The sequence below is a fragment of the Veillonella agrestimuris genome (genome assembly GCF_943193065.1).
Lineage (GTDB): Bacteria > Bacillota > Negativicutes > Veillonellales > Veillonellaceae > Veillonella > Veillonella agrestimuris.
The window spans coordinates 1-57671 of sequence record NZ_CALPCS010000008.1 but is presented as its reverse complement, the minus strand read 5'-3'; the positions used below and the strand labels follow the sequence as shown (position 1 = coordinate 57671).

Annotated in this window: 52 protein-coding genes (1 of these 52 running past the window's edge); 49 read left to right on the top strand and 3 right to left on the bottom strand. The window is 37.4% G+C overall.

Annotated elements, in window-relative coordinates; all coding sequences use genetic code 11:
- From smc to uvrC, 6 genes are all read left to right on the top strand, one after another.
- Positions 1-2373 carry the 3' portion of a chromosome segregation protein SMC gene (smc, locus tag NFR29_RS05035; protein ID WP_251424159.1) on the top strand. The gene continues 1182 nt to the left of window position 1, outside the view, so the window shows 2373 of its 3555 coding nt (coding positions 1183-3555); the start codon falls outside the window, past its left edge; it ends in the stop codon at positions 2371-2373.
- The gene (gene ftsY, locus NFR29_RS05030) at positions 2373-3308 is read left to right on the top strand and encodes a signal recognition particle-docking protein FtsY (RefSeq protein WP_251424157.1); all 936 of its coding nucleotides are present in this window, start codon (positions 2373-2375) and stop codon (positions 3306-3308) included. The genes smc and ftsY overlap by 1 nt, the downstream gene beginning before the upstream one ends.
- A 76-nt stretch (positions 3309-3384) precedes the next feature.
- Positions 3385-3678, top strand: a complete 294-nt coding sequence (locus NFR29_RS05025) for a hypothetical protein (protein ID WP_251424155.1) — start codon at positions 3385-3387, stop codon at positions 3676-3678.
- A gap of 2 nt (positions 3679-3680) precedes the next feature.
- Complete coding sequence (uvrB, locus tag NFR29_RS05020) at positions 3681-5798, top strand: excinuclease ABC subunit UvrB (protein WP_251424153.1); 2118 nt, start codon at positions 3681-3683, stop codon at positions 5796-5798.
- Between the two features lie 38 nt (positions 5799-5836).
- Positions 5837-8692 carry an excinuclease ABC subunit UvrA gene (gene uvrA, locus NFR29_RS05015; RefSeq protein WP_251424151.1) on the top strand — a complete coding sequence of 952 codons (2856 nt, stop codon included), beginning with the start codon at positions 5837-5839 and terminating at the stop codon, positions 8690-8692.
- A 106-nt stretch (positions 8693-8798) separates the two neighbouring features.
- Positions 8799-10628 carry an excinuclease ABC subunit UvrC gene (gene uvrC, locus NFR29_RS05010; protein ID WP_251424149.1) on the top strand — a complete coding sequence of 610 codons (1830 nt, stop codon included), beginning with the start codon at positions 8799-8801 and terminating at the stop codon, positions 10626-10628.
- A 99-nt stretch (positions 10629-10727) separates the two neighbouring features.
- Here the strand turns inward: uvrC and NFR29_RS05005 are convergent, their stop codons facing one another.
- Entirely contained in the window at positions 10728-12080 is a 1353-nt protein-coding gene (locus NFR29_RS05005; RefSeq protein ID WP_251424147.1) for an MATE family efflux transporter, read from the bottom strand.
- Positions 12081-12288: 208 nt separating this feature from the next.
- On the opposite strand from NFR29_RS05005, the gene NFR29_RS05000 reads away from it, so the two are divergent.
- The 8 genes from NFR29_RS05000 to NFR29_RS04965 all read left to right on the top strand — a co-directional run bounded on the left by NFR29_RS05000 (position 12289) and on the right by NFR29_RS04965 (position 19256).
- Positions 12289-13290 carry a FecCD family ABC transporter permease gene (locus tag NFR29_RS05000; RefSeq protein ID WP_251424145.1) on the top strand — a complete coding sequence of 334 codons (1002 nt, stop codon included), beginning with the start codon at positions 12289-12291 and terminating at the stop codon, positions 13288-13290.
- Positions 13287-14027 carry an ABC transporter ATP-binding protein gene (locus NFR29_RS04995; protein ID WP_251424143.1) on the top strand — a complete coding sequence of 247 codons (741 nt, stop codon included), beginning with the start codon at positions 13287-13289 and terminating at the stop codon, positions 14025-14027. Before NFR29_RS05000 ends, NFR29_RS04995 begins: the two co-directional genes overlap by 4 nt.
- Before the next feature lie 113 nt (positions 14028-14140).
- Positions 14141-15127, top strand: coding sequence for an ABC transporter substrate-binding protein (locus NFR29_RS04990; protein ID WP_251424141.1), 987 nt, complete (start codon positions 14141-14143; stop codon positions 15125-15127).
- A gap of 75 nt (positions 15128-15202) precedes the next feature.
- Positions 15203-15862, top strand: a complete 660-nt coding sequence (locus NFR29_RS04985; protein ID WP_251424139.1) for a TerC family protein — start codon at positions 15203-15205, stop codon at positions 15860-15862.
- A gap of 204 nt (positions 15863-16066) precedes the next feature.
- A complete protein-coding gene (locus NFR29_RS04980) occupies positions 16067-16741 on the top strand; it encodes a TerC family protein (protein ID WP_251424137.1) in 675 nt (224 codons plus the stop codon).
- The gene (gene rlmD / locus NFR29_RS04975) at positions 16734-18212 is read left to right on the top strand and encodes a 23S rRNA (uracil(1939)-C(5))-methyltransferase RlmD (protein ID WP_251424135.1); all 1479 of its coding nucleotides are present in this window, start codon (positions 16734-16736) and stop codon (positions 18210-18212) included. The genes NFR29_RS04980 and rlmD overlap by 8 nt, the downstream gene beginning before the upstream one ends.
- 116 nt (positions 18213-18328) lie before the next feature.
- Positions 18329-18841, top strand: a complete 513-nt coding sequence (locus NFR29_RS04970) for a GNAT family N-acetyltransferase (protein ID WP_251424133.1) — start codon at positions 18329-18331, stop codon at positions 18839-18841.
- A 154-nt stretch (positions 18842-18995) separates the two neighbouring features.
- Positions 18996-19256, top strand: coding sequence for an SWEET family sugar transporter (locus tag NFR29_RS04965; protein WP_251424131.1), 261 nt, complete (start codon positions 18996-18998; stop codon positions 19254-19256).
- Between the two features lie 77 nt (positions 19257-19333).
- On the opposite strand, the gene NFR29_RS04960 is transcribed toward NFR29_RS04965, so the two are convergent.
- The gene (locus NFR29_RS04960) at positions 19334-19894 is read right to left on the bottom strand and encodes a TetR/AcrR family transcriptional regulator C-terminal domain-containing protein (RefSeq protein WP_251424129.1); all 561 of its coding nucleotides are present in this window, start codon (positions 19892-19894) and stop codon (positions 19334-19336) included.
- Positions 19895-20122: 228 nt separating this feature from the next.
- Here NFR29_RS04960 and NFR29_RS04955 point away from each other — a divergent pair, with 228 nt between their 5' ends.
- The 9 genes from NFR29_RS04955 (at position 20123) to NFR29_RS04920 (ending at position 26720) form a co-directional block, all read left to right on the top strand.
- Complete coding sequence (locus NFR29_RS04955) at positions 20123-20563, top strand: cupin domain-containing protein (RefSeq protein WP_251424128.1); 441 nt, start codon at positions 20123-20125, stop codon at positions 20561-20563.
- Between the two features lie 108 nt (positions 20564-20671).
- Entirely contained in the window at positions 20672-20794 is a 123-nt protein-coding gene (locus NFR29_RS08290; RefSeq protein WP_277612506.1) for a hypothetical protein, read from the top strand.
- A 417-nt stretch (positions 20795-21211) separates the two neighbouring features.
- Complete coding sequence (locus NFR29_RS04950; protein WP_251424126.1) at positions 21212-21727, top strand: flavodoxin family protein; 516 nt, start codon at positions 21212-21214, stop codon at positions 21725-21727.
- Between the two features lie 353 nt (positions 21728-22080).
- Positions 22081-22566 carry a prolyl-tRNA synthetase associated domain-containing protein gene (locus NFR29_RS04945; RefSeq protein WP_251424116.1) on the top strand — a complete coding sequence of 162 codons (486 nt, stop codon included), beginning with the start codon at positions 22081-22083 and terminating at the stop codon, positions 22564-22566.
- Between the two features lie 81 nt (positions 22567-22647).
- Entirely contained in the window at positions 22648-23415 is a 768-nt protein-coding gene (locus NFR29_RS04940) for a putative quinol monooxygenase (RefSeq protein WP_251424114.1), read from the top strand.
- Positions 23416-23541: 126 nt separating this feature from the next.
- Positions 23542-24039 (top strand): methylated-DNA--[protein]-cysteine S-methyltransferase, encoded by a 498-nt coding sequence (locus NFR29_RS04935; RefSeq protein ID WP_251424112.1) that lies wholly within the window; start codon positions 23542-23544, stop codon positions 24037-24039.
- A 54-nt stretch (positions 24040-24093) separates the two neighbouring features.
- The gene (locus tag NFR29_RS04930) at positions 24094-24750 is read left to right on the top strand and encodes an ABC transporter ATP-binding protein (RefSeq protein WP_251424110.1); all 657 of its coding nucleotides are present in this window, start codon (positions 24094-24096) and stop codon (positions 24748-24750) included.
- Positions 24750-25535 (top strand): ABC transporter permease, encoded by a 786-nt coding sequence (locus NFR29_RS04925; protein WP_251424108.1) that lies wholly within the window; start codon positions 24750-24752, stop codon positions 25533-25535. Before NFR29_RS04930 ends, NFR29_RS04925 begins: the two co-directional genes overlap by 1 nt.
- A gap of 144 nt (positions 25536-25679) precedes the next feature.
- The gene (locus NFR29_RS04920; RefSeq protein WP_277612507.1) at positions 25680-26720 is read left to right on the top strand and encodes a branched-chain amino acid aminotransferase; all 1041 of its coding nucleotides are present in this window, start codon (positions 25680-25682) and stop codon (positions 26718-26720) included.
- Positions 26721-26829: 109 nt separating this feature from the next.
- Here the strand turns inward: NFR29_RS04920 and NFR29_RS04915 are convergent, their stop codons facing one another.
- On the bottom strand, positions 26830-27222 hold the full coding sequence (locus NFR29_RS04915) for a thioesterase family protein (RefSeq protein ID WP_251424104.1): 393 nt from the start codon (positions 27220-27222) through the stop codon (positions 26830-26832).
- 208 nt (positions 27223-27430) lie between these two features.
- On the opposite strand from NFR29_RS04915, the gene NFR29_RS04910 reads away from it, so the two are divergent.
- The 26 genes from NFR29_RS04910 (at position 27431) to NFR29_RS04785 (ending at position 57543) form a co-directional block, all read left to right on the top strand.
- Entirely contained in the window at positions 27431-28165 is a 735-nt protein-coding gene (locus NFR29_RS04910; RefSeq protein WP_251424102.1) for a TVP38/TMEM64 family protein, read from the top strand.
- Positions 28166-28201: 36 nt separating this feature from the next.
- On the top strand, positions 28202-29395 hold the full coding sequence (locus tag NFR29_RS04905; RefSeq protein WP_251424100.1) for an aminotransferase-like domain-containing protein: 1194 nt from the start codon (positions 28202-28204) through the stop codon (positions 29393-29395).
- Positions 29396-29615: 220 nt separating this feature from the next.
- Positions 29616-30452, top strand: coding sequence for an Mrp/NBP35 family ATP-binding protein (locus tag NFR29_RS04900; protein ID WP_251424098.1), 837 nt, complete (start codon positions 29616-29618; stop codon positions 30450-30452).
- Between the two features lie 208 nt (positions 30453-30660).
- Entirely contained in the window at positions 30661-31995 is a 1335-nt protein-coding gene (locus NFR29_RS04895) for a M18 family aminopeptidase (RefSeq protein WP_251424096.1), read from the top strand.
- Positions 31996-32205: 210 nt separating this feature from the next.
- Entirely contained in the window at positions 32206-35652 is a 3447-nt protein-coding gene (locus NFR29_RS04890) for a pyruvate carboxylase (RefSeq protein ID WP_251424094.1), read from the top strand.
- A 158-nt stretch (positions 35653-35810) separates the two neighbouring features.
- Positions 35811-36314, top strand: coding sequence for a transcriptional regulator NrdR (gene nrdR / locus NFR29_RS04885; RefSeq protein ID WP_251424092.1), 504 nt, complete (start codon positions 35811-35813; stop codon positions 36312-36314).
- A gap of 68 nt (positions 36315-36382) precedes the next feature.
- Positions 36383-36952 carry a D-sedoheptulose 7-phosphate isomerase gene (gene gmhA, locus NFR29_RS04880; protein ID WP_251424090.1) on the top strand — a complete coding sequence of 190 codons (570 nt, stop codon included), beginning with the start codon at positions 36383-36385 and terminating at the stop codon, positions 36950-36952.
- Between the two features lie 126 nt (positions 36953-37078).
- Positions 37079-38557: a D-glycero-beta-D-manno-heptose-7-phosphate kinase gene (gene rfaE1, locus NFR29_RS04875; protein ID WP_251424088.1), complete on the top strand. Its 1479-nt coding sequence runs from the start codon at positions 37079-37081 to the stop codon at positions 38555-38557.
- Positions 38554-39519, top strand: coding sequence for an ADP-glyceromanno-heptose 6-epimerase (gene rfaD / locus NFR29_RS04870; protein WP_251424087.1), 966 nt, complete (start codon positions 38554-38556; stop codon positions 39517-39519). The genes rfaE1 and rfaD overlap by 4 nt, the downstream gene beginning before the upstream one ends.
- Before the next feature lie 42 nt (positions 39520-39561).
- The gene (locus NFR29_RS04865) at positions 39562-40059 is read left to right on the top strand and encodes a D-glycero-alpha-D-manno-heptose-1,7-bisphosphate 7-phosphatase (protein WP_251424086.1); all 498 of its coding nucleotides are present in this window, start codon (positions 39562-39564) and stop codon (positions 40057-40059) included.
- Positions 40060-40117: 58 nt separating this feature from the next.
- On the top strand, positions 40118-41137 hold the full coding sequence (locus NFR29_RS04860) for a glycosyltransferase family 9 protein (protein ID WP_251424084.1): 1020 nt from the start codon (positions 40118-40120) through the stop codon (positions 41135-41137).
- Entirely contained in the window at positions 41137-42174 is a 1038-nt protein-coding gene (locus NFR29_RS04855) for a glycosyltransferase family 9 protein (RefSeq protein ID WP_251424082.1), read from the top strand. Before NFR29_RS04860 ends, NFR29_RS04855 begins: the two co-directional genes overlap by 1 nt.
- A gap of 35 nt (positions 42175-42209) precedes the next feature.
- A complete protein-coding gene (locus tag NFR29_RS04850; RefSeq protein ID WP_251424080.1) occupies positions 42210-43190 on the top strand; it encodes a 3'-5' exonuclease in 981 nt (326 codons plus the stop codon).
- A 4-nt stretch (positions 43191-43194) separates the two neighbouring features.
- Positions 43195-44586, top strand: a complete 1392-nt coding sequence (locus tag NFR29_RS04845; RefSeq protein ID WP_251424078.1) for an aminopeptidase — start codon at positions 43195-43197, stop codon at positions 44584-44586.
- A 51-nt stretch (positions 44587-44637) separates the two neighbouring features.
- A complete protein-coding gene (locus NFR29_RS04840) occupies positions 44638-45009 on the top strand; it encodes a hypothetical protein (protein WP_251424076.1) in 372 nt (123 codons plus the stop codon).
- Between the two features lie 62 nt (positions 45010-45071).
- Positions 45072-46049: an ABC transporter substrate-binding protein gene (locus NFR29_RS04835; RefSeq protein WP_251424074.1), complete on the top strand. Its 978-nt coding sequence runs from the start codon at positions 45072-45074 to the stop codon at positions 46047-46049.
- Between the two features lie 82 nt (positions 46050-46131).
- Positions 46132-47109 carry an ABC transporter substrate-binding protein gene (locus tag NFR29_RS04830; RefSeq protein ID WP_251424072.1) on the top strand — a complete coding sequence of 326 codons (978 nt, stop codon included), beginning with the start codon at positions 46132-46134 and terminating at the stop codon, positions 47107-47109.
- Between the two features lie 9 nt (positions 47110-47118).
- Positions 47119-47991, top strand: a complete 873-nt coding sequence (locus tag NFR29_RS04825; protein ID WP_251424070.1) for an ABC transporter permease — start codon at positions 47119-47121, stop codon at positions 47989-47991.
- 10 nt (positions 47992-48001) lie between these two features.
- Complete coding sequence (locus tag NFR29_RS04820; RefSeq protein ID WP_251424069.1) at positions 48002-48799, top strand: ABC transporter ATP-binding protein; 798 nt, start codon at positions 48002-48004, stop codon at positions 48797-48799.
- Positions 48800-48926: 127 nt separating this feature from the next.
- Positions 48927-49532 carry a protein adenylyltransferase Fic gene (gene fic, locus NFR29_RS04815; RefSeq protein ID WP_251424066.1) on the top strand — a complete coding sequence of 202 codons (606 nt, stop codon included), beginning with the start codon at positions 48927-48929 and terminating at the stop codon, positions 49530-49532.
- Between the two features lie 211 nt (positions 49533-49743).
- Complete coding sequence (rpsO, locus tag NFR29_RS04810) at positions 49744-50010, top strand: 30S ribosomal protein S15 (protein WP_005386879.1); 267 nt, start codon at positions 49744-49746, stop codon at positions 50008-50010.
- 456 nt (positions 50011-50466) lie between these two features.
- Entirely contained in the window at positions 50467-52536 is a 2070-nt protein-coding gene (locus NFR29_RS04805) for a polyribonucleotide nucleotidyltransferase (protein ID WP_251424064.1), read from the top strand.
- Positions 52537-52548: 12 nt separating this feature from the next.
- Positions 52549-52998, top strand: a complete 450-nt coding sequence (gene dut, locus NFR29_RS04800) for a dUTP diphosphatase (RefSeq protein ID WP_251424062.1) — start codon at positions 52549-52551, stop codon at positions 52996-52998.
- 561 nt (positions 52999-53559) lie between these two features.
- Entirely contained in the window at positions 53560-53973 is a 414-nt protein-coding gene (locus tag NFR29_RS04795) for a hypothetical protein (protein WP_251424060.1), read from the top strand.
- A 1567-nt stretch (positions 53974-55540) separates the two neighbouring features.
- Entirely contained in the window at positions 55541-55837 is a 297-nt protein-coding gene (locus NFR29_RS04790) for a hypothetical protein (protein ID WP_251424058.1), read from the top strand.
- A gap of 536 nt (positions 55838-56373) precedes the next feature.
- Positions 56374-57543 (top strand): hypothetical protein, encoded by a 1170-nt coding sequence (locus NFR29_RS04785; RefSeq protein WP_251424056.1) that lies wholly within the window; start codon positions 56374-56376, stop codon positions 57541-57543.
- Positions 57544-57671 lie beyond the last annotated feature (128 nt).

The window sequence follows — 57671 nt, the reverse complement described above, 5'->3', positions numbered from 1 at the left end:
CAATTAGACTTGATTACATCTATTGAAACGGCAAAATTGAATACTCGCAATTTAGAAAGCCGAAAAGTAGATGTAAATCATAAAATAGCAGAGCTTTTACAAGAAATAAAGGATGTAGAAGCTCAGTTAAGTACAGCTCAACAGGAGCATGAAACGATTGCTAAAGAATTTAATGAATTAGGTACCAAACGGACTCAGTTAGGGGTGGATGAACGAGATGCGATGCAGTCCTTACGAGAGGCTCGTAAAGAATTGCATCGCCTTGCTAGTGATACACAAAAGGCACAAGGCCGTTTAGAGCTCTTATCACAATGGGCGGAACAGCATGAAGGTTATTTAGAAGGCACTAAAAATATACTTAATGGCAAAGGCCCTTGGCGTGATGCCATTAAAGGGGCTGTAGGAGATTTGTTTAGTGTAGACGATCGTTTTACAGTAGCCATTGAAACAGCCCTTGGAGGTAGTGTAAACCATGTTGTAACGACTACGGCAAAAGCTGCTTCTGAAGGGGTTGAATATTTAAAATCGATCCGCGGTGGGCGCGTTACATTTTTACCATTAGAATCGGTAAAAGGGCGACCTTATGACACCCCAGCTATTTCAGAGGCTGGCGTTATAGGGCGCGCTGTGGATTGTATTACTTTTGCTAGTGATTATAACCATATCTTCCAATATTTGTTAGGTCGTACCTTAGTAGTAGAAACTATGGAGCAAGCCATTGGATTACAAAAAAAATATAATCAATCATTGCGCATCGTTACCTTAACGGGGGAACAATTCCAACCGGGTGGTTCTTTAACAGGCGGTACGAGTAAGCGCAAAAGTAGCTCTATTTTAAGTCGTCGAGAAGAATCAAATCGTTTGGAGCAAGAATTAGCCACTGTAGAAGAGCGGACTGCTAAATTAGAGCGGACTATTAAAGATGAAGAATTGCGTTTAGAAGGGATTCAAAAAGAGCGAGTTATTCTCGAGGAAGGGTATCAACATACCAACTTATTATTCCTTGCTAGCGAAACGAAGATTCAAAATATCAATAATGAATTACATCGTAAAATGACTGTTAAAGGGGACAATGAAGAACGACTCGTGACGATTGATGTAGAATTACATCAAGAACAGCAAGCCTTAATGTCTAATGAAGAACAGTTACAAGCTCTGCAGGAGGGTGTTCAATCTTCTGGAGATCAATCGTCTATGATGAGCCGATTGAGTACATTGCAAGCTAAACAACAAGAGGCTTATGAATTATTTACTGCCTCTCGGTTGCTCTGTGAACGTTTACAAGGAACCTTGAAAGAACGACAGACTCAACAAGAACAGCGGGAACAAAATCGCCAGACCTTATTGGAGCGATTAGAACCGTTGCAAGCATTGTTAGTAGCGAGTCGAGAGCGATTGGAAACTACATTGCCAGAGGTTATAGAAGTGGGTCAAAAGGGATTGGCTGCCATTCAAGAAGAGGCGGAGAAAATTCGTGCCCTCCGAGATGAAGCCTATCAATCAACAGCTGGTGCTCGTCAAGAAATTGAGTCCATTTTAGAAGAACAAGGACGGTTGAATCAGCGTTATAAATTAGTGCAAACCCGCTTAGTTGAAGGGGAAGGGAAGCTAACGAAATATCGCATGGATTGTGAACGAGCTGTGGAGGACTTGCATACTATTGGTTATTCCTTAGAAGATGCGCAACAAATTGATTTGACTGGTTCTGTGAACGATTGGAAAATGGAGCAAGCTCGTTTAATGGCTGAAATTGCTGAGTTGGGACCAATCAATCCAAATGCAGTGGAAGAATATGAGGAAACAAAAGGTCGTTATGACTTTATGGGGTCTCAATTAGAAGATTTAGAAAAGGCGAAGGAACAATTACAGGCCGTTATCGTAGAAATGGATAAGGCTATGAGTACCCAGTTATATGATGTCCTAGAAGTGGTGGGTAATCGATTCCAAGAAGTCTTTAGTCAATTGTTTGGCGGTGGTACAGCTCAAATTGTTCTCACCGATCCGGATAATATTTTAACAGGTGGTATCGACTTCTATATTCAACCGCCAGGGAAAAAACGTCAACAATTGACACTCTTATCCGGTGGTGAACGAGCCTTAACAGTTATTGCCTTATTGTTCTCATTCTTGGATTATCGTCCGGCTCCATTCTGCGTACTTGACGAAGTAGATGCAGCCTTAGATGAAGCTAATGTAGAACGATTTAGTTCCTATTTAAATCGTGTCAATAAAGAAACGCAATTTATCGTCGTATCTCATCGTAAAAAAACGATGGAAGCGGCTGAAGTATTACAAGGCGTGACGATGGTAGAACGAGGCGTATCTCGATTATTGACAGTATCTTTTGAAGATGTGAAGGAGGATCTAGCATAATGGCTTTTGGATTCTTTGATAGAATAAAAGATGGTTTAGAAAAAACGAGAAAGTCTTTTGTAAAAAATATTGAACACATCGTTATTGGTTATGCTGAAATTGACGATGAATTTTTAGATGATTTGGAAGCAGTCATGTTGACGAGTGATTTGGGACCTAAAACGACGGAATATTTGATGAAAGAAATTCGTCGTGGCGTTACGGAAGGCATTATCAACAATACTGGAGATGTTATGCCTTTTATGGAGTCTCGTATTACTGAAATTTTAGAAGACCAAGAAGAAGAACTTACATTGCATCACCCAGAAGTGGTTCTCGTAGTAGGTGTTAATGGGGTTGGTAAAACGACGACTATCGCCAAATTAGCTAACTACTATACAAAAGAAGGTAAAAAAGTAATTATTGCTGCTGGTGATACGTTCCGTGCTGCTGCTGCCGATCAATTGACGATTTGGGCAGAACGGGTAGGTGTACCGATTGTAAAACACCAAGAAGGTGCCGACCCAGCAGCTGTCGTATATGATGCTATGGAAGCGGCGAAAGCTCGCAATGCAGACATTGTCATTGTAGATACGGCAGGTCGTTTGCATACAAAAGTCAACCTTATGGAAGAGCTTAAAAAAATGGGCCGTGTAGCCAATAATCACGTAGAAGGAGCGCCGCATCAAACGTTGCTTGTTCTCGATGGCACTACAGGTCAAAATGCAGTGAGCCAAGCTAAATTATTTGGTCAAGCCGTTCCTGTAAATGGAATTGTAGTGACAAAATTAGATGGCACTGCTAAAGGTGGCGTCGTTATTTCTATTAAAGAAGAACTAGGTGTACCTGTTCGTTGGATTGGCGTTGGTGAAGGCATGGATGACTTACGCCCATTTAATGCAAAAGATTTTGCCAATGCATTATTTGATAAAGGATTGATTCAAGGTGAGCAATAAATACAACCGTGAATTCTTACTTCAATATGTAGAATCAGAAAATAAAGTAAATGAATATCATGTTAGTTTGGAGAATATGAACAAAGTAGTAGATTTGATTGAATACTTTGGTATTGAATTATATCGTCCTATTACTCGCTTATTGTTGTCTAACTGGGAAGAAATTTCAGCGCGTATAAATGGTTATACAGAAGCTGAATGGTCTGTGGCCGATGAAATTCAAAAAACGACACCTACTTTAGATCGCTTTTCTATAGCGATGTTAATCGAAGTGTTGGAAGGGGAAGATACTTTTAATCAAGGTGAAAATGTAGGACGTCGCTTGAGTGAAGAAGAATTGCGCTCCATACGTAAAGAGCAGGATGATTAATTATGAAACACATACATTATAATCCAGAAGAAGGAACGCCTTTCAAAGTAGAGGCTCCTTTTGGGCCTACTGGGGATCAACCAAAGGCTATTGATTCCCTTGTAAAGGGGATTGAAGATGGTGAATGGGCGCAAGTATTATTAGGTGCTACCGGCACAGGGAAAACCTTTACTATGGCTAAAGTGATCGAAGCAGTACAGAAACCGACGCTGGTCATTGCCCATAATAAAACCTTAGCGGCTCAGTTGGCTAGCGAGTTTAAAAGTTTCTTCCCTAATAATGCAGTAGAATATTTCGTTTCTTATTACGATTATTATCAGCCAGAAGCCTATATTGCCTCTAGCGATACGTATATAGAAAAAGATGCGTCAATTAATGATGAAATCGATAAACTTCGCCATAGTGCGACTATGAGTCTCTTCGAACGTCGTGATGTAATCATCGTTGCCTCTGTCAGTTGTATTTACGGCTTAGGTGACCCAGAAGATTATTCTGACTTAGTATTGTCACTCCGTTTAGGTCAAACGAAATCGAGAGATGAGATTTTATCTAAACTAGTAGATATTCAATATACTCGAAACGATATGAATTTCACCCGTGGTACGTTCCGCGTACAAGGGGATACGATAGAGATTTTTCCTGCTGCGTATAGTGAAAGAGTCGTTCGGGTCGAGCTCTTTGGTGATGAAATCGATCGACTAGTGGAAGTAGATTCTCTCACAGGCGAAGTTATTGCAGAACGGAAACACGTGGCCGTATACCCTGCATCTCACTATGTAACGACAAAAGAGAAAATGCAAGTTGCGGTGGAACGAATCGAAGCGGAATTAGAAGAGCAACTAGCTTTGCTGAAAAGTAAAGACCGTTTATTAGAAGCGCAACGTTTAGAACAACGGACTCGATACGATATTGAAATGATGCAAGAAATGGGCTATTGTTCGGGCATCGAGAATTACTCGCGCCATATGTCGGAACGAAAAGCTGGAGAAGCACCGTTTACATTGATTGACTACTTCCCCGATGATTTCCTCATTATGATCGATGAGTCTCATGTGACGATACCGCAGATTCGAGCTATGTATAATGGTGATAGAGCTCGCAAAGAGTCTCTCATTGAATATGGGTTTCGTTTGCCATCTGCATTAGATAATAGACCACTACAGTTTGATGAATTTGTAGAGCGAATTAATCAAATTGTCTATGTATCGGCTACGCCGGGACCATATGAAATGGAAGTAGAAACGAATATTGCAGAACAAATTATTCGCCCTACTGGTCTGTTAGATCCAACTATCGAAATCCGTCCTATTAAGGGACAAATGGATGATCTTTTAGGAGAGATTAATAAGAGAGCTGCCCAAAATGAACGGGTTCTAGTGACGACATTGACGAAGAAAATGGCAGAAGATTTGACGGAATTCCTCAAAGAAATGGGGGTACGTGTGCGCTATTTACATTCTGATATTGTGACTATTGAGCGGGCTGAGATTATACGGGACTTACGGGCTGGCGTCTTTGATGTTCTTGTAGGGATTAACTTATTGCGAGAAGGCTTAGATATGCCAGAAGTTTCCTTAGTGGCCATTTTAGATGCCGATAAGGAAGGTTTCTTGCGCTCCGATACGGCTATGATTCAAACCATTGGTCGTGCTGCTCGTAATGTAAATGGTCACGTTATTATGTATGCGGACCGAGTTACTGGTTCTATGCAACGAGCTATTGATGAAACAGATCGCCGTCGAGCTGTACAAGAAGCGTATAATAGAGAACATAATATTACGCCGCAATCCGTATCTAAAGAGGTGAAAGAGCTCATTGAATTAACTAAATTTGATGATGAATTAGAAGTAGCAACACGGAAATCGAAACGGACGAAGGCTGATACGATGGATCATGGCCATGAGCCATATGAGTTAGCTGAAACCGTTACATCAAAAGTAGCAGAGCTGACGCCAGAAGAATTATATAATCAAATTGAAGAACTTAATCGCCAAATGAAAATGGCTGCAAAGCAATTAGAATTTGAAAAAGCTGCATCTTTGAGAGATCAATTGGGACAACTACGTCAACAATGGTCCGATATGCATGCTGCGAAAGATAGTAAATTAAAGAAGCGATGATGCCTTAGGGTGTCATCGTTTTATATAGAAAGGATAGTATGAAAGATCAACTTATCGTAAAAGGGGCTCGACAACATAATCTTAAAAATATTGATATTGCCTTGCCACGCGATAAATTTATTGTCTTAACAGGCTTAAGTGGATCTGGTAAATCATCATTAGCATTTGATACGATTTATGCAGAAGGTCAACGTCGTTATGTAGAATCGTTGTCGGCTTATGCAAGACAATTTTTAGGGCAGATGGATAAACCTGATGTAGATTATATTGAAGGTTTGTCACCAGCTATTTCTATTGACCAAAAGACGACAAGTAAAAATCCTCGTTCTACAGTGGGAACTGTAACAGAAATTTATGATTACTTACGGCTTTTATTTGCCCGCGTAGGTCATGCCCATTGTCCAGAATGTGGCAAACCGATAACACAACAAACGATTCAGCAAATGACTGATGATGTGCTGAACTTTAAAGAAGGGACTCGCATTTTAATATTAGCTCCTATGGTGCAAGGAAAAAAAGGAGAGCATAAATCCGTATTTGAACAACTTCGCAAAGAAGGCTTCGTTCGCGTTCGAGTTGATGGAATGGTGCGTACGTTAGATGAAGATATTAATTTAGAAAAAAATAAAAAGCATTCCATTGATATCGTTGTAGACCGTTTAATAGTAAAAGAAGGTATAGAGTCTCGTTTAGCAGACTCTATGGAAACGGCTGGTAAATGGGGCGAAGGTATTGTTATGGTTCAAGAAGTAGATGGTCCCGAGCATATGTATAGTCAACATTTTGCTTGCCCTGATTGTCATATTTCACTGCCTAAAATCGAGCCACGTATGTTTTCTTTCAACAGTCCTTACGGTGCCTGCCCATCTTGTTTAGGCATTGGCTCTACTATGGAAGTAGATGAAGAGCGAGTGATACCAGATGGAAGTATTTCTTTTGCTGACGGTGGAGTACAAGCGTTGAGCTCTAATCCTAATGCATGGTTTATGCGTCAACTAGAAGGGTTATTGGTGGCTAATGGATATTCTTTGGAGAATTCCTATAATGACTTGCCAAAAGCATTGCAGAAAAAAGTCATGTATGGTACCACTGATAAAGTGGCTTTCACCTATGAAAATATGCGAGGTGAAGTGAAAGAATTTTTTACTGAATACGAAGGTATTTTGCCTATGGTGAGACGTCGTCACAGTGAAGCCACTACAGATTCGATGCGCGAAGAATTTGAAAAATTTATGTCCATCAAGCCATGTACGACCTGTAAAGGGGCTCGCTTAAAACCAGAAGTGTTAGCCATTACGGTGGGGGACAAAAATATTCATGAAGTCACAGAGCTCAATATTAAAGATGCTTTTGAATTTTTTGATACATTACCTCTTACAGACCGAGAACAAGTGATTGGGGCGGAAATTTTGAAGGAAATCAATGCTCGTTTAGGTTTCCTTAATAACGTAGGCCTCGATTACCTTACTATGAGTCGCAGTGCCGGTACATTGTCAGGTGGTGAAGCACAGCGTATTCGCTTGGCTACACAAATCGGTTCTGGTTTGGTAGGCGTACTATATATTCTCGATGAACCGTCCATCGGTCTACACCAACGAGATAATGATCGCCTTATTGAGACTTTGAAAGGCCTTCGTGATTTAGGTAATACATTGCTCGTCGTAGAACATGATGAAGATACGATGCGCGCTTCCGATTACTTAGTAGATATCGGTCCTGGCGCCGGTGAGCATGGGGGACAAATTATCGCTGCTGGCCCAGTAGAAGAGGTAATGAAAGTAAAAGAGTCTATTACAGGTCAATATTTAAGTGGTGCGAAATTTATCACTCTTCCAGAAGAACGACGTAAGCCAGGTAAAGCGTATATCGAAGTGCGTGGTGCGAAGGAAAATAACTTGCAAAACGTGAATGTTAAATTCCCAATTGGCTTATTTACTGTGGTAACCGGTGTGAGTGGGTCTGGCAAATCTACTTTGATTAATGAAATCCTCTATAAAGGATTGGCGAATCAGTTATATCGTTCTTATCATAAAGTAGGGGCCCACAAAGACATTAAAGGTATTGAATATGTAGATAAAATTATCAATATCGATCAAAGTCCCATTGGCCGCACGCCGCGTTCTAATCCCGCTACGTATACGGGCGTATTTGATGGCATTCGGGAATTATATAGTCAAACACCGGAAGCGAAAATGAGAGGCTATAAACAAGGTCGCTTTAGTTTCAACGTAAAAGGCGGTCGTTGTGAAGCGTGTCGCGGCGATGGTATTATTAAAATTGAAATGCATTTCTTACCAGATGTATATGTGCCGTGTGAAGTATGTAAAGGGGCGAGATATAATCGAGAAACCTTGGAAGTTAAATATAAAGGCAAATCCATTGCCGATGTATTAGATATGACGGTAGACGATGCAGTAGAATTCTTTAGTGCCATTCCAAAGATTCATAAAAAAATGGTAACCTTACAAGAAGTCGGACTCGGTTATATTCGTCTTGGACAAGCAGCTACTACATTGTCTGGTGGTGAAGCACAACGTGTAAAATTAGCTACAGAGTTGGCTCGTCGTAGTACAGGGAAAACATTATACATTCTAGACGAACCGACGACAGGCCTTCATGCTGAGGACATTCGAAAACTTCTTAATGTATTGCAACAACTCGTTGAAGGTGGCGATACAGTTGTCGTTATTGAACATAACTTAGATGTGATTAAGACCGCAGACCATGTAATCGATCTTGGTCCTGAAGGGGGGAGCCGTGGTGGCACTATCGTAGCTACAGGGACTCCAGAACATATTGCTACGGTTAGTGACAGTTATACTGGTAAATTCCTTGGCCCTGTATTAGAACAAACGCGTACGTTTATGAAAAAGAGTCAAAAGGTTAAGAAATAAGGCTTACACCATAGGTAGAGTCAAGAGTAGCTGCAAAGAACGTAATGGGACATTGCAAAAAGACTTATAGTTAGAGTCGATATAAAAATAAGAGAAAGGAGGATCTATGGCTAGTGAAGAATTATTAGAAAAAGTAAGTCATTTGCCTACTACACCAGGTGTATATTTATGGCGAGATCAATATAATCGTATCATTTATGTAGGCAAAGCAGTGAACTTGCGTAATCGCGTTCGCTCCTATGTGCGGCAAGATGCCAATCGAGCACCTAAAGTAGCAGCTATGATGAAACGTGCCGTCGATGTAGAGACAATCCAAACAAAAACAGAAATGGAAGCGCTCATCTTAGAAAATACATTGATTAAAGAACATCATCCGAAATATAATATTCGTCTTCGCGATGATAAAACATATCCTTATGTAAAAGTATCTGTTCAAGAAGAGTATCCAAGGGTATATATGACGCGTCGACTAGAGCGGGATGGGGCGAAATATTTTGGTCCTTTTACAGATGTAACAGCAGTTCATGTAGTGTTGAAATTGTTGCGTCAATACTATCCGCTTCGCACTTGTAAATCGATGAAAGTAGAACGACCTTGTTTGCAATACCATATGCATTATTGTGAAGCGCCGTGCTTTAACAAAGTTTCAAAAGAAGCATATGGTAAATATGTAGATGATATTATACAGCTTTTTGAAGGAAAGCCTATTCCATTGTTAAAAGAACTAAAAGAGAAAATGGAATTGGCTTCCGAAGAATTGCGGTTTGAAGATGCTGTTCGATACCGGGATCAATTAAAACATATTGAGAAGTTACAAGAAAAACAACGGATGGTAACGCAACGAGGGGACCTCGATGTATTAGGTATTGCCGTAGACGGTCAACTAGCCTGTGTCCAACTTCTCTTTATCCGCAATGGCCGATTGTTAGGGAGAGAAAACTATTTTGTCCAAAATGAAGGCGATACGGAAGAAGTGATTATGACTGAATTTATTAAACAGTATTATTGCGGCACTAGTTTTATTCCTAAAGAACTACTCTTACCGTTGGAAAGTGATGAGCAAGTACTCTTCGGAGAATGGCTATCTACTTTGAAAGGTCAGCAAGTCGATATTGTAGTGCCACAACGAGGCTATAAGAAAGATATGATTAAGATGGCTCACGAAAATGCAGCGGCCTTCTTAGAAGAACGGCGACGTCAATGGCAACATCAATTAGATAAAACTGGTGGAGCTGTTAAGAAATTAGCAGAAGTTTTGGATTTACCAAGACTGCCAGAGCGCATGGAATGTTTCGATATTTCTCATACGCAAGGTTCTGAAACGGTGGCGTCTATGGTTGTCTTTGAAGGTGGTAAGCCAGCGAAGAAGGAATATCGTCGCTTTAAACTTAAAACGACGCAAGGAAAGCCTGATGATTTTAAATCTATGGCAGAAATTATGGAACGTCGTTATGGGAAAGAAACAGAATGGCCTATGCCAGATCTTATTATCATCGATGGAGGTAAAGGACAGCTCAATGCAGCATTGCCATTGATACGAAGTGTAGGTGTTACAGATGTACCTGTTATTTCTTTAGCCAAGCGTATTGAAGAAGTATTCGTAGAAGGTCAATCGGAAAGTATTATTTTGTCTCATCATTCACCAGAATTACAACTATTGCAACAAATTCGTGACGAAGCTCATCGTTTTGCTATCACATATCATCGTAAATTGAGAGGAAAACGAAATTTAGAATCTATTTTGGATCATATTGAAGGCATTGGACCTAAACGACGAAAAGCTTTATGGAATCATTTCAATAGTTTAGAAGCCATGAAAAAAGCCTCTATTGAAGAATTGGCAGAAGTGGATTCCATGAATTACAAAACAGCAGAAACGCTGTATAATTTCTTCCGCATGTCAAAGGTGGAAAAACAAGACCTAATTAATTCCTAACATAAGACTATTTAGTTAACTGATTCGATGAATTGGCAGGTTTGATTGCCATCTATAGGATAGAAACAAAAAACTCCGCATCCATGATGCGGAGTTTTTTTATCTATATTTCGGTCTGTAGTGTTGGATATACCAAGCTCGGGCTGTAAATAATATACCTGCTACGGTAACGCTAGCAAGAAGTCCAATCCAAACACCGAATGGACCATAATCGGAATGTTTAGCTAAAATATAGGCTGTTGGAAAGCAGACTCCCCAGTAAGAAATCAATGAAATATAGAAGATAGCTCTTACATCTTTGTAGCCCCTTAGCATGCCTTGTAATGGAGTGCCTATGGCATCGATAGCAGCGAAGAATACACCATATCCAAGGAAGCTATAAATCAAATGATACACCTCTATGTCGTTGGTAAAGAGGGCAGAAATGCTTTCCATATGAGTAAACGTAAAACTACAGATTACAATGGAAATAACAATGGCTAGGATGCGAGAAATATAAGAGTAGTGAATGGCTTCGTTAAATCGCTTAGCCCCTAATTCATAGCCTACCGCAATTGTGGTAGCCATGGAAATGCTAAGTGGCAAGCAATAGAAGACATTGGTAAAGGAAATGACCGATTGGTGGGCTGCTACGACAGCAGAGCCGAAGTGAACCATTAATAAACCGGCAATACTGAAAATGCTGGCTTCAAAGAATATGGAGAAGCCAATAGGAATACCTACTTGTAATTGTTCACGAATGTAATGCCAGCTAGGAGAGAACCATTTCCTAAATATACGATACCCTTTCAATTTAGGGTGTAATAGAATGACTGTACTAAATAAGATGCAATTTACCCAAGAGGCTGTAGCAATACCAAACCCGGCACCTACACCGCCTAATTCAGGGAAGCCCCAGCGGCCGAAAATTAATACGTAATTTAGCAAAACATTAATGGAAAAGCTAGTCCCTACAATGGCCATAGAATAATGAGTCAATCCGTGAGAATCCACTGTATTTCTTAGTGTATTCACCCATAAGAGAGGGAATAAACCGAGGGCGAAGGCTTTCAAATAATTAATACATATCTCTATAGCGGCAGGATCTAATTCCAGGGTGATTAAGAGGGGCCTTACTCCTAAGATGCCAATGATTAGCATAGTTGCTGCGAGACCGGTACCAATATATAATCCTTGGTAAATAATTTCAGGAATATGGTCTGGTCGCTTAGCTCCTAAGAGCTGAGAAATAATTGGTGTAATTCCGAGCAATGTGCCTTGAGCAAAAATAAAGAATAACATCCATAAATTATAACCTGTTGCAACGCCGGCTAAATCGATAGTACTGTATTGGCCCGTTAGAAATATGGCTATAAAAGTTCCTCCAATGAGGGAAAATTGTGTAATGCACATAGGCGTAAATAGCTTGGTGAAAAGCCATAGTTTTTGCAATATAGAATACGTTTGATACATAGGAACCTCCTAATTAGACGTATTATTGTAACATATACAAGGACGATTCGCTAGGTACTATCTAAGTATAGCAATATAGGGGTACCCTGTATGGTATAGGCAGGTACTACAAAATATAGTATTATATGAAAGAATATAAGATCATCACTATGATGATGGATACGTTTGATTGCACATAATCTTACTTCTATAGTACAGGAGATATACGGTGAATACAATCATCTTTTTAATTATTTTATATATTGTTAGTATTGCCTTATCTCTTGTAGTGGGCGCTGTATCAATACCAATAGAGAAAGTCTCTGAATTTATAGCACATGTATTAACAGGTCAGTGGCAATTTACTGGGTCGGAGCAGATTTTGTGGTCTATCCGTTTGCCAAGGTCTATAGGCGTTGCTTTTGTAGGAAGTGCATTAGCTATGGTAGGCGTATATATGCAAACGTTGACTAGAAATGCATTGGCAGAGCCTTATATTTTAGGTGTTTCATCTGGTGCTGGTGTCGGCGCTGCTGCCGCTATCGTATGGGGCTTACTAGGGGTATTTGGCAGTGCTAATGTCATCGTAAGTGCTTTTATAGGAAGTATGGTGGCGATGTTTTTAGTCTTATGGCTGGTAGGATGGAATCCTCATCCTGTGAGATTAGTCCTTATCGGTATGGGGGTGAGTGCTTTTTTCTCGGCTCTTACATTAGCTATTATTTATAGTGCTACCAATGAAGCACAAGTACGGTCTGCCATGTTTTGGTTAGTAGGTACATTTTCTGGCATACAGTGGGTTTCTGTTCCTTATATTATGATTGTTTCTTTACTAGCTCTAGTGGTGGGGTTATGGAATAGTCCTCATTTAGACATTATGTTATTAGGACGAAGAAGTGCGACACAGTTGGGATTGTCCATTGAACGATTTCAATTTGCTTTAGTCTTTATCGCATCACTTGTGATGGGAGTAGTCGTCTCATATGTAGGGGTTATTGGCTTTGTAGGTCTTATCATTCCTCATATTTGCCGTATCTTAGTTGGTCCATTACATAAGAAGTTATTAACCTACTCTTTTTTATTAGGCGGCATAGGTTTGCAATTGGCAGATATGGTAAGCCGTGTTGTGATTCGCCCAGAAGAGATGCCTATTGGTGTCATTACTTCCCTTGTAGGGGCACCTATTTTTATTTATTTAATTCGTAAAGCATTTACTGAAGGTACATCATGATAGATATACGAAATCTAACATATACCGTAGAGGGTAAAAATCTATTGCACCATATTACTGATACGTGGCAAACAGGAACTACTATTGGTATTATCGGACCTAATGGAAGTGGTAAAACGACGTTGCTTCGCCATGTGTATGGAGATATGAAAAGCAATGGTTCTATTTATATTGATGGTATAGATAATGATACGATTAGCCGAAAACAGCGGGCACAGTTGATGGCTATTGTGGCACAACACGGAGGCGATATAGAAGGTCTATTGACAGTAGGCCAAGTGGTTCGTATGGGGCGCTATCCTTATCGTCACACAGAACGAAGTGATGATGACGATACCGTAGTAGCGTCTGTTATGTCTCGTTTAGGTATTGATGATTTAGGACATCGTGCCATACACCAGTTATCGGGTGGTGAATTGCAACGGACACTCATCGGCAGGGCTTTTGCGCAAGAGACAGAGTATATCTTTTTAGATGAACCAACGAATCACTTAGATATACAGTATAAATTAGGATTAATGGAGCAATTAAAAGTATATAATGGTACCGTTATCCTTACGTTACACGATCTTATTTTGGCTGGTCGTTATTGCGATTATATAGTAGCTATGAAAGATAGCCAAATTGCTTATACGGGAACGGTAGAAGAAGTTTGTACGTCGGAACGATTAAGTGAAGTTTTTAGTGTCCCCATGGAAGTAGGCCAGACAGAACAAGGTTTTATTGTAACCTATTAAGGATATAAATTGTGATGTGTTAATTTATATTACAATTTATTCCATATATTTATTCTATATATTTTTATATATACTGTATCACAAATATTATGTACTAACAGAAGGAGACGAGTATGTTACAACTTTCAAGAAGAATGAAAATATTTGGTGTGGTAGCCTCTACATTGGCTTTATTTAGTCTTGCTGGATGTGGCACAGATACGAAGCAAAGTGGTGCTGATGGTGTAACGTGGACGGCTGAGCTAGATGGTAAAGATTATACTTTCACTATGAAAGAGGCACCAAAGCGGGCTGTATCTATGTCACAGGCTACTGCAGAAATGATGTTAGCATTAGGCCTTGAAGATCGCATGGTAGGAACGGCCTTTAAAGAAGAGCCTATTTATGAACCATTGCAAAACGCTTATGACAAAGTTCCAGTACTAGCTGAAAAATGGCCATCCTATGAAACATTTATGGCCGCTAAACCAGATTTTACTACTGGATGGGCTGATAGCTTTACAAAGCGTGCTATACCAGCAGCTCAATTAGTGAGCCAGGATGTGAATATTTTTATTCCTGCATCTATGACCAAGCGGGATGCTACGCTAGATACTTTATTTGATGATATGTTGATGTTTGGTAAAATATTTCACATTGAAGAACGAGCACAACAATGGGTGAATGATGAAAAAGCTAAGTTACAACCTGTGATGGATGAAGCAAAAGGAAAAGAGGTAAAACGGGTATTTATTTTCGATTCTGAAGATGAGCAACCTTTTACCGTATTTAAAGGATATACTACGAATGTATTAGATTTAGTTGGTATTCACAATGTCATGGCTGATACTGATGTGGATCGTACATGGGCAAAGGCCTCTTGGGAATCTGTGGTAGATGCAAATCCTGATTACATTATCATTTGTGACTATGGTAATAGCTTCCGTAACACGGACGATTTTGATGCGAAAGTAGAACGATTAAAATCGAATCCTGCTTTGGCTAATGTTAGTGCAGTAGTGAATAATCGATTTATTCGCGTTAAATTATCTGAAATTACACCAGGTGTACGTACTGTTGATGCTTTGACGCGCATTCGTGCAGAAATGGATGCTATGTAATGAAATCTATTGCACAATAATAGGATATCTTGATATAATGAGAATATTGAATATTTTCGTTATAGGAGGATTACATTGGACATTTTATCCATTCAAGGTATGTTGGCGATGTTTCAAATTATCGTCATCGACATTTTATTAGCCGGTGATAATGCAATTGTTATCGGTATGGCGGCACGTAATTTGCCTCCTCATTTGCAAAAGAAAGCGATTTTTTGGGGCACTGCCGGGGCCATTGGTTTGCGACTTGTTATGGCATTCTTATTTATCGAGGCCATTAATAATATTCCAGCCCTCCGCTTGGTAGGAGGTATTCTATTATTATGGATTGGCTATAAATTAATTGCCAATGATGATAGTGAACACAATATCGAAGCTAAAGATAATCTTCGTGCGGCTATTACGACTATCGTCATTGCCGATGGTATTATGGGTATCGATAATGTGCTAGGCGTCGTAGGCGCTGCTAATGGTAATATGATGTTAGTGGCCATTGGTATGCTTATTACTGTGCCAATCATCATTTATGGTAGTACATTATTTGTAAAAATCATCGATCGTTACCCTATCATCCTCTATGTAGGGGGCGGTATTCTTGCTTGGGTAGGGACCGCTATGAGTTTGGTAGATCCAATCATTGCGGATTACGTAGCACCTTATGCATTAGCTATTAAAATCGCTGCCGTTGTCCTTGTCGTAGGGGCTGCGTTAGCAGTAAATAAAATGAAAAAATAATACATTCTCTGAAAGCTCTTCCTTCTTATGAGGAAGAGCTTTTGTTCATTGGGAAGAGTGAATGATAGCGATTATGATCCATTCTATAGATCTTTCATAGGATGTGAGAGTCTAGTAATAGGAGACATCGTGAAATGATAGGCAAAATATGGTATAGTTAGATAATAGTTTTAGTAACATATATTCAATAGAGGGGATTTATCAATGGAGTTTTTAGAAGTAGCTACTTGGCTGACTATAGGAAAGATTATTTTAATTGATATATTATTAGCCGGCGACAATGCTGTTGTTATCGGTATGGCAGCAGGCAAATTAGCACCTCATTTACAAAAGAAAGCTATTTTGTGGGGCACTGCTGGGGCCATCGGGATGCGTTTATTATTTGCCACTATTTTAGTAGAAGCGTTATCCATCATTCCTGCTCTTCATTTAATTGGTGGTTTAGTTCTTTTATGGATTGCCATTCAATTAATGAAAGGCGGCGAAGAAGAAGCGCATGTAGATGCGAAAGATTCTTTAATGGGTGCTGTAGGTACAATTATTATTGCAGATGCGATGATGAGTATAGACAATGTTATTGGCGTTGTAGGTGCTGCACAAGGTCATTTAGAACTGATTATTTTCGGCCTCCTTATTACAGTGCCAATCATCATATTCTGTTCTACTTTATTCGCCCGTATTATTAACAAATATCCGATTATCCTATGGGCAGGTGGCGCTCTCCTGGGTTGGGTAGGAGGCGAAATGATCGTAGAAGATCCATTGCTATTGCCATATATAGATGGGTATCAATTAGCTATTAAAATCGGTGCCGTTATATTTGTCCTTGCTATAGCGGGAATTATTAAATGGGCAAGAAAGACATCTAATCATGAATAAACGACAGTCTACACAACGAGTTGATAAAGGATTACAAAATAGTAAGAAACGCACACAGAATCAAAATGGTAATGGGCTTTCAAAAAAAGCGAAAGCCATAGCTAACGCACCTGTGCAGGTCGGTGATATAGTGACCATTTCGATCCACGGTATGGGCAGTAGTGGTGAAGGGGTTGGAAAAATCGAAGATTTTACTGTATTTGTTCCCTTTGCTTTGCCAGAAGAAGAAGTAGAAGTAGAAATTACTATAGTAAAGAAAACATATGCTACAGGTATACTCAAATCTGTTGTGAAAGCTTCGCCACAGAGAACGGAGCCACGGTGCGAATTGTATGGTATCTGTGGAGGTTGTCAGTTACAACATACTACTTATGAAGGACAATTGGCGTTGAAAACACAGAAAATAAAAGATGTAATTCAACGAATTGGTCATTTGAATCCTGATTTAGTTAAACCCACTATAGGTCCAGATAATCCTTGGAGTTATCGCAATAAGATGCAAATGCCTGTTGGAGGCATACCAAATCATATAAAAATGGGATTTTACGCCATGGGTTCTCATCATATTGTGGAGGGGACGAATTGCTACATTCAAGATGAAGGAAATAATCGCATTGCTCAAGTAGCTTCTGAAATTGCCAATGAATTAGGAATTGAACCCTATAATGAACAATTGGGGACGGGCGTATTACGCCATATTATCGGTCGGATTGGTCAATCTGGATGGATGGTGATTATTGTAACGACTACAGACTATTTGCCAGAAGAAGCAATTTGGGCACAGCGCATCAAAGAAGCCATCCCTGAAGTAGAGACTATCGTTCATAATAGCAATCCTAAGAAAACCAATGTGATTTTAGGACCTACTAACCGAGTACTCTATGGGAAAGGAACCATTACTGATCATATTAAAGATTTGGAATTTTCTTTATCTCCTCATTCCTTCTTCCAAGTCAATCCAGAGCAAACGACAGTTCTCTATGACCAAGCTTTGGCTTATGCTGACTTGAAAGGTAATGAAACAGTGATTGATGCCTATTGTGGAACTGGTACAATTTCATTATTTTTAGCTCACAAAGCAGAACATGTTATTGGTATTGAAATCGTCGAGCCAGCCATTATCAATGCTCGTGAAAATGCGAAGAGAAATGGATATGATAATACCGAATTTATCGTTGGTGATGCAGCCGTTGAGATGCCACACCTCTATGAACGAGGTGTTCGACCAGACGTTATCGTATTTGATCCCATTCGAGCAGGCTGCAAAGAAGAAGTACTCACCTCTGCTGCCGCTATGGAACCACAGCGCATGGTTTATGTATCTTGTAACCCGGCGACCATGGCACGAGACATAGCCATCTTGCAAAACCTCGGCTATGAACTACAAGAAGTCCAACCCGTAGACATGTTCCCCATGACCGCCCATGTTGAGGCAGTGGCTTTACTTACAAGGAGCGGAGCGACGCAGTAAGTAATTAGCACTGCCCATGTCAGGGATGTCCAAGAGTAAGAGCGAAGCGAAATACGATTGGAAACAGCCTACGGCGGAGGCAGTGGCTTTACTTACAAGGAGCGAATAAATAAATTATGATAATAAGACAAGAAGAATCAAAAGACTATGAATCAGTGTATCATTTAATACAACACGCTTTCCAAACGGCAGAGCATGCAGACGGGAATGAACAAGATTTAGTTGTTAATTTGCGGAATAGTGACTCTTTCATTCCTGAACTATCGCTTGTAGCTGTAAAGGATGATACGATTGTAGGACATATTCTTTTTACAAAGGCTTTTGTTGGTGACGTTGAAGTATTGGCGTTAGCGCCACTTTCTGTGCTACCAGCATATCAAGGTCAAGGTATTGGTACTTTGCTTATGAAAGAAGGACATAAGATTGCTAAGATATTAGGGTATACATATTCCGTAGTACTGGGAGATCCTTCTTATTATGAGCGTGCTGGATATACTACAGCTAGCATATATGTTATTAAGCCGCCTTTTGAAATTGAGGATGCTTATTTTATGGCATTATGCTTTTCTAATGAAGCAAAATTGATAGATGGTATCATGAAATATGATGATGCTTTTGGATTATCTTAACGTATGGCTCACAAATGTAGTAAATTATAAAAAGAATCATTATTTGTTGACAAGTCAATAATGCTATATTACAATAACGAAAACAAAGAGTGCCACTGTAAGCAGGGACACTCTTTGTTTTTATATGTAAGATATATTATGAAAGGAAGATTTTATGACTGAAAAACAAATGAAAATATTAGGATGGATTGCTACATTTATGTCTGTCATGATGTATGTATCTTATATTCCACAGATTATGGATAATTTAGCTGGTCAAAAGGGAAATTTCATTCAACCCCTAGTAGCAGCTATTAACTGCAGTTTATGGGTTTATTATGGTTTATTCAAAAAAGAACGAGATCTTCCATTAGCAGCAGCTAATGCACCTGGTATCGTTTTTGGTATTGTAACAGCTATGACTGCTTTGATGTAATGTAAAAGTATATATTGGTTACATATCTAATGTGCTTAGAGACGAGTCATACTCAAAAGATTAGGACATATTTACAACTATAAAATTGAAGAAATACCACTATGAAAGAGTTTTCCTGAAAGATTAATTAAATCTTCTAGGGGAATTCTTTTTTTATCTTCAATCCATTTACGATAAAGATTTACAGAACCAATGGATAGAAATGTATTTATAATATTTTGTTCTTCTTTTGTGAAGGATTTATAAGGATTATATCTTTTACGATTATGGAGTAGCATAGATGTAAAAAAGTTATCAGAAAATTCACGATAACTTGGATCACAAACAATTTTTTCCATATATGGTTTTTGCTTTGCCATAAACTCAAAAAACACACGATTAACTTCTGTGAAAGGGGGATTATCAGGTAATGTATTAATGGCATTTGAATAGTCTTTAAAAAGGTCGGATAGAATTTCTTCATAAAGATTTTCAAGGCAATTGTAATGTAGATAAAATGTTTTTCGATTAATCATAGCTCGTTCAGTAAGCGCTTTAACTTTTATGGAAGATGCATTCATTTCTAATATCATTTCTTTAAAGGTATTTTGAATGATAGTTTTTGTTTTTAACACTCTTAAGTCTTTTTTTCTCTCCATAATAAACACTCCTTTACATAGTTTTTTCAAATAAATTACCATTTTTATAAATCTGTGGCATACTCACCATAATATAGTATTTGGGAATTGTATTTGTAATTAGATATTTATTATACTGTTCTTGCAATTAAAAAGCGAATATTGTCATGATTTATAATCGTTGTAAGAATTATGGAGAATCTAGTCATTGAGTCTACGCATTATAAGAAAATAGAAATGAGGAAAAGTATGAAATATCAAAATAAAGACGCTTTTGAAGTGACCAATGTATTTGGAATGGGAAGTTATAACTCGGACTTTGCTCAATATTTTATAGGAGATAGTTTTTTAAATCCTTTAACTGATTTTCAAAAGGGAGAATTTCCTATTTTTAATGTGACCTTTGAACCTGGTTGTCGTAATAATTGGCATATTCATCATGCTGATAAGGGAGGCGGTCAGATATTAATCTGCACTGCCGGAGAAGGCTGGTATCAAGCTGATGATAAAGAACCACAAGCACTAAAAGAAGGTAGTGTCGTTGTTATTCCTGCTGGTATTAAACACTGGCATGGGGCAAAAAAGGATAGCTGGTTTTCACATATTGCTATTGAAATACCTGGTGAAAATATCTCAAATGAATGGTTAGAAGAAGTGTCAGATGATTTCTATAAACAATTATCAGATTGATGTATTGCAAGACAATTATCTTACATTGTTATTCTATGTAAGACAGGTAAGTCCTATGAAGGTTATCAAATATGTAAAAGATTAATTGTTTTAGGAGGCTTATGTATTATGATGACTGGTTCAGGGATAGCTGATGCATCTACATTAGCTAGCTATAATCGAGCTATAATCGAGCAGAAGAAGCGAATAAGAACCATAAAGCTTTACATGGAAATAGAGCGTTTCCTTTAAGTGATACTGATCCAGAACATGCAGATATTGTTAAGAAGTATATTTATGGTGATGTGTATAAACAAACTCAAATTACTCCGCAAGAAAGAGCTATTGTTACGTTAGTTGTATCTATTACAGATTATAATGAAAGCGCCATTCGCAATCATATGAAGAGGCTTTAGCCGCTGGTGTAATACCGCTTGAAGTACGTGAATCAATTTATCACATCTGATTTTGGTGATATCTTTTCACACGATACACTTGATTTAAAACCCGTGAAATGATAACTGTTACTGCCTTTATTTTATGATTCTAAATTAATTAAGGTTGAAATATAAATTTTTGATGATACTTTAAAAGTGATATTAGTAAAATCTATATAATCTATATAATCTATAGTATGGATTTAAATAGTATTTACTATGGAGGTTCAATATGGCAAAAATTATGATATTAAATGGATCAGCAAGGAAAAATGGAAATACATCTGCTCTTATTAATTCTTTTGTAGAAGGGGCAAGAGCTGCAGGAAATGAAGTTGTTGAATTCTACCTTCAAGATATGATAATTCATGGATGTCTTGGTTGTAATGGATGCACTAGAGGTACGAAAGATAATAATCTATGTGTACAAAATGATGATATGAAACAAATTTATTCAGAATTTATGATGGCAGATGTAGTTGTATTCGCCTCTCCAGTATACTTTTGGACTATTACTGGTACATTAAAAATAGTTGCAGATAGGCTTTATGCAGCTTTGAAGTATCTTGGATATGGTGCATTTTCTCGTAAGAGTGTACTTCTTATGACGGCTGGTGGCTCTGATTATAGTCAGGCAAGTAGATGGTATGAAACGTATGAAAGAAATTTAGGTTGGATTAATTTAGGAGAAATTCTTGGTGCAAGAAAGACAGCTGAAGCAAAAGCACTTGGTGCATCAATTCAATAAGATTTAATTTATATAGATAGTTTAGTAAGTAATGTATTGGTAATGATTGACATTATAGTATAAAAGGATAAAGACATGTAATATGAAATCCCAATACATTTATAAGATAATTTAAATGTTTTTGATTTCGGTAGTATTTTTTCCGTGATATGTTAGATTGGAAAATTCGTGAAATGATTACTGTACTGTTATTGGAGCGCAAGGTATAACTAGCTAATAAAGCTGTTATAGAAAGGGATAACTAAACATACTGTACAAATAGTATATAAATAGATATGATAAAAACGGATATATTTCGATATATCCGTTTTGTAGTATAAGATAGAAGTTAGATATATCCGATAGGAGTATAGATGTTAAGTAAAAACGATGTATATTATTTATTAGAAACTAAGGGCATTGATTTTGAAGTGACAGATCATGCACCTTTGTTCAGTATGGATGATAAGCCTAATGTAGAATTACCGTATCCAGAGTGGGATGCAAAAAATTTGTTTATTCGCGATCATAAGCGGGAGCATTATTATCTCATTATTGTGCGCGGATCAAAGCGCGTCGATTTAAAGCAATTTCGAAAAGACCACAATTTGAAGAAAATATCCTTTGCTTCAGAAGAAGAGTTATGGCACATATTGAAGATTAAACCAGGTCATGTATCACCATTTTGTTTACTTCATGATGAGGATTATAGAGTGCATTATTATATTGATGTGGATTATAAGACAAATCGAATTGGCATTCATCCCAATGAAAACGATGCTACAGTATGGTTACAAGGGAAAGACTTGGTTCACATCATTGAAGACTATGGTACGACGGTAGAGTATATAGAGATATAATATGATATACTACTGTACATAGAATAAAGTACCCTCTATGGATTGATGAATAATAGTAAAGAGTATATATAGGTGTAACATATGAAACAAAGAATATTAAAACGAATTGCTCTCTTAGCAGTCATAGGCGTATTAGGTGTAACTTCTGTGTCGGCGGCTGGTTTATTTAATAAAGAACCAGAAATAGACAATGCACCTGTAGTTGGCTTATATCGATTCCAAGTACCAGAAGAATTACAAGGACCATTCAACTCTGTAGGCGTAGAAAATTTTACTTCTTCTATGGCACAAGAACCAAATACATTGTCTATGAATGCAGCCCATGTGAAAGGTGATACGAGTACTGCTTATGTGTTAGAAGTCTACAAAGATACGGAAGCATTAGATACACATCGAAAATCGGAACACTTCAAGAAATACCTCAGTGAAGTAGGTTCTAAATTGACGAATCGTAAAATATACGATGTACAACCAATCATCTTGATGGAGAAAGCGAGTCCTTTAGAAATTATTAACGATGGGGCGGCTGTCGTAACTTTAACAGACTTTACAGTAATGAAAGATATGGTAGATGATGTAAAGAAACAATATGAACTTGATATTAGCCGTGCTATCCGCGATGATGAAGGCTATAAAGCTGGTTATATTTTGCGAGATACGAATAATCGGAATCATTGGTATGTGTTTCAAATCTATAGTGATGAGGCGGCATATAAAAAACATGTAACTAGTCCAGGGTACCGATTTGCTATGGGACAAATTAAAAGTTATGTACAAAATAGTCGTACAGAAATCTTGGAAGGCGATTTGTTAGTCAACCAAGGTGGACAATCGTTTGTGAGACAGTAAGGGATATTAGAAAAGGTTACTACTAAGAGATATATTAGTAGTGACCTTTTCTGTATGTCTATTATAGTAGGCTATATATGGGGACATAGATATTGTATAATACGTAATATGAATGGAGGAATGGCAATGAATTACCAGTATACCTATGAATCGCCATTAGGGACTATGGTTATGTTAGGAACCTTAACGTATTTAACAGATTTGTTTTTTGTTGATGAAACGTACGCACCTTCCTATAGTGACAGTACACATATAGAAAAATTAACCGGTCCTTTTGAAGTGACGGTGATGTGGCTTGATCAATATTTTAACGGTGTACAACCGCTTATATATCCACCGATGGATTTAGAAGGAACTGTTTTCAGAAAACAGGTGTGGTCTATATTGCAAGCTATTCCTTATGGTGAAACCACTACGTATGGTGCTATTGCCGAACAAATTGCTCATCGTGAAGGAAAAAAACGTATGTCATCCCAAGCAGTAGGAGGAGCAGTAGGACATAATCCGATTAGCATTATTATTCCTTGTCACCGTGTAGTCGGTAAGAATGGTGAACTCACTGGTTATGCTGGAGGAATGGATAGAAAAGAGTATTTGCTGAACTTAGAGGGTAAGCACACATAAGTCAATAGGTCTACAAGTGTAGTCGTAGTTGTATAGTATATAGAGAGGTAAACTATGTTATACATATCTTGTAAGGACGTCGTATTTACCGATGGTTCTAATGAAGTATTAAAGGGGATTAATTTAGATATAGAACAAGGAGAATGCGTTTCTATTGTAGGTCATTCGGGAAGTGGTAAAAGTACGTTTCTAAAACTTCTCAGTGGTCTTATTAGTCCTACATCAGGGGATATTTTTGTAGGTGCTCAATCTATTGATGATTATAAGCCAAGTTTATATCGAAGAAAGGTGAGCTATTGCTTTCAACAACCTTACTTATTTGGCCGTACTGTGCGAGATAATGTAGAATTTCCCTTTCAGATTCATGGTAAACGAGTTGACTGGGATCGAGTTCATGAATTGCTCGATTTGTTTCAAATGCCTCATTCCTACATAGATAAATTGAATGTCGATTTATCTGGTGGGGAGAAACAACGTCTTTGCTTGATTCGGTCATTAATTAACGACCCTGATGTTATACTGCTCGATGAAGTAACATCGGCGTTAGATGCAAACAATACATTAATTGTAGAATCTGTATTGCAACATATGCACAAAGAACAGGATAAGACGATTTTAGCTATTACTCACAACGAAGAACAAAGTCGTCGCTATGTAAATCGTCGTATCACCATCGAAGCAGGACGCATTGTTAATGAGGAGGTGTTATAATGGGCAGTCAATTTCATGCTATATCATTTACGTCATTAATATTAGCATCTTCCTTAGTGCTTATTAGTTTATATGTATCCTATCATCAACAGTTAAAGGTAGAAAAGGATATTATCATCAGTTCCCTTCGAGCGACGGTACAGCTCATTATAATGGGCTATGTATTGAACTATTTATTTAGTTATGAAAGCCCTATTTTTACTGTTATCATATTGTTAGTCATGCTTTTTAATGCCTCTTATAATGCAGCGAAGAGAGGAAACGGTATTCCTAATGCATTCCCTATTTCTTGTGTAGCCATCGGTGTAGGAGCTACCGTGACCTTAACTATTTTAGTAGCTTCTGGTATATTGAGTTTCACTCCATATCAAATGATTCCTATTGGGGGCATGGTCATCAGTGGAGCGATGGTGGCTATCGGTCTTTGTTACCGTCAACTATTAGCTAATTTTGAAAATCGCCGAGAAGAAGTAGAAATCAAATTGGCCTTAGGCGCGACGATTCAACAATCTTCTTTATCCATCTTAAGAGACGTCGTAAAAACAGGGATGCAGCCTAACTTAGATTCTGCTAAAACATTAGGTATCGTATCCTTACCAGGCATGATGACCGGTCTTATCTTAGCTGGTATGGATCCTATTGAAGCCGTAAAATACCAAATTATGGTTACTTTTATGTCTATATCCACAACATCCTTAGCTTCTTTTATTTCTACGTATTTAGGATATAGAGGATTTTTTAATAGGAAGATGCAATTAGTACGCCATATTGGTAAAGCATCATAAACGACTCATAATGAAAGCGTTATATGAATCATATGTATTTGTATTTTAGATTGCATGAAAACAGTGCAAATCGCGAGGATAATCTTTCTATAGAATGTGTTGAAATTACCTATCCATAGTGTTAAGATTATCTATATGGAAAGTATGGAGGTCAGTACTATGAGCAAACAAATCGATTGGAGTAATCTCGGTTTCGGTTATATGGAAACCGAGTACCGTTACGTAACAAACTATAAAGATGGCAAATGGGATGAAGGTGGCTTAATCACTGACGCTAATGTGGTACTAAATGAGTGTGCTGGTGTATTCCAATATGCTCAAACTATTTTTGAAGGGTTGAAAGCCTATTACACAAAAGATGGTCGCATTGTATGTTTCCGTCCAGACCTCAATGCAGAGCGATTAAACGCTTCTGCAGAACGTCTTGTTATGCCTACATTACCAGTAGAGCGCTTCGTAGAAGCCATTAAAGAAGTAGTAAAAGCGAATAAAGACTTCGTGCCACCTTATGGTCATGGTGCTAGCTTATATATTCGTCCTTACATGATGGGAACAAATTCTGTTATCGGTGTAAAACCAGCTGATGAATACCAGTTCCGCGTATTTACAACACCAGTAGGACCGTATTTTAAAGGTGGCGTTAAACCGCTTACCATTCGTGTTACTGATTTTGATCGGGCTGCTCCTCATGGTACAGGTCATATTAAAGCAGGCCTTAACTATGCTATGAGCTTATATGCTATTCAAGATGCACACAATAATGGTTATGCTGAAAATATGTACCTTGATGCGGCTACTCGTACTTATGTAGAAGAAACAGGTGGTGCTAACTTTATTTTTATCACAAAAGATGGTAGTACATTAGTAACGCCTAAATCAGATAGCATTTTACCGTCTATTACTCGTCGTTCCTTGATGTATGTAGCAGAACATTATCTTGGTATGAAAGTAGAAAATCGACCAGTTCACATTGATGAATTAAAAGATTTTGCTGAAATTGGTCTTTGTGGTACAGCAGCTGTTATCTCTCCAGTTGGGCAAATTGACACGCCAAATGGCACTATTAATGTACCAGCTGGCATGGATGATATGGGTCCAGTCACAAAAAAATTATACGATACATTACTTGGCATTCAACACGGTGAAATTGAAGCACCTGAAGGTTGGGTAGTGACGATTTGCTAATTGAATAGTAAATAATAGCAAAGAAAGAGGTTACACTAAATGTAGTATTACTCATTTAGTGTAACCTCTTTTTATAGCTTTCTTGCCTGTTAGCGATAAAGGTTAATTATTAATGATTGTTAGCTCGAGATGCAATTTTTTCCATAAAGGAATTAGTATTGATAACAAAGCGATCGTGTGTGCCTTTACCGATAAGTCCAATACTATCGTTTGCTTCTACGATAAAGGATATTTTTCGTCCTTCTACAGCTACGACAGTGGCCGTCGCTGTAATAGTTGTGCCTACTGGAGATGGGGCCTCATGAGAAATGGATAGAGAGATACCTACCGTCCCTTCGCCTTCGTTGAGATGCGGTTGCACGGCTACCTGTGCAGCTTCTTCCATAAGGGCGCACATAGCAGGAGTCGCGAAGACTTCTAAAGCTCCGGATTTCATTGTTTTAGCTATATTACTTTCATTCACTACCACTGTAGCAGTACTAGATTGACCAACTTCGATCATAGTATACCTTCTTTCTTTTTATAGAATCTGTAAGTTTATTGTATATAAGTGGTAACGTATAGTAAAGAGAAGAAAGAGTAAAATATATCTTTTCCATAACATATTCTATAGACTAGTGATATAATAAATATAGTTTTCTTATACATCTATCAAAATGTATTATATATTCTCGATTATTAATGGAATTCATGTATGTTGAAAGGTCTTTATGAAGAATAAAAACAATATGTTCTCCGGCGAGAGGCTAGTACAGTTAATTGCTAGTGTTTTATTTATTATCGCCCTCATTGTCATTCATGTAGTGGATCCTACATTTTATCCTACCATGTGGCGCTTAGCTACGTCGGGGAGTATGGAAGAAATTTCCACCTACATCCAAAGTTTTGGTCCTATGGCTATGGTCGTTAGTATGGTCCTTGATATTTTTGTTAATGCTGTAGGATTTTTACCATCCATCTTTATTTCTACTGCTAATGGTCTAGTCTTTGGTTTGTGGCCGGGCATCATTATTTCGTGGCTCGCTGAGACGATTGGGGTTGTCATTAGCTTTTATATTATGCGCTATTTTCTACGTGATGCAGCGCATAAACTGATTTCAAAGAGCACCATGCTCATGAAAGTAGATGATTTTTCAGGCAATAATGGATTTATAGTCATGTTGTTCGCTAGATCGTTGCCGTATTTCCCATCTGGTGTTATTACTGCCTTAGGGGCTATAAGTAAAATTAAGCCGCGAGACTATATTTTGGCCAATTTAATTGGTAAATTTCCGTCCACAGCTTTGGAAGTAGCTATCGGTACAGATATTGTGAATTACCAAGAAAATATATCCCGATTAGGTATTATCGTAGTGGCTGCTGCTATTGTCTATTTCCTATTGTGGAAAGCTTATCAGCGGTATATGGCTAAGCAACAGGCCAAATCTAATGAAAGTAAAGAGTAAGACAGTATGAAAATCGTGTTATAGAAAGGTGTTATTATGAGTTTTTCTCTTCCTGAACGAGTGACCTTAAAAGGTCCCAATTTTATTCGTGAAGTTTTTGAACGCGGTGTAGGCGTGCCAGGTTTTATTAGCTTTGGTATAGGAAATCCTGCACCAGAAGCGATTCCTGTACAGATCATTGAAGAGGCTTTTGACAAAGTCGTTCACGACAATCCTATGAGCTTATTGCAATATGGTCCTATGCAAGGTGATAGCCGTCTGGCAGAATTGACCTTACAGCGATTAGAAAAGGTACATCATATGAATCTTGATGGGCAAGGTTTAATTATTTCTAACGGTGCAGGCCAATTATTAGGATTAGTACCTATCACTGTGTTGGAACCAGGCGATGAAGTATATATGGATGATTATACTTTCACTAGTGCTATCAACTCTGTTCGCAATATGGGCGGTAAAGCAGTAGGAATTAAAACAGATGCAGATGGTATGATTCCAGAAGCATTGGAAAAAGCGGCGCAGTCTGGCAAAGGCAAATATATTTATTTAATTCCTAATTTCCAAAACCCTACAGGCATTACTATGTCCTTAGAGCGACGGAAAGCCATTTATGATATTGCGTCTAAATACGATTTATTTATTTACGAAGACGATCCATATGGTGAAATTCGTTTTTCTGGTGAAAGCATACCTAGCTTTAAATCCTTTGATCATGAAAACCGAGTACTTTATGCTGGATCTTATTCTAAAACCTTGTCCGCTGGTCTGCGGGTCGGTTTTTTATTAGGTCCTGAAGATGTCATCACGGCTATACAAGCGTTAAAAAATAATACAGCAGGTCAAATGCCGTTAGTGACACAAAAGGTTGTGGCTCACGTATTAGATACCATTGATTATGACGCACATTTAGACAATGTACGGGCCGTATATAAAGAAAAATGTGATGCTATGTTGAGTGTATTTAGAGAAAAAGGGAGCTCTAAAGTGCACTTAACAGAACCGACAGGTGGTATGTTTGCGTGGATGACTGTACCAGAATCAGTCGATGTAGAAGCATTTTTTGAAGCTGCTATGGAGCGTAATGTAGGCATTATTAAATGTGGAGCATTCGCCGCTGATGGAGTAGGTGAAGGTCATTCTTTCCGATTGAGTTATACGGTGCCGACCATTGATGAAATCAAGACAGGTATGGATATCCTTTGTGCATTGACGAAAGAGTTTTGCGGTGAATAAATAGAGCTTCTCCCGATTAAACGATTCTAAGGCTTATGAAGAACCTTTATTGGTAGTAACGAATGTTAAAGGTAGTAAGTATATTGATAAAAATGGATATAACTGCTACAATAGAATCGTAGATATACGTGATAGCTAGGCTTTCACAGAATATATTTACAACATAGAAATTATTTCATTTATATAGAGGGCAAGTCCCAAAAGAAAGCAGGTGTTTATTATGGGTTGCGGTAGTAGTAGCGATTGCGGCGGATGCCCATCTCAATCTCAAGGTTGTGGCGGTGCAGCACAAGCACAACAACCTCAAGACTTAACAGCTCCTTTACATGAGTTAAGTTCCGTTAAACATGTTATCGGTGTTGTATCTGGTAAAGGTGGAGTAGGTAAATCCTCCGTTACTAGTTTGATGGCCTTAACCATGGCTCGTAAAGGTTATAAAGTAGGTATTTTAGATGCAGATATTACCGGTCCATCTATTCCTAAAATGTTTGGTATTAAAGAAAAGGCTTACGCTGACGAAGTAGGTATGTATCCTGTTACTTCTAAAGGTGGCATCGACGTTATGTCTGTAAACCTTTTGTTGGAAAATGATACGGATCCAGTATTATGGCGTGGTCCTATTCTTGGTAATGTGGTTAAACAATTTTATAGTGATGTGATTTGGAAAGACATTGACTATTTATTTGTAGATATGCCACCAGGAACAGGTGATGTAGCAATTACTGTGTATCAATCCTTAAAATTAGATGGCATCATTGTCGTTACATCTCCACAAGATTTGGTGTCTATGATTGTTGAAAAAGCTGTGAAAATGGCTGATTTAATGCAAGTGCCTATCATCGGTGTAGTAGAAAACTATTCCTATTTCCACTGCCCAGATAATGGCAAAGATTACAAAATCTTTGGTGAAAGTCACATTGAAGAAATTCTTGAAAAATATGGATTATTATTGTTAAGTCGACTTCCAATTGACCCAACCATTGCAAACCTTTGCGATGCTGGTGATATTGAATCTATTGAAAAAACAAATCTGGAACACGTATCTTTACCAGAATAATAAAAAGCTGTGTACATAGGTGCACAGCTTTTTTGTTTGCCCCTTATTACTCTTATTTAGGAGTTGGTTAAAATTGAATATACATTGGCAGCACTAGAAGAAAGCGTATATGGTAAAATAAAAATATATTGAAATATCTCTTATTGAAACCATAGATTATGTCTCTTAACAGTATGACATATGTCTGTTTATGGATTAGGAGGAATTTATGAATTTAGATAACTCTCGTTTATTACGATATATACAATCTTGTACATCACCGTATCATACGGTAGATACGAGCTTACAATTATTAGTGGATCAAGGCTTTACAGAACTGTCTATGGAAGAACCGTGGAATTTGAAAGCAGGCGATTATGTAGTCAATGTGTATGGTACAACATTGTTTGCTTTCCATATTGGACACGATTATCGCCATTCTCTTCGCATTGCATCGGCTCATACTGATTTCCCTTCTATACGGGTTAAGCCAAATCCCATTACGAGGGTGCAAGGCTATACAAAACTCAATGTAGAGATGTATGGAGGGCTCATTCAAAATACATGGCTTGATCGACCATTGGCAGCAGCTGGTACAGTTGTATTAAAAGGAGATACGCCTTATGATGTAGAGTCTGTGTTAGTGGATACGAAACGACCAATAGCGATTATTCCTAATTTGGCTATTCATATGAATCGTTCTGTCAATGAAGGAGTTCCTTTAAATAAACAAAAAGAAATGCTTCCCTTGTTGATGATGGATGGCAAAAATAGTAAATCTGTTAATCATACGAGGGAACAGTTAGAAAAAGAGGAACAGTCAGACTATGATGAATGGATTGCTTTATTAGCGTCGGAAGTCAATTGTGAGGCATCCGAAATTTTGTCTTTTGAAATTGGCTTATATCCAGTTGTAGAGGGTGTTGAAGTAGGTGCTCAAGCTGATTTTATAGTAAGCCCACGACTTGATAATTTAACATCTTGTTTTGGTGTTCTGGAAGGGATTGTAGAAGCGAAAATAAAAGATGCCGAAGGCATTCGCTGTGCTATTCTTTTTGATAATGAAGAAGTAGGTAGTCGCACAAAACAAGGCGGAGCGGGTATGTTATTGCCAAATTTATTAGACCGTGTATACCGCAGTTTAGGATTGTCAGAAGAAGACTTAGCTGTAGACGTAGCAAAAGGCTTTATGATTTCTGCCGATGTAGCGCACGGACTACATCCTAATTATGTAGAGAAATACGATATTACAAATCTGCCTACCTTAAATGGAGGTGTTACGCTAAAATTAGCAGCTAGCCAATCTTATGCAGGGGATGCAAAAGCCTTTGCCATTGTAAAAGGGCTTTGTGAAGAAGCTGGCGCAACTTATCAAATCTTCGTAAATCGTTCCGATAGTCCTGGTGGATCTACGGTGGGATCGATTTCGTCTGCTATGCTTCCTATGCGGACTATGGATATTGGATTACCTTTATTAGCAATGCATTCTGCGGTTGAAACGATGGGGGCTCATGACCAAGGACAATTGAATCAACTGATGAAATATTTTTTAGGTGAAAGCTAGAAAAATTTCTTTTAATACATAGAAAATCTCTGTATAATATAAGTATATTTTCATTGTTTCTATTAATTAAAAATTTTAATGTGAAATTAAAATTTTTAATTAAATGTATGATAAGGGGATTCTTTTAGATAGATACTCATCATAGAAAGGAATAATGAAATACAATACGGTATAAGAAGTTATACAATATAGTACTCTATAGGAGGCACCATGAAACAAATTAAATCCGTTTTAGTAGCTAATCGTGGCGAAATCGCTATTCGTGTATTCCGCGCATGTAATGAAATGGGTATTAAAACAGTTGCTATTTATTCGAAAGAAGACACTTTATCCTTACACCGTAATCAAGCAGATGAAGCTTATTTAGTAGGGGAAGGTAAAAAGCCTGTTGATGCCTATTTAGATATTGAAGACATTATTCGTATTGCTAAAGAACACGATATCGATGCCATCCATCCTGGGTATGGTTTTTTGTCTGAAAATGAAGAGTTTGCTCGCCGTTGTGCTGAAGAAGGTATTATTTTCATCGGTCCTCGCATTGAACACTTACATATGTTCGGGGACAAAGTTAATGCTCGTGAACAAGCTAAATTGGCAGATATTCCTATGATTCCTGGTTCCGATGGGGCTCTTAGAGATTATGCTCAATTAGAAGAATTTGCTAACACATACGGTTTCCCATTAATGATTAAAGCCGTTAATGGTGGAGGCGGTCGCGGTATGCGTGAAGTTTACAAAATGGAAGACCTTCGTGACGCTTATGACCGTGCAAAATCTGAGGCAAAAGCAGCATTTGGAGATGATGATGTATACGTAGAAAAACTCATCGTTGAACCAAAACATATTGAGGTTCAAATCCTCGGTGATGAACATGGCAATGTAATCCATTTATATGAACGTGATTGTTCTGTACAACGACGTCACCAAAAAGTTGTGGAAATGGCACCTGCGTTTGCGTTGCCCCTAGAAACGCGCCAAGCTATTTGCGATGCAGCTGTTAAACTTATGAAAAATGTAGGATATCTGAATGCGGGTACAGTAGAATTCTTAGTAACAGCTGATGGAAGTTTCTATTTTATTGAAGTTAACCCTCGTATCCAAGTAGAGCATACTGTAACAGAAATGATTACAGATATTGACATCGTGCATACACAAATTCGTATCGCTGAAGGATATGATTTGCACAGTCCAGAAGTAGGCATTCCTAATCAAGCAGATATTCCTTGTAAGGGGACTGCTATTCAATGTCGTATTACTACGGAAGATCCAAAAAATAATTTTATGCCTGATACGGGTAAAATTTTAGCTTATAGAAGTTCTGGTGGGTTTGGTATTCGCCTAGATTCTGGTAATGCCTTTACAGGTGCTATCGTTACGCCATATTATGATTCTTTACTTGTGAAAGCTACTACATATAGCGCTAATAACGAAGATACAATTCGCAAAATGATTCGGGCTTTAAAAGAATTCCGTATTCGTGGCGTGAAAACGAATATTCATTTTTTAATTAATGTGTTGGAACATCCAGAATTTCAACGTGGTAGCTATACAGTTAATTTTATTGAAGATCATCCAGAATTGTTTGAAATCAAACAGGAACGAGATCGTGGTACGAGATTGCTTCGTTATATTGCGGATACAACGATTAATGGCTATGCCGGGGCAGGTCATCAAGAGGTGCCGAATTTCGAACCTATTCAAATGCCTAAGACTCTCGATGTAGAGCCGATGGTAGGGACAAAACAAAAATTTGATGAATTAGGTCCTGAAGGATTTAGTAAATGGGTGTCTGACCAAAAGAAAGTATTTTTTACCGATACGACATGGCGTGATGCGCATCAATCCTTATTTGCTACTCGCGTTCGTACTATTGATATGGCTCGCGTAGCTGGGCACGCCGCTAAAGGTGTTCCTAATTTATTCTCATTAGAATGTTGGGGTGGTGCTACATTTGACGTATCCTACCGCTTCTTAAATGAAGATCCGTGGGAGCGGCTGCGCATGTTCCGTCAAGAAGTGCCAAACACATTGTTGCAAATGTTATTGCGCGGTGCCAATGCAGTAGGTTACACATCATATCCTGATAACGTTGTACGCAAATTTATTCAATTGGCTAGTAAAAATGGTATCGATGTATTCCGCGTATTCGATAGTTTGAATAGTTTAGACAACATGAAAGTAGCTATCGACGAAGTACGCAATGAAAATAAAATCGCTGAAGTTGCGTTGTGCTACACTGGTGATATTCTCGATGATGCACGTCCTAAATACAATCTTGGATACTACGTCAATATGGCCAAAGAATTGGAAAAGGCAGGGGCTAACTTCATTTGTATTAAAGATATGGCAGGTTTGTTGAAACCGCAAGCGGCGTACAATCTTGTATCTGCTTTGAAAGACGCTGTTACTGTGCCAATTCACTTGCATACGCATGAAGGTTCTGGCAACTCTATTTACTCCTATGGTCGCGCTGTTGATGCTGGCGTTGATATTATCGACTTAGCATACTCTGCTTTTGCTAACGGTACTAGCCAACCAAGTATGAACTCCATGTACTATGCATTGTCTGGTCACGATCGGCAACCAACGTTGAACATTGATTACATGGAAGAGATGTCTCATTATTTTGGCAGTATTCGTCCTTACTACGAAGGTGTTGATAAGGGGGAAAAATATCCGAATACAGAAGTATATCAACACGAAATGCCAGGTGGCCAATATACTAATTTACAACAACAAGCTAAGATGGTAGGTCTAGGCGAGCGTTGGGGCGAAATCAAAAAAGTATACCACGAAGTGAATATGATGTTCGGTGATATTATTAAAGTAACGCCATCTTCTAAAGTTGTAGGGGATATGACATTGTACATGGTGCAAAATAACTTAACGGAACAAGATATTTACGACAAGGGCGATACTCTCGACTTCCCTCAATCTGTAGTGGAATTCTTTGAAGGCCGACTTGGTACTCCATACCAAGGATTCCCTGAAAAATTGCAAAAGATTATCTTGAAAGGGGCTAGCCCAATCGTAGGTCGCCCAGGGGAAGCTTTAGAGCCTGTTGATTTTGAAGCTGTTCGTAATGATGTTATCGCTATGGGCGCAACAGGTACAGACGAAGATGTAATTGCGTACTGCTTATATCCAAAAGTATTCCAAGATTACATTAAGTTCACAAAAGACTTTGGAGATGTATCTGTACTGGATACACCAACATTCTTTTTCGGCATGAATCGGAATGAAGAAATCCAAGTTACTATTGAAAAAGGTAAAACATTGATCATTAAATTGAATGGTTACTCTGAACCAGACGAAGACGGTAATAGAACAATCCTCTTTGAGTTCAATGGTCAACCTCGTTCCCTTAAAGTTCATGATAAACATGCCAAAACAACTGGCGTTGTTCGTCGTAAAGCAGATGAAATGATTCCAGGAGAAATCGGCGCTACCTTATCTGGTTCCGTCGTGAAAGTGCTGGTAAAACTTGGTCAATCTGTATCGAAAGGGGAACCATTGGTAGTAACAGAAGCGATGAAAATGGAAACTACTATTACTGCTCCGATGGATGGTATTGTAGAAGAAATTCTTGTTCGCGATGGTAGTGCTATCGAATCTGGTGACTGCTTGCTTCGCATTGAAAATGCTCCAAACAGTTAATATCAAATAATTAATATAAAGCGAGTCGTTATAAAACGGCTCGCTTTTGCTTGTATATTTTGTGTTTTATTGCCTTTCGTGGTACTATATAGAGTATAAGAAAATGGGATTTTTGCGCGTAAATTTACATATATAATACTAAAGGAGGCATATACTGTATGAGATGTCCTTATTGCCAACACACTGATACGAAGGTAACAGACTCTAGAACAACCGATGAGGGGAATAGTATTCGTCGTCGTCGTGAATGTATTAGCTGTGGACGACGTTTTACTACTTATGAAGTGGTTGAAGAAGTACCATTAATGGTGGCTAAGAAAAATGGGCGCCGCGAGTTATTTGACCGAGGGAAATTATTAAATGGTTTGTTACGGTCTTGCGATAAACGGACAGTGCCAATGTCCATTATGGAACAAGTTGTAAATGATGTAGAACGAGAGATTCGCAACGAAGTAAGCCAAGAAGTAACTACAGATCGCATTGGTGAACTTGTATTGCAGCAATTAAAAGATATCGACCAAGTTGCGTACGTTCGTTTTGCTTCTGTATATCGTAAGTTTGATAATATTGATAGTTTTATGGAAGAATTAAAATCTTTAAAGAAGTTAGATAATAAACGTAAAAAAGAAAAGTCTGAATCAAAAGAAGTAAAAGAAGACTAATCATTAAGCATAATATAAGGGGCATGTAGTAGGAGAGATGCTGACCTCCTTATACAGGAGATAGAATCATGGCAGAAATAAATCCAATTATTGCAGAACGTTTTTCAGACCATCTTGATGTGTTTGGCAAGACGATGGAACGCATGGATATAATCGAAGAAATTGCAGAGCGATGCAAAGTAGCCTTAGCGAATGGAAATAAGATTTTATTTTGTGGTAATGGAGGCTCTGCAGCAGATTCTCAACATTTGGCAGCTGAATTAGTAGGGCGTTATAAAAAAGAGCGCCGCTCTTTGGCGTCTATTGCATTGACTACAGATACATCAATTTTGACAGCCGTAGCTAATGATTATGATTTTGACTCTATTTTCTCTCGTCAAGTAGAAGGATTAGGCCGTTCTGGTGATGTATTGATTGGCATTTCTACATCGGGAAATTCCAAAAACGTAGTAAAAGCTGTAGAAACGGCACGTTCTGTGGGGATGCATACTATCGCTTTCACTGGAGAAGGGGGCGGCAAACTAGGTGAATTATGTGATATTACCTTTGCTGTACCTAGCAATGTGACAGCTCGTATTCAAGAAATGCATATCCTCATAGGTCACATTATTTGTGAACTTATCGAAGAGGATTATTAACATCGACTTAGTGAAAGCAAATCTATTTAGAGAGAGCTATCCTATTTAGAGAGCGCTATCTAAGAACTATTAGTAGATGATAAAAGAGAATTATAAAGAATTACAAAATAAACAGAAAGGGGAACTATGATTACACATACAATCAATGAGTTTTTGCGTAATTCATTGCCAAATTTAAAAATTGCCGTTATTGGCGATGTCATGGTGGATCGCTATGTATTTGGCGATGTCAGTCGTATTTCCCCAGAAGCGCCAGTGCCTGTAAATAGAGTATCTTCTATAAAAGAAGTGCTCGGCGGTGCTGGCAATGTAGCGTCTAACCTAGCCAATTTAGATTGCCATGTATATCTAGGAGGCATTGCTGGTAATGATGTGCACGGGCAAGTCTTGAAAGAGTTACTTGCTGCAGATGGCATCGACACGTCTGGCATGATTTATGGTGATCATCGTTCTACCATTACTAAGATGCGCATCCTCGGCGACCGTCAACAAATGATGCGCCTTGATTTTGAAACTATATCGGATGTAACCGAAGAGGAGGAATGTCGCCTAGTAGAATGGCTGAAAGCTCTCTGTGAAGATGGCTTGCAAGGTATTGTCATTTCTGACTACGGCAAAGGCGTATGTACACCGAGTGTATTAGCCAAAGTCTTTGCCATTGCGAAAGAATATAATATTCAGACCATCGTTGATCCGAAAGGGGCGGACTGGTCTAAATATAATGGAGCTACTTGCATTACACCAAATGTAAAAGAATTAGGCGAGTCTGTAGGCTATGCGCTAGATAATACCGACGAAGCTGTAATCAAAGCAGCAGGAAAAGTATTAGCTAATGTCGAGTTAGAATATGTCATTGCCACTCGTTCTGCAAAAGGTATTACAGTAGTGGCTAAAGATGGCCGAACTTGGCATAATCCAGCTACCCAACAAGATGTCTTTGATGTCAGTGGTGCAGGCGATACGGTCGTATCTATGATGATTGCTTGCTTAGCAAGCGGTTTGTCTATGCGTTTAGCATTGCATATCGCTAATGGTGCTGCTGGTATTGTCGTTTCGAAAGTCGGTACATATCCAATTCACCGATCTGAATTGATAGACTTGTGGCAATCTTTACAACAAAGAGGTCATATGAAACCGTTATATACAAAAGAAGAGATGAAGGCTCTCATCGACCAGTGGAAATCGAAGGATGAAACGGTAGTATTTACGAATGGCTGTTTCGATATTTTACACCGTGGACATATTACGTATTTACAAGAAGCGGCACAATTGGGACAACACTTAATCATTGGTTTAAATTCCGATGAATCGGTAAAGCGCTTAAAAGGCGAAACTCGACCAATCATAGGTGAAGAAGATCGGGCAGCTCTTTTGAGCGCATTAGGCTGTATTGATGGGGTTGTACTCTTTGGAGAAGATACACCAGCAGAATTATTAGCTTATTTACAACCTAATATTCTTGTTAAAGGTGGAGATTATAAAAAAGAAGATATCGTCGGTCGAGAATCCGTCGATGATGTAGAAGTATTGTCTTTCAAAGACGGCTATTCTACATCTGATATTGTTAAGAAAATTGCTACTATGGCTAAGGAAGGTAAACTATGATTATTGTAACAGGTGGTGCCGGTTTTATCGGTAGTAATATCGTCAAAGCATTAAATGAACGTGGTCGCAATGATATTCTTATCGTAGATGATTTAACGGATGGTCGTAAAATTCGAAACATTCAGAATTTAGATTTTTTAGATTATATGGACTGTGAAGATTTTGATTCGGCTATTGCGGAGGGAACTTTTAATATTGGGCCTATTGATGTTGTATTCCATCAAGGTGCTTGCGCGGATACCATGGAATATAATGGTCGTTTTATGATGAAAAACAACTACGAAGGGTCTAAAAATTTATTCCATTACTGTCAAGATAGAGCGATTCCATTTATTTATGCGTCATCTGCCTCTACTTATGGTAATGGAACCAATGGCTTCGTAGAAAAGCCAGAAGCAGAAGAAGCATTAAATCCATATGCGTACTCTAAATTGTTGTTCGATCGGTATGTACGTAAATTTGAAGGTGAATATACGGCACAAGTGGTAGGCTTGCGTTACTTTAATGTATTTGGCCCTAATGAAGCGCATAAAGACAAAATGGCATCTTTAGTACGTCAAATGTTCTACAAAAACCAAGAAACAGGTGTCATCAACTTGTTTGAAGGCACAGATGGTTATGAAAATGGTGGTCATACACGCGATTTTATTTATGTAAAAGACGTAGTGAATGTGAACTTTTTCTTTTGGGAGCACCCAGAGATTTCCGGTGTATTCAACTGTGGTACAGGCAATGCGCATAGCTTTAACGAATTTATGCAAGCTGTTATCGACTACAACGGAAAAGGTCGTATTGAATATATTCCATTCCCAGAGGTATTAAAAGGTAAATACCAAAGCTTTACTGAAGCAGATACGACAAAATTGATGGCTGCTGGCTACGATAAAGGCTTTACAGAATTGTCTGAAGCTGTTAAAGAATATTGTGAATTATTAGAAAATAACGAAGGTTACTTGCGCTAATGACGACTGCGTCTAGGCTGGGTCCTACTAGGAAAGGAAGCTATGCGTAAAGTATTATTTTTAGATCGAGATGGGGTCATCAATAAAGATGTATCTTATCTCTATAAAATCGAAGATCTACAGTGGGTAGACGGTGCAAAAGAAGCTTTGAAATTGGCTTATGACGCTGGTTATGATCTCATCGTAGTGACCAACCAAAGCGGTGTAGCACGGGGCTATTATAAAGAGTCAGATGTTCAAATCTTACATGACTATATGGGAAATGAACTAGATAAAGCAGGGGCTCCGATTTTGCGCTTTTATTATTGTCCTCATCACAAAGATGGCACTGTAGAACGTTACGCTGTAGACTGCGATTGTCGTAAACCGAAACCAGGCATGTTATTACAGGCTATTAAAGAGTACAATGTAGATCCTAGTGAAAGCTTTTTAATTGGCGATAATGTGCGCGATGTAGAGTCGGCAGAAGCAGCAGGTGTAAAGGGTTATTTGTTTACTGGCACCGATTTATTATCGTTTATGAAAATAATCTTGAACTAATTAGGGGACAGCGGATAGGATTTATGAATTATAATGGTCGTTGATATGAGGGAGGATTATGAAGGATTACAAGAATATACTCATTATTAAAATGAGTTCCCTTGGTGATGTAATTCACAGTTTGCCAACTTTATATGCATTGCGCAAAAATTTGCCTCATGCCCATATTACATGGGCTATTCACAAGCAATTTGCCGATTTATTGCCAGGCAAACCGTGGGTTGATGATATCATTATTATCGACAAAAAACAGTTAACATCACCATCATACTTGTGGAACCTTCGTAAAGATTTGAAAGCTCGTCATTTTGATATGACCTTAGATTTACAATCCATTGCTAAAAGCGCTGTTGTTTCTGCTTTGTCGGGGGCACCTGAGAAATATGGGTATTGGGAGTTGCGAGAAGGTAGTAATTTAGTCAATACCCCTCTCGTTGGCGACCATCAATTTGATCACGTCATTGAGCGTTACTTAGATACGGTGCGTGTATTGGGCGGTGAAGTAGATGGTGTCGAATTTCCTATGCCAATCTATAGTGAAGCAGAACAATCTATCCGGCAACGCTTAGCTGAGCGCGGTGTCCATGACGACTATATCGTCGTCGTCCCTGGTGCGCGCTGGGTCGTAAAGGAATGGCCTTTAGTCAATTTTGGGGAACTCTGCATTCGCCTTTGTGAAAGCGGGAAAAAAGTGGTCATCGCTGGTGCTCCTGATGATGACGATAAAGGAGAATTCCTGGAACAATATGTGAAACATGATAATCTCATTAACTTAGTAGGCACTACATCGATGCCAGAGTTAATTGAATTGATTCGCCATTGTCAGCTCTTTATTAGTGCTGATACAGGACCGTTGCATATAGCTAATGCTTTGAAAAAGCCGTTGATTGCTATGTTTGGTACAACTTCTCCTGAACGAACAGGCCCTTATGGGGGCAGTCATGTACATATCATCATTTCCCCTACATCTAAAGCAACACCAGAACAACCATTGATTGATGACCCTCACTGTATGGCACAAATTCCTGTTGATACGGTGTGGGATGTATATACTGATATTGTGAGAAAGGATACGTAATGGAACTAGATTATAAACGCATTGTCGTAACCTTTCTTATGCACCTAGGCGACGTAGTGTTGACGACGCCTTTTCTTGAAGTATTAAGAAAAGCAGCACCTCATAGTCATATTACATACGTCATTGATGAAAAATTAGAAGATGTTTTGGCCTATAGTCCTTATATTGATGAACTTATTACGGTTGATAAAAAAGGTCGACATAATAGTATTAATGGGTTAAAAGAAATAGCTGCGGAAATTAATGCTAACGGTCAACCAGATATAGTGATTAATTTACATCCCAATGAAAGAACATCTTATTTAGCGTGGCAAATTAAAGGGAAAGAAACGGTGGGAATGAGTCATTTCTTATTTCGTCTGTTTATGACTCACTATACTCGCTTGGATCGAAAGACTCGCCATGCTGCCGATATGTATATCAATGTACTGGAACAATTAGGTGTAACAGATATATCAAATCATGGTTTATATATTGAAACGAGCCAAGCTTGGAAAGATAAGGCTGCTCGTTTTTATGAATCCCACCATATTAAACCTAATGATATTTTAATAGGCTTTAATATTGGTAGTGCAGTACCAGAAAAAAGATGGCCTCCAGAACGTTTTGCTGCGGTAGCCGATTATTTTGGCCGAAAAGGGTACAAAACAATCTTTTTCGGTGGCCCTATGGATAGGGATATGGTCCAATCTGTAGTTAATCTTATGGAAACTAAACCCATTGTAGGAACTGGGGAGTTTTCTATTGGTGAATTAGCCGCTGCCATGAAATGGTGCGATTTATTGATTACTAATGACTCGGGACCTATGCATGTAGCTATTAGCCAGGGTGTCCCAATTGTGGCCCTCTATGGTCCATCCAATCCATTTTTCTATGGCCCATATAAAGCTAAAACAATTGTCTTAGAATCTATGGATCGCTATGAGATTGGTAAAAGCATGAAAAAGGTTATTCGAGAAGGTACATATAAAGGTATTTCTGTTATTACCACAGAACAAGTTATTGAGGCTGCGCAAACTTTATTGCAAAGCAAATGATTATCGAGTAGGCTCTCACAGAATAGGAAGAACCTATGAATTATATTGTGTTTGATTTAGAGTGGAATCAACCTTATAGTAATGACATCAGTTTTATGAAACGAACAAAGATGCCCATTAGAGGGGAGATTATCCAAATTGGAGCAGTTAAGCTCAACGAACAATTAGATATTGTTGATACTTTTACGGTTTATATAAAGCCTAAATTTCTTACATCTATGCACAAACATGTAAAGAAATTGACTGGTATTACACAAAATGAATTAAATATGGGCGTGCCTTTTGTATTAGCGTATAACAATTTTAAATTATGGTGTGGCGATGACTATATGCTCCTCTCGTGGGGCGTTGACGATATTTTGATGTTGCGAGAGAATCTCTTGCTACATACGATGAAATCCGTTGATTATCATCAGTGGGCAGATATCCAAGTCCTGTACAGTTACGAGCGACATGGTATTGTAAAACAATTTTCCTTAGCTAGTGCTGTAAAAGACTTAGGCGTTACAAATGATAAATTATCTGCTCACAATGCATTACATGATGCTATTTTTACAGCTCATGTATGTCAAAAAATAGATTTAAATCGTGCCCTTATGCATTACGATGTAGTGAGAAAAGAAGCGCCTAATCCATTTTTATATCCACCAGGACTCATATTTTTTATGTATGAGAATTTCCTAGAGAAGAAGCGTATCGTTTATGATCGAAAAGGGCGTATTTCTTTTTGCCCATATTGTCAACATCGATTAGAATCAACTAATCCGGAACGCATGCAAGGGGATTATTATTTATCTATTGGCATTTGTCCTAAACATGGAGAGTTTGCCATTCAATTAAAAGTAGGGAAATACACTAATTCATCTGGAGAATCACGCTTTTATTTAACAAAAGTATTGAGTCATAGTACCGATGAAATTATTAAGCTATATACAGAAAAATCAGCTTTGAACCGAGAGAAAGAACGTCGGTATCAAGAACGGCGTAGACTACAATTAGAACAAAAGAAAGGTTAATAATATGGAAAGAACATATGCATGGCATAAATATGATGAAAATACATTACAAGAGGTATTCGCGCTGGGTGATAGCTATCGCGAATTTTTAGATAATGGTAAGACTGAACGAGAATGCGTCGTTCAATCGGTAGCCGCAGCAGAAGCAAAAGGGTATGTTGATTTACGAGATATAATTAAATCCAATACGCCTATCAAAGCGGGAGATAAAATTTACTATACTCATATGGATAAATCAATTGCTCTCTTCAATATCGGCACTGACGATATCGAATTGGGTATGAATATTCTTGGGGCACATATCGATGCGCCTCGCATTGACGTAAAACAAAATCCTCAATATGAAGATAGCAATCTTTTATTCTGGGATACGCATTATTATGGCGGTATCAAAAAATACCAATGGGTTGCTATGCCTTTAGCTATTCATGGGGTTGTAGTTAAGACAGATGGTACTCGTATTGAAGTCAATATTGGGGATAATGAAAATGATCCTGTATTCTGCATTACTGATTTATTGCCACACTTAGGGCAAGAACAAATGCAGAAAAAAGCAGCCAATGTTATTGAGGGGGAATCGTTAGACCTCTTAATTGGCAGCCAACCTAAAAAAGGCGAAGAAAAAGAAGGGGTTTCTAAATTCATCAATGAATTATTGGAAAAACAATATGGCTTTGTAGAAAAAGACTTATTGTCTGCAGAATTAGAAATCGTACCAGCTGGTAAAGCTCGCGATATGGGCTTTGACAGGTCTATGATTATTGCTTATGGTCAAGATGATCGCGTATGCTCCTATACATCGTTAGTAGCAATGCTTGAAGTAGATACTGTAAAACGTACTACTTGTTGCTTATTAGTAGATAAAGAAGAAATCGGTTCTGTTGGTGCTACCGGTATGCAATCTCGATTCTTTGAAAATGCTGTAGCAGAAATTCTTACATTGATGGGTAAACCTAATTCTGTTAGTGTGCGCCGCACATTAGAAAACTCTCGCATGTTATCTTCTGATGTAAGTGCTGGATACGATCCACTTTACGCATCTGCCTATGAAAAGAAAAATGCCTCTTTCCTTGGCATGGGGGTAGTTTTTAATAAATTTACTGGTTCTCGTGGTAAATCTGGTTCCAATGATGCCAATGCAGAATATATGGGCTTTATTCGTCGTGTCATGGAAGCTAATGATGTAACGTATCAAACAGCTGAATTGGGTCGCGTAGATCTCGGTGGAGGTGGCACTATCGCCTATATTATGGCTCTTTATGGTATGAATGTCATCGACTGTGGTGTTGCTGTTCTTAGTATGCATGCCCCATGGGAAGTAACGTCTAAAGCTGATATTTACGAAACTAAACGTTGTTATGTAGCCTTTTTAACAGCTGACGACGAAACGATTTAAACACTATAACTGTAAAGGCTACAACATATACGTGTACTTAGGAGTGATACTATGGAAACAATATTAGCTGACGCTATTGCAGTGGCTAAAGAGGAAGCATCTGAAGTTAAAACGGTAAGAGTTGATATTTTTGATATTCCTGAAGCGATGGCTTCCGATTATATGAAGGACCGCGAAACTGTTGCTGTCGCTGCAGAAGCAGTGATGAAACCGTATTGCGTAACAGTGAAACGAGAAACGTTAGACCCTGCAGAAGGGGAATCTATCGTAGGCTATCATATTAACGGTGAAGTCTTGATGTCAGTTAATCTAGATCCCTTTGAAGTACCAGTTATGAAAGTAGCTTTACAAAGAGATGCATTAAAAGAGTATATCCTGGCTGCTAATGATTTAACAGAAGACATGCTAGCTACATTGAAGTAGCCTATAATCTGGTATATAATAGAGATATTATCTAATTTCACGCCAAAGGAAGGAGTTTCCCCATGAATTTTAGAAAAGGAATGACCCTGGCATTGACTTGTTTCGCTTTATTAGGTTTAGCAGGTTGTGGTACATCTGATACATCTAATAGCGGTGAATATAAAGTAGGTATTGTTCAGCTCGTTGAGCATCCCGCTTTAGACGCAGCTAACCAAGGTTTTATTAAAGCTCTCCAAGAAGAAGGTTTAGCTGATAAAATTGGCTTTGACCAACAAAATGCTCAAGCCGATCAATCGAATTTAAATAGTATTGCGCAACGATTCGTATCGGATCGTAAAAATTTAATTTTAGCTATCGCTACGCCAGCAGCGCAAACGATGGCTAATGCAACACATGAAATTCCTATTTTAGCCACTGCTGTTACAGACTATGAATCAGCAAAACTGGTTAAATCTAATGAACATCCAGGTGGTAATGTATCTGGTACATCCGATATGAATCCTGTAGAACAACAAGTAGATTTAATTCTACAAGTGTTGCCAGAAGTAAAAACTATTGGTACCATTTATAGTTCTAGTGAAGTGAATTCTCAGTTACAAGTAGAAAAAATGAAAGCCTATGCTGCTACTAAAGGCATTACTGTTAAAGAAGTGACAGTATCTAACGTTAACGATATTCAACAAGCAGCACAAAGTCTCGTAGCTGATGGTGTACAAGCAGTGTACGTACCAACAGATAATGTAGTAGCTTCTGCTATTTCTAATTTAGTCAGCGTCACTGATAGCGCTAATATCCCTGTGTTTGGTGGTGAAGACAACCAAGTGAAAGGTGGCGCTATGATGTCTTTATCTGTTGACTACGGACAACTCGGTTATCAGACAGGTTTAATGGCGGCAAAAATTTTGCGTGGGGAAGCTAAAATCGAAGACATGCCTGTAGAAATGCAGAAAGAATTCAAACTTGTAGTGAATAAAGAGAAGTTAGAGAAACTAGGTATTACATTACCTCAAGATATGATGGATAAAGTGACTATGATGTAATGTGAATCAGTAGGCAATACCATTACTGATATAATAGGATTCGAGCATACTGATATGTAATACAAGTAAGAAAGGAACACCGATGAACTGGAAAAAAGGCATAGCATTAGCATTAGCCGCAGTATCTATGACAGCTTTCATGGTTGGTTGTGGCAATACAGCATCAGATAATCAAAAAAAGGTAGGCATTATTCAATTAGTAGAGCATCCTTCACTCGATGCGGCTAATAAAGGTTTTATTGATGGTTTGGCATCTAAAGGATTTAAAGATGGCGAAAACATTAAAATCGACTATCAAAATGCCCAAGCGGATCAATCAAATTTAAATAGCATTGCACAACGCTTTGTGTCCGATAAAAAAGATTTAATGTTAGCCATTGCAACACCAGCTGCACAAACATTGGCTAATGCAACACATGATATTCCTATTTTAGGAACAGCTATTACTGATTATGAAACAGCCAAGCTCGTTCAATCTAATGATCGTCCAGGCGGTAATGTATCTGGTACATCTGATATGACACCAGTAGAGCGAGAAGTCGATTTGATTATGGCTTTAATACCTAATGTAAAACGCATTGGCGCATTATATACATCTTCAGAAATTAACTCCCAATTACAAGTAGAGAAAATGAAAGCTTACGCGGCTACGAAAGGCATTACTGTAGTAGAAGCGACTGTATCTAATGTCAATGATATTCAACAAGCTGCTAGCAATCTTGTAAATCAAGATGTACAAGCTATTTACACACCAACAGATAATGTATTAGCTTCTGCTATGGCTAATTTAGCACAAATTACTGATAGCGCTAACATTCCTGTTTTCGCTGCTGATGAAGGGATGACTATGACTGGTGGGGTAGCAACTTACTCTGTTGATTATTATCAATTGGGCTATCAAACAGGTTTGATGGCAGCTAAAATTTTATCTGGTGAAGCAAAGATTTCCGAGCTTCCAGTGGAAATGCAAAAAGATATCAAATTAACTGTAAACGAAGAACGTGCTAATCGAATGGGTATTACTATCCCAGAAGCACTTCGTCAAGATATGAAAAAATAGGAGAAACTAATGTTGGATTTAGTGGTAGGCACCATTACACAGGGCCTATTGTGGTCTTTGTTAGCGGTAGGTGTATTCATCACCTTCCGCGTCCTTGATGTAGCTGACTTAACAGTGGAAGGATCCTTTCCCATGGGGGCAGCTATTTCAGCAATATTAATTACTAGTGGAATGTCCCCAATTTTATCTATTGTTATTGCCGGTATCGGTGGTATGGTAGCAGGTGCTGTTACTGGTTGGGTACATACAAAACTTAAAATTCCTGCATTATTAGCTGGTATTTTAACGATGATTGCGTTATACTCTGTAAACCTTCATATTATGGGGAAAGCAAATATTTCTCTTCTCCGTATGGATACAGTGTATAGTATGCTCGGTTCTTTATTGGGAACACCAAATATGTGGTCTGCCGCTATTATTGGTATTATTGTGGCTATTGCGATTTGCATCATTTTGTTTTGGTTCTTCGGTACTGAAATTGGTACGGCTTTGCGTGCAACAGGGGTAAATCCTCAAATGATTCGCGCGCAAGGTGTAAATACAGATAATATGATCGTTCTTGGCTTATTGATTTCCAATGGCTTTGTAGCTATATCTGGGGCGCTTATTGGTCAAGCTCAAGGTTTTGCTGATGTAGGCATGGGGATTGGTACTATCGTTATCGGTTTAGCTTCTGTTATTATTGGCGAAGTTGTATTTGGTACAAAATCCTTTGTTCGCAGTCTTATCGCCGTAGTATTAGGTTCTATTGTATATCGTATCGTTATTGCTGCTGTTCTTTATATGGGCATGCCGCCAAATGATTTGAAATTATTTACTGCTATCCTCGTTGCCATTGCATTGTCCTTGCCAACGTTGAAAGCAAAATGGTTAGCACGATAGGAGGAGCACTATGTTAGAAATTAAACATATGGTGAAAACCTTCTTTAAAGGCACCATTAATGAAAAAACAGCTTTACAAGGTATTGATTTAAAATTAGAACCTGGTGACTTCTGTACTGTTATTGGTGGTAATGGAGCTGGTAAAAGTACGTTGTTAAACTCTATTGCTGGTGTATTTCCAGTTGATGAAGGACAAATTTTTATCGGTGATGCAGATGTAACTAAAATGCCCGAATATAAACGGGCTAAATATATTGGCCGTGTATTCCAAGATCCGATGGTTGGCACAGCTGGTAATATGCAAATCGAAGAAAATTTGATTCTCGCTATGCGCCGAGGTAAAAGTTTAGGTTTATCATGGGCGTTCAAAGATAGCGAAAAAGAATTTTTTAAAGAACGTTTAGCATTATTAGGATTGGGTCTCGAAGATCGTTTATCAGCTCGTATGGGTTTGTTATCTGGTGGACAACGCCAATCTATTACCTTGTTAATGGCCACTATGCTTCGTCCAGAAGTCTTGTTGTTAGATGAACATACAGCTGCGTTAGATCCTAAAACAGCGGAAAATGTATTACAGCTTACGGATAAACTCGTAGCTGAACATAATTTGACAACTCTTATGATTACTCATAACATGCGTGATGCTTTGCGCTTTGGTAATCGTCTCATCATGATGGATGCAGGCCGCATTATCTATGATGTACGAGGAGAAGAGAAAAAACAATTAACTGTACAAGATCTATTACAAAAATTTGAAGTAGCTGACGAAAATGCTTTGAGTGACCGTATGGTGTTGGGAGCAAAGTAATACAATATGAAGATGAGAGGGCTAAGCCCTCTTATTTTTATATATGATATTTTGAGATATAATATACATAGGGTCATTATATTGGGTGAATAACTGTATGGAGCCCTGCAGTTAGAAAGGGAGAGATATGGTATTAAATAATAAATTTAATATTACAGACTCTACAGAATTGGCACGCTTAGAAGAACAAATCAGTAAAAAGAAGGCTGTCAAATTATTTGAAAATAAATATTTAGACTCCTATACAGCGGGTAGTTTTGCTATGCTTTCAGCTATTCATAAGTATTTATTTAATGAAATTTATGAATTTGCTAGGCAGGTAAGAACTGTTAATATTTCAAAGGGAAATTTTCGTTTTGCTCCAGTTATGTATTTGCAATCTGCTATTGAACATGTTGAGGCGATGCCGCAATCTACATTTGATGAAATTGTTGAAAAATATGTGGAAATGAATATAGTGCATCCTTTCAGAGAAGGAAATGGTCGTAGTACTAGAATATGGCTTAATTTGATTTTGAAAAAAGAATTATCTAAAGTTATTGATTGGAGTTCTGTCGATAAGGAAGATTATTTACAAGCCATGGAGCGAAGTCCTATTAAGGACATTGAAATTAAACATGTGCTGAAACAAGCCTTGACTGATAAAGTTAATGATAGAGAAGTATATATAAAAGGTATTGATTATAGTTATTTCTATGAAGGCTATATGATATTTAAAGCGGAAGAATTATAAATATTACAATGTATAATTGATAAAGACTCTTTTATTGACAGTATGAAATATAGTATTGCACTTTTACGTCAAGAAGAAAAAGATCAGAATTTACATTTTTTGTAAACAATGGTATACTGAATGAGGTCATTAGACATATCGTAAGCGAAGTATTCGACTCTCCAACGTATACTTAAGCTTAACGGGATTTATTTTTTAGGAGGTAACAATAATGTTAACTACAGAAGCTAAATTAGCAGTTATTAAAGAGTACGCTACTCATGAAGGTGATACTGGTTCTCCAGAAGTACAAGTTGCGATTTTAACAAGCCGCATCCAATACTTAACAGATCACTTGAAAGAGCATAAAAAAGATCATCATTCTCGTCGTGGTTTGTTGAAATTGGTTGGTCAACGCCGTAACATGCTTGACTACCTTCGTCGTAAAGATATCGAACGTTACCGTTCTCTTATCGAACGTCTTGGTCTTCGTAAATAAGACAATATATCAAATATTGGGCCGCCCTATGGGGCGGCTTTTTTTATATGATATTTGACAATATTTCGTATAATTGATACTATAATGTATATAGGATTAGGTCAGGATAGCGTACGGCGTCCTGGCCATTTTTTTTGAGAGATTGCTATGAAAGAATATAAAACTTATAGACAGCAGTTAAAAATCCTTAGAAATATGAAGTATTTCAAGCTTTTTATACAAGATTACAAGCATTATTTAATAAGTATGAAAAAAGTTTTTATTCTGTTTCATTTGAAGCAATTCTTAATATGATGGGGATTGATATAGAAGAGCTTCAAAAGTTAAGATAGATAAATTAGTAGAGGATAGAAAAGCAATTTTCTATCCTCTTTTATATTTCAATGGAATAATTTAAGCCTATGATATATAATAGATGAGACTAATATAAAGAAGAGATATATAGGAGGAATAGGAATGGAACAATTCCAAATGGATTTAGCTGGTCGTACTCTTACGATTGAAACAGGGGAACTAGCAAAACAAGCGGGTGGTGCTGTTATGGTTGGGTACGGTGATACGCGCGTACTCGTAACTGCTACAGGTTCTAAAGAAGCGAAGGATATTGATTTCTTCCCGCTTACAGTGGACTACGAAGAAAAAATGTATGCTGTAGGTCGTTTACCAGGGGGCTTCATCAAACGTGAAGCGCGTCCACCAGAGTCTGCTATTTTGAATAGTCGCTTAATTGACCGTCCTATTCGTCCATTATTTGATAAAGGTGTGCGCAACGAAGTACATGTTGTGGCTACTGTTATGTCCGTAGAACAAGATTGTGATCCTGCTGTATGCGGTATGATTGGTGCCTCTGTAGCATTGACGATTTCTGATGTGCCTTGGAATGGCCCTATTGCAGGCGTTCGGATGGGTCGTGTGAATGGTGCTTTTATCGTTAACCCTACAGTTGCTCAATTGGAAGAATCTGATCTTAATATTGTAGTTGCAGGTACAAAAGATGCTATCCTCATGGTTGAAGGTGGTGCTGAAGAAGTACCAGAAGATATTATTTTAGAAGTTATCATGGCAGCTCATGAGGAAATTAAAAAATTAGTAGCTTTCCAAGAAGAGATTAAAGCTAAAGTTGGTAAAGAAAAACGCATTTTTGAAAGCAAAGATATTCCTGCAGAAATCAAAGAAGCTGTTTATGCTTATGGACATGATAAATTGAATGCTGCTGTTCGTTGTGCAGATAAACAACAACGTGACGCTCAAGAAAGTGAAGTGCGAGCAGATGTAGTGGCTCATTTTGAAGATATTTATCCAGACAACATGTCTGATGTAAATAAAGCCTTTGACAGCATGACAAAAGACATTGTGCGCCACATGATTTCTGTAGAGAAAATCCGTCCAGACGGTCGTCAATTAGATGAAGTGCGTCCTATTTCTTGCCGTACAGGCGTATTGCCTCGTACGCATGGTTCTGGTTTGTTTACTCGCGGCCAAACACAAGTACTCAACGTGGCTACAATGGCTCCATTGTCAGAGAAACAAACTATCGATGGACTAGGTGTAGAAACAGAAAAACGCTATATTCACCACTATAATTTCCCATCGTTCTCCGTTGGGGAAACTCGTTCTTCTCGTGGTCCTGGTCGTCGTGAAATCGGTCATGGTGCTTTGGCAGAGCGCGCTTTAGTGCCAGTTATTCCTAGTGAAGAAGAATTCCCATATGCATTGCGTTTAGTATCTGAAGTATTAGAATCAAATGGTTCTAGTTCTATGGCGTCTGTATGTGGCTCTACATTATCTCTTATGGATGCTGGTGTACCTATTAAAGCACCAGTAGCAGGTATTGCAATGGGTCTTATTACAAAAGATGACAATTATACAATCCTGACAGATATTCAAGGTATGGAAGATGCTCTTGGTGATATGGACTTTAAAGTTGCTGGTACTGCTAAAGGCGTAACAGCGATCCAAATGGATATTAAAATTTCTGGCTTGTCTCGTGAAATTTTAGACGAAGCATTACAACAAGCCCATAAAGGCCGTATGCATATTATGAACATCATGTTAGATACGATTGCTGAACCACGTCAAGAAATGTCCCCATATGCACCACGTATTACTACTATAAAAATTGATCCTGAAAAAATCAGAGACGTTATTGGTACTGGTGGTAAAGTTATTCGTAGTATTATCGAAGAAACAGGTGCTAAAATTGACATCGAAGATGATGGTACTGTATTTATTGCGTCGGTAGACCAAGAAGGGGCTCGTAAAGCGCAAGAGATTATTGAAAACCTCACTAAAGAAGTAGAAGTAGGGGAAGTATACATGGGCAAAGTCACTCGTCTTATGGCGTTTGGTGCTTTCGTTGAAGTATTGCCTGGTAAAGAAGGTTTAGTACATATTTCTAAGCTCGCTAAAGAACGCGTAGAAAATGTAGAAGATGTAGTGAGCGTAGGTGATGAGATTATGGTTAAAGTTATTGAAATTGATAAACAAGGCCGTGTCAATTTATCTCGTAAAGATTGTTTAAAATAATAGAGGTGCTTTATGGATATTCGCGGATTTGAAGTCGTGAGTGCTTTTGAAGGACAAGACATTCACTTACCGACTCGGAAAACGACGGAAAGTGCAGGCTATGATATTGAATCTGCTGAGGCTGTAACATTAATGCCAGGCGAAACAAAACTGATTGCTACCGGTTTGAAAGCTTTCATGGCATACGATGAATACCTTGCCATTCACATTCGTTCCAGTATGGCTATTAAACGTCGCTTAGCCCTTGTGAATAGTACAGGCATTATCGACAGCGACTACTATAACAATGAAGATAATGAAGGCCACATTATGATTGCCCTTTTAAACTATGGATCAGAACCTATGTCCATTGAAAAAGGGGAACGCATAGCGCAAGGGATATTCTCTAAATACCTCATTACTAACGATGATGATGCTACAGGTGTGAGAACTGGTGGTATTGGTAGTACGGGGTCGATGTAATTATTTTTAATCGTATGATTTTATAATTTAATAGGATATGGTGAAAGCCGCTCAATTAAGAGTTTTAGACTAAATAGATTATTTAGTCTAGATAAGAACTTTTAAATTGAGTGGCTTTTAGTTTTATCTTTAGATTAGGTAGTGATAAAATTGCTGATTAAACGGATGAATATGATTCGGTAGTAACAAAAAAAGAATTGGTTATAATTTTGAAATATGAAAGTGTGTTTTAATAAAAATCTAGATTTCTTATTATAATATATTTTGTATATTGAATGCGGACAAATGTTGACGGGGGGGGATTCGATATAAAATTAGACTAGATGAGATTAAGGTGATATAAAAAATAATTGATGCAATTTTAAGTGAATTTAATCTCGATTTATTATATCTATTTATTTTATGAGGTGATTGATATGGACTTTTTGGAGATTTCTTAATTTCTTATTTGTTTTATTCTTTTTTATAGAAGGATTAGAAGGGGGATTTCTACATTTTCTCGATAGTGATTAATAGTAATGTTTTAGATAAAGTTTAGTTTTATAAAGGATGTGCATAAGTATGAAAAATATTACTAAGATAATATTAATTGTTTTGACTATGATGGTTTTACTAGTTGGTTGTGGTAGTGAGCCAGCTAAAGTTTCGATTGATGGTGAATATAAATTTATGGGGGTGAATGGTGTTGCTGGAATTACAAATAACACGCGTCTTTTAGTTGATCATTCTGAGGGGAATCTCTATTCTATTTCTTTAAAAGATCCTGAATTAACAAATGGCATGCTTATTCCTAGTGGTAAAGCCAGTTGGGATGAAGAAAACAGACGATTAAATACTAATTTTGGTCCACTGTATTTTTCTTGGTTTGAATATAATGTAATAAATAGAATACCGTTAAAATGGATATTTAATTTTGAAGGTACTTTGGGCTCTAAGTCTTCTGATGTAAAGTTAATTAGGATTAAATCTAATTAAATATTAACGTTTATTTATCAATACCTGATTTAACTATTGGTATTATTTAGGAATAAAACTTGATGATTTAAGTGCAAAGTATATTTAGATTTAATTCATGCAAGCAAATCTTTTGTATGTATCTTTTATCAATTAAGTGAAATAATAGATTGGTATCACTTATTTTTAATGATAAATAAGCAATTTCGTAAATAAGAAGTAATTGGTAACGAACTTAGTATTTCAGATGAATTTTTTATAGCCATTTTCTTAGCTCGTTTTAGATTTTGCATTAAGTCATGATACAAATACTCTATCTATTAATCACTACAGAGATTAAGATTTTGTTCGACATATTATAAATAATAATGAGAGTAGAGATGCTTATATTCAGTGTAAATCTTTGTAGAGATGGATTTTTAATAAAGGTAGATATTAAGTCATATAGAAAATGTCAAGGTCCCTCTTATAAAGAGGGGCAATCAGTTGAATATATAGGCCTGTGGAAAGATAATACATATAAACAAAATCAAGTTATGATATAGGAGAGACGTCATGGATATAATTATATTTATTATTTCCGTTATTCTTGGATTTTTTATTTCGAAGACTATACATTCTGAATCTGTTTTCTTTGGTCGGAATGGGTTTGATGCAGCTAAGAATGGCTGTATGTCTTTTTTTGTAACGTGGGCGGTCATAACTTTTTTCTTAGCAGGATTTTTATTAAACTTAATAAATTAATGCCTATTTTAAACTATAAGATTAAACTGAGGATTTTCTAAATTAATTACTATTTGTGATCAGTCAAACAGTTACTATGAAGATTGATGTAGTTTATAGCATCTTATAGTTAATGTGAGTGAGTAAAGTAGATAGGATGTATAACAGTTTTCTAATATTGAGATTTTACAGAGGAAACACAAGTAGAGACCGATTCTAATCAACCTATTGAGAAACAAAAGAGAGCTATTTGAATTTTTGTGTCATTCGTATTTTTTGATTGGATTTCTTCCAGCATTAGTGATTTATTTCTTTGCATTATTTTTTTGAGAGGCATATTAAAAAGTTTGTGTAAACCCTTTAGATTATCAGTTAGTTAAAAAACTTGACTAAGTTTCGTGGCAGAGTTTTCAAAACTCTATGTTTACGCTCTGATTGCGTCGCATTATATTCGCTAATAAAGGCATAGGTAAATCGATCTAGTGAATCTTCATAAGAAAATTGCTCGTTGCGTTTATTATAGCATTTAAAATGTTTATGCAATCTTTTGATAAGATTGGTCGTATAGATTCTGATTTAAATATCCCTAGAGAATTTGTAAAATCTTAGTTATGTTACCTACCGTTTGATGCTCGTAGTGCCAACCATACATTTTTCGATTAAATCAGTATTTCAGGATGATAAGCAGGCATGTATAAGTTGTAAATTCAACATTTCGATTATATGGGATACACATGGTAAGATCACCAAACTGTATTTTAAGATACATTCATAGTATCCATTTCTAGAATTCAAAATAAAGATTTTATTATGGATTTAGAGATAATTCATTTAATATTGCAATTTAAGTATTAGGGGGTGGAAAATGAGTAAAGCGAATTCTAAAAATCAACCAGCTATTTTAGTATCTGTAAAAGAGTTAGAGTCTAGAATATCTAAAATAGAAAATATTTTTATTAAAATTCAAGCGGAGGAGGATGTGCTTCTGCCTGATTATCCATATTCTATAAAATTTAATGGATTAAGAATTGTTTCTGAGTGGATTGATACTCGGATAAAGCCACTATTAGGTTCTATCCCATTTAAAGTTCTTGATGGTAACGGTATCGTTCCTCACGGGAACATGAGAATGGAAAATTTGAGAAAAACCTATAGAGATTAAACTATAAAATTTAGATAGGCTATGTTAAATAGGAAAAATAATTTATGGGGATGTACAAATTAGTGAGAGTAGTGAGAAAAAAAGTTTGCATATACTCTCAAGACGTCCAAGGAGAGTTTTGAATCGGTGTTTTAATAACAATTTGTACAGATCTACTGGAAGTAAATTATGATTAAAAGTTTTAGCTGAATGCGACTTAACATCATCAGTTTTTTTATTAATAGGTTGACAGAATTCATTTTATAGTTCTACTAAGTAGACTGATAAACTTATTGACAGAGAAAACTCAATAAATAAGGTTTCGTAGGAAGCTTATTAGTTATTAGTAGAGAATAATATGCTAAAACAAGTAGTAGTGATAAATATAATTACTAAAGATAATGGAATAGAAATATTTAAAACTAGTTAAGGGATGAAGTATGTTGTTATGATATTAAAAGCATGCAGACGTAGGGTGATGCGCAAATAGTTTGTTTTGAAAAATGTTGATTACGCTGGTTATTTCTTTGTAATAGGAATATAAAAGGAGTTTTATAATGTCAAAAACTTATAAATTACTGAGTATTATATTTATATTAATTCTTAGTTCATTCAGTTTAGGTGGGTGTGGGAATGATGAGGAGAATAAAGAGTCTACTAAAGATAATCAAAAAATAGAGCAAAAAACGGTTACTGCAAGTGATAGATTTTTTAATCTATTAAATAACGTAAAAGATTTAAATTCTATTGCGGATCTTAAAATTCGAGATGAATTTAAGAATTTAATTAATCAAGGTGTAACAGATACAAATGTTATTTATATAGTTCAAAATGAACACTTAGGTTATCAGGAAACGCCTGATAAAAATAAGGCTACTTATTTATATGTGGGTGAAATGAAAAATCATAAGCCTGATGGTAAAGGTATAATTTATAAAAAGTCTAAGAACTCTACTTATACAGAAAAGGATATTTATATGGTTGCTAACTTTAGAAATGGATTACCTTATAATTATTTTCTTGAAAATAATAGTTCTGGTTTGAGAGAAGTTTTTGTAAATATGAATCCAAATAATTCTGGACTATATAATTTAACTGTAATTGATGTATCCAAGGATTCTAATATTGAGAATCGTCATATTACTATAGGTGAGGCAGAATTTAATCAGATTAATGTAGATGGTAATTTAAATCTTCAAACCTTCAGTTATGAAAACCTTTATGCTCCTGCTGAAAAAAGCATTAATGGTCCTAATATTTTATTGGTATCAATTAAGAATTTTGTGAGTAGTAGGGAATCAATATATGGATTAGATAATAAGAAAAAAAAGGTTTATTTAATTTATGAAAAAGAAAATCGTAAGATTAAAGATGAAATAGAAACTTCTGATGAAATAGAAACTTCTCTATTAAAATTTTATGATAAAAATGACAAGAAGATATGGGAATTAACACCTATATATAAGTCTTTGGGAACAGATAAGCTTTACATTGGTACTTTTTACTATCCAAATGGGCAAATAAAATATTCTGGAGAATACATTCTTAGCGCTTATAGCTTCGAAAAAAATAAGATTTATGGTCTATATTCTAAGAATGAAGCGGATTTTATGAAAATGATGATTCAGTTAGAGTCTGAAGCTAGAAATGGAGAAGGAATATTGTATAAAGATGATGGAAGCATACAATATTCTGGAAAATGGAATAAGGGAGAATATAGTTTATAAATTCATAACTCAAAGTTGCTGATAAGAAAATTTGACCACATATAGACATGCTTTTAGGCTCTCTGTCAAATGTTGGGGTGCTTATCCCTAATCATTTGTTTGGCACCAATCACTTATGTGGTTGGTGC

Bases quoted from the DNA above. Each gene is read 5' to 3' on its own strand.
- ftsY (WP_251424157.1), top strand. From the start codon at position 2,373: ATGGCTTTTGGATTCTTTGATAGAATAAAAGATGGTTTAGAAAAAACG.
- NFR29_RS05025 (WP_251424155.1), top strand. From the start codon at position 3,385: ATGAACAAAGTAGTAGATTTGATTGAATACTTTGGTATTGAATTATAT.
- uvrB (WP_251424153.1), top strand. From the start codon at position 3,681: ATGAAACACATACATTATAATCCAGAAGAAGGAACGCCTTTCAAAGTA.
- uvrA (WP_251424151.1), top strand. From the start codon at position 5,837: ATGAAAGATCAACTTATCGTAAAAGGGGCTCGACAACATAATCTTAAA.
- uvrC (WP_251424149.1), top strand. From the start codon at position 8,799: ATGGCTAGTGAAGAATTATTAGAAAAAGTAAGTCATTTGCCTACTACA.
- NFR29_RS05005 (WP_251424147.1), bottom strand. From the start codon at position 12,080: ATGTATCAAACGTATTCTATATTGCAAAAACTATGGCTTTTCACCAAG.
- NFR29_RS04995 (WP_251424143.1), top strand. From the start codon at position 13,287: ATGATAGATATACGAAATCTAACATATACCGTAGAGGGTAAAAATCTA.
- NFR29_RS04990 (WP_251424141.1), top strand. From the start codon at position 14,141: ATGTTACAACTTTCAAGAAGAATGAAAATATTTGGTGTGGTAGCCTCT.
- NFR29_RS04980 (WP_251424137.1), top strand. From the start codon at position 16,067: ATGGAGTTTTTAGAAGTAGCTACTTGGCTGACTATAGGAAAGATTATT.
- rlmD (WP_251424135.1), top strand. From the start codon at position 16,734: ATGAATAAACGACAGTCTACACAACGAGTTGATAAAGGATTACAAAAT.
- NFR29_RS04970 (WP_251424133.1), top strand. From the start codon at position 18,329: ATGATAATAAGACAAGAAGAATCAAAAGACTATGAATCAGTGTATCAT.
- NFR29_RS04965 (WP_251424131.1), top strand. From the start codon at position 18,996: ATGACTGAAAAACAAATGAAAATATTAGGATGGATTGCTACATTTATG.
- NFR29_RS04960 (WP_251424129.1), bottom strand. From the start codon at position 19,894: ATGGAGAGAAAAAAAGACTTAAGAGTGTTAAAAACAAAAACTATCATT.
- NFR29_RS04955 (WP_251424128.1), top strand. From the start codon at position 20,123: ATGAAATATCAAAATAAAGACGCTTTTGAAGTGACCAATGTATTTGGA.
- NFR29_RS08290 (WP_277612506.1), top strand. From the start codon at position 20,672: ATGATGACTGGTTCAGGGATAGCTGATGCATCTACATTAGCTAGCTAT.
- NFR29_RS04950 (WP_251424126.1), top strand. From the start codon at position 21,212: ATGGCAAAAATTATGATATTAAATGGATCAGCAAGGAAAAATGGAAAT.
- NFR29_RS04945 (WP_251424116.1), top strand. From the start codon at position 22,081: ATGTTAAGTAAAAACGATGTATATTATTTATTAGAAACTAAGGGCATT.
- NFR29_RS04940 (WP_251424114.1), top strand. From the start codon at position 22,648: ATGAAACAAAGAATATTAAAACGAATTGCTCTCTTAGCAGTCATAGGC.
- NFR29_RS04935 (WP_251424112.1), top strand. From the start codon at position 23,542: ATGAATTACCAGTATACCTATGAATCGCCATTAGGGACTATGGTTATG.
- NFR29_RS04930 (WP_251424110.1), top strand. From the start codon at position 24,094: ATGTTATACATATCTTGTAAGGACGTCGTATTTACCGATGGTTCTAAT.
- NFR29_RS04925 (WP_251424108.1), top strand. From the start codon at position 24,750: ATGGGCAGTCAATTTCATGCTATATCATTTACGTCATTAATATTAGCA.
- NFR29_RS04920 (WP_277612507.1), top strand. From the start codon at position 25,680: ATGGAGGTCAGTACTATGAGCAAACAAATCGATTGGAGTAATCTCGGT.
- NFR29_RS04915 (WP_251424104.1), bottom strand. From the start codon at position 27,222: ATGATCGAAGTTGGTCAATCTAGTACTGCTACAGTGGTAGTGAATGAA.
- NFR29_RS04910 (WP_251424102.1), top strand. From the start codon at position 27,431: ATGAAGAATAAAAACAATATGTTCTCCGGCGAGAGGCTAGTACAGTTA.
- NFR29_RS04905 (WP_251424100.1), top strand. From the start codon at position 28,202: ATGAGTTTTTCTCTTCCTGAACGAGTGACCTTAAAAGGTCCCAATTTT.
- NFR29_RS04900 (WP_251424098.1), top strand. From the start codon at position 29,616: ATGGGTTGCGGTAGTAGTAGCGATTGCGGCGGATGCCCATCTCAATCT.
- NFR29_RS04895 (WP_251424096.1), top strand. From the start codon at position 30,661: ATGAATTTAGATAACTCTCGTTTATTACGATATATACAATCTTGTACA.
- NFR29_RS04890 (WP_251424094.1), top strand. From the start codon at position 32,206: ATGAAACAAATTAAATCCGTTTTAGTAGCTAATCGTGGCGAAATCGCT.
- nrdR (WP_251424092.1), top strand. From the start codon at position 35,811: ATGAGATGTCCTTATTGCCAACACACTGATACGAAGGTAACAGACTCT.
- gmhA (WP_251424090.1), top strand. From the start codon at position 36,383: ATGGCAGAAATAAATCCAATTATTGCAGAACGTTTTTCAGACCATCTT.
- rfaE1 (WP_251424088.1), top strand. From the start codon at position 37,079: ATGATTACACATACAATCAATGAGTTTTTGCGTAATTCATTGCCAAAT.
- rfaD (WP_251424087.1), top strand. From the start codon at position 38,554: ATGATTATTGTAACAGGTGGTGCCGGTTTTATCGGTAGTAATATCGTC.
- NFR29_RS04865 (WP_251424086.1), top strand. From the start codon at position 39,562: ATGCGTAAAGTATTATTTTTAGATCGAGATGGGGTCATCAATAAAGAT.
- NFR29_RS04860 (WP_251424084.1), top strand. From the start codon at position 40,118: ATGAAGGATTACAAGAATATACTCATTATTAAAATGAGTTCCCTTGGT.
- NFR29_RS04855 (WP_251424082.1), top strand. From the start codon at position 41,137: ATGGAACTAGATTATAAACGCATTGTCGTAACCTTTCTTATGCACCTA.
- NFR29_RS04850 (WP_251424080.1), top strand. From the start codon at position 42,210: ATGAATTATATTGTGTTTGATTTAGAGTGGAATCAACCTTATAGTAAT.
- NFR29_RS04845 (WP_251424078.1), top strand. From the start codon at position 43,195: ATGGAAAGAACATATGCATGGCATAAATATGATGAAAATACATTACAA.
- NFR29_RS04840 (WP_251424076.1), top strand. From the start codon at position 44,638: ATGGAAACAATATTAGCTGACGCTATTGCAGTGGCTAAAGAGGAAGCA.
- NFR29_RS04835 (WP_251424074.1), top strand. From the start codon at position 45,072: ATGAATTTTAGAAAAGGAATGACCCTGGCATTGACTTGTTTCGCTTTA.
- NFR29_RS04830 (WP_251424072.1), top strand. From the start codon at position 46,132: ATGAACTGGAAAAAAGGCATAGCATTAGCATTAGCCGCAGTATCTATG.
- NFR29_RS04825 (WP_251424070.1), top strand. From the start codon at position 47,119: ATGTTGGATTTAGTGGTAGGCACCATTACACAGGGCCTATTGTGGTCT.
- NFR29_RS04820 (WP_251424069.1), top strand. From the start codon at position 48,002: ATGTTAGAAATTAAACATATGGTGAAAACCTTCTTTAAAGGCACCATT.
- fic (WP_251424066.1), top strand. From the start codon at position 48,927: ATGGTATTAAATAATAAATTTAATATTACAGACTCTACAGAATTGGCA.
- rpsO (WP_005386879.1), top strand. From the start codon at position 49,744: ATGTTAACTACAGAAGCTAAATTAGCAGTTATTAAAGAGTACGCTACT.
- NFR29_RS04805 (WP_251424064.1), top strand. From the start codon at position 50,467: ATGGAACAATTCCAAATGGATTTAGCTGGTCGTACTCTTACGATTGAA.
- dut (WP_251424062.1), top strand. From the start codon at position 52,549: ATGGATATTCGCGGATTTGAAGTCGTGAGTGCTTTTGAAGGACAAGAC.
- NFR29_RS04795 (WP_251424060.1), top strand. From the start codon at position 53,560: ATGAAAAATATTACTAAGATAATATTAATTGTTTTGACTATGATGGTT.
- NFR29_RS04790 (WP_251424058.1), top strand. From the start codon at position 55,541: ATGAGTAAAGCGAATTCTAAAAATCAACCAGCTATTTTAGTATCTGTA.
- NFR29_RS04785 (WP_251424056.1), top strand. From the start codon at position 56,374: ATGTCAAAAACTTATAAATTACTGAGTATTATATTTATATTAATTCTT.